The sequence below is a fragment of the Parvibaculum sedimenti genome, from assembly GCF_009184905.1.
GTDB lineage: Bacteria > Pseudomonadota > Alphaproteobacteria > Parvibaculales > Parvibaculaceae > Parvibaculum > Parvibaculum sedimenti.
In genome coordinates, this window is the sequence record NZ_WESC01000002.1 from 284,557 (window position 1) to 340,440 (window position 55,884).

55 protein-coding genes and 2 tRNA genes (2 of these 57 cut by a window edge) are annotated in these 55,884 nt (G+C 63.3%); 32 read left to right on the forward strand and 25 right to left on the reverse strand.

Features of this window, described 5'->3' with window-relative positions; all coding sequences use genetic code 11:
• The 3 genes in view from F2P47_RS03195 to F2P47_RS03205 are tightly spaced (at most 13 nt apart) and all read left to right on the forward strand, a layout consistent with a single transcriptional unit that may run on beyond the window.
• Positions 1-232: the 3' end of a ParA family protein gene (locus tag F2P47_RS03195; RefSeq protein ID WP_152214705.1), read on the forward strand. It extends 737 nt beyond the left edge of the window; 232 of the gene's 969 nt are visible here — the last part of the coding sequence; its start codon lies off the left edge, out of view; the stop codon is at positions 230-232.
• Positions 229-747, forward strand: a complete 519-nt coding sequence (locus tag F2P47_RS03200) for a hypothetical protein (RefSeq protein ID WP_152214706.1) — start codon at positions 229-231, stop codon at positions 745-747. Before F2P47_RS03195 ends, F2P47_RS03200 begins: the two co-directional genes overlap by 4 nt.
• A gap of 13 nt (positions 748-760) precedes the next feature.
• A complete protein-coding gene (locus F2P47_RS03205) occupies positions 761-1,396 on the forward strand; it encodes a hypothetical protein (protein WP_152214707.1) in 636 nt (211 codons plus the stop codon).
• Positions 1,397-1,402: 6 nt separating this feature from the next.
• On the opposite strand, the gene F2P47_RS03210 is transcribed toward F2P47_RS03205, so the two are convergent.
• On the reverse strand, positions 1,403-1,831 hold the full coding sequence (locus tag F2P47_RS03210) for a group II truncated hemoglobin (protein WP_246176716.1): 429 nt from the start codon (positions 1,829-1,831) through the stop codon (positions 1,403-1,405).
• A gap of 199 nt (positions 1,832-2,030) precedes the next feature.
• Here F2P47_RS03210 and F2P47_RS03215 point away from each other — a divergent pair, with 199 nt between their 5' ends.
• Positions 2,031-2,837 (forward strand): DUF2189 domain-containing protein, encoded by an 807-nt coding sequence (locus F2P47_RS03215; RefSeq protein WP_152214708.1) that lies wholly within the window; start codon positions 2,031-2,033, stop codon positions 2,835-2,837.
• 87 nt (positions 2,838-2,924) lie between these two features.
• Here F2P47_RS03215 and F2P47_RS03220 read toward each other — a convergent pair.
• From F2P47_RS03220 to hemC, 6 genes are all read right to left on the reverse strand, one after another.
• A tRNA-Thr gene (locus tag F2P47_RS03220) sits at positions 2,925-3,000 on the reverse strand.
• Positions 3,001-3,112: 112 nt separating this feature from the next.
• Positions 3,113-4,162, reverse strand: coding sequence for an alpha/beta fold hydrolase (locus F2P47_RS03225; protein ID WP_185680920.1), 1,050 nt, complete (start codon positions 4,160-4,162; stop codon positions 3,113-3,115).
• Positions 4,159-5,706 carry a heme biosynthesis protein HemY gene (locus tag F2P47_RS03230; RefSeq protein ID WP_185680921.1) on the reverse strand — a complete coding sequence of 516 codons (1,548 nt, stop codon included), beginning with the start codon at positions 5,704-5,706 and terminating at the stop codon, positions 4,159-4,161. The genes F2P47_RS03225 and F2P47_RS03230 overlap by 4 nt, the downstream gene beginning before the upstream one ends.
• Complete coding sequence (locus F2P47_RS17580; RefSeq protein ID WP_185680922.1) at positions 5,706-6,995, reverse strand: COG4223 family protein; 1,290 nt, start codon at positions 6,993-6,995, stop codon at positions 5,706-5,708. Before F2P47_RS17580 ends, F2P47_RS03230 begins: the two co-directional genes overlap by 1 nt.
• Positions 6,996-7,136: 141 nt before the next feature.
• Positions 7,137-7,847 carry a uroporphyrinogen-III synthase gene (locus tag F2P47_RS03235; protein ID WP_152214711.1) on the reverse strand — a complete coding sequence of 237 codons (711 nt, stop codon included), beginning with the start codon at positions 7,845-7,847 and terminating at the stop codon, positions 7,137-7,139.
• A gap of 6 nt (positions 7,848-7,853) precedes the next feature.
• The gene (gene hemC / locus F2P47_RS03240) at positions 7,854-8,780 is read right to left on the reverse strand and encodes a hydroxymethylbilane synthase (RefSeq protein WP_152214712.1); all 927 of its coding nucleotides are present in this window, start codon (positions 8,778-8,780) and stop codon (positions 7,854-7,856) included.
• 106 nt (positions 8,781-8,886) lie between these two features.
• On the opposite strand from hemC, the gene tsaD reads away from it, so the two are divergent.
• On the forward strand, positions 8,887-9,993 hold the full coding sequence (gene tsaD, locus F2P47_RS03245) for a tRNA (adenosine(37)-N6)-threonylcarbamoyltransferase complex transferase subunit TsaD (RefSeq protein WP_152214713.1): 1,107 nt from the start codon (positions 8,887-8,889) through the stop codon (positions 9,991-9,993).
• Between the two features lie 19 nt (positions 9,994-10,012).
• Here tsaD and F2P47_RS03250 read toward each other — a convergent pair whose 3' ends face one another.
• The 3 genes from F2P47_RS03250 to F2P47_RS03260 form a co-directional block, all read right to left on the reverse strand.
• Entirely contained in the window at positions 10,013-10,234 is a 222-nt protein-coding gene (locus tag F2P47_RS03250) for a hypothetical protein (protein WP_152214714.1), read from the reverse strand.
• Positions 10,235-10,621: 387 nt separating this feature from the next.
• Entirely contained in the window at positions 10,622-10,834 is a 213-nt protein-coding gene (locus F2P47_RS03255) for a hypothetical protein (protein ID WP_152214715.1), read from the reverse strand.
• Between the two features lie 228 nt (positions 10,835-11,062).
• Positions 11,063-11,689, reverse strand: coding sequence for a TetR/AcrR family transcriptional regulator (locus tag F2P47_RS03260; protein ID WP_152214716.1), 627 nt, complete (start codon positions 11,687-11,689; stop codon positions 11,063-11,065).
• A gap of 107 nt (positions 11,690-11,796) precedes the next feature.
• On the opposite strand from F2P47_RS03260, the gene F2P47_RS03265 reads away from it, so the two are divergent.
• The 4 genes from F2P47_RS03265 to F2P47_RS03280 are packed head-to-tail and all read left to right on the forward strand — an operon-like array spanning position 11,797 to position 13,926.
• Positions 11,797-12,813, forward strand: a complete 1,017-nt coding sequence (locus F2P47_RS03265; RefSeq protein WP_152214717.1) for an NAD(P)H-dependent glycerol-3-phosphate dehydrogenase — start codon at positions 11,797-11,799, stop codon at positions 12,811-12,813.
• A 14-nt stretch (positions 12,814-12,827) separates the two neighbouring features.
• Positions 12,828-13,109 carry a YciI family protein gene (locus F2P47_RS03270; RefSeq protein WP_152214718.1) on the forward strand — a complete coding sequence of 94 codons (282 nt, stop codon included), beginning with the start codon at positions 12,828-12,830 and terminating at the stop codon, positions 13,107-13,109.
• Positions 13,110-13,121: 12 nt separating this feature from the next.
• Entirely contained in the window at positions 13,122-13,547 is a 426-nt protein-coding gene (locus tag F2P47_RS03275) for an EVE domain-containing protein (RefSeq protein ID WP_152214719.1), read from the forward strand.
• A 7-nt stretch (positions 13,548-13,554) separates the two neighbouring features.
• On the forward strand, positions 13,555-13,926 hold the full coding sequence (locus tag F2P47_RS03280; protein ID WP_152214720.1) for a Rieske (2Fe-2S) protein: 372 nt from the start codon (positions 13,555-13,557) through the stop codon (positions 13,924-13,926).
• On the opposite strand, the gene F2P47_RS03285 is transcribed toward F2P47_RS03280, so the two are convergent.
• Positions 13,902-14,648, reverse strand: a complete 747-nt coding sequence (locus tag F2P47_RS03285; protein ID WP_152214721.1) for a creatininase family protein — start codon at positions 14,646-14,648, stop codon at positions 13,902-13,904. The two genes, F2P47_RS03280 and F2P47_RS03285, sit on opposite strands and share 25 nt — an antisense overlap.
• 208 nt (positions 14,649-14,856) lie before the next feature.
• Between F2P47_RS03285 and F2P47_RS03290 the strand changes: the two genes are divergently transcribed.
• A complete protein-coding gene (locus F2P47_RS03290) occupies positions 14,857-16,104 on the forward strand; it encodes a CaiB/BaiF CoA transferase family protein (protein ID WP_152214722.1) in 1,248 nt (415 codons plus the stop codon).
• Between the two features lie 3 nt (positions 16,105-16,107).
• Here F2P47_RS03290 and F2P47_RS03295 read toward each other — a convergent pair whose 3' ends face one another.
• Complete coding sequence (locus F2P47_RS03295; protein WP_152214723.1) at positions 16,108-16,950, reverse strand: sulfotransferase; 843 nt, start codon at positions 16,948-16,950, stop codon at positions 16,108-16,110.
• Positions 16,951-17,128: 178 nt separating this feature from the next.
• Between F2P47_RS03295 and acs the strand changes: the two genes are divergently transcribed.
• Positions 17,129-19,069, forward strand: a complete 1,941-nt coding sequence (acs, locus tag F2P47_RS03300; RefSeq protein WP_152214724.1) for an acetate--CoA ligase — start codon at positions 17,129-17,131, stop codon at positions 19,067-19,069.
• A gap of 718 nt (positions 19,070-19,787) precedes the next feature.
• On the opposite strand, the gene F2P47_RS03305 is transcribed toward acs, so the two are convergent.
• Positions 19,788-20,036, reverse strand: a complete 249-nt coding sequence (locus F2P47_RS03305; RefSeq protein ID WP_152214725.1) for a DUF1674 domain-containing protein — start codon at positions 20,034-20,036, stop codon at positions 19,788-19,790.
• Between the two features lie 119 nt (positions 20,037-20,155).
• On the opposite strand from F2P47_RS03305, the gene htpX reads away from it, so the two are divergent.
• The 5 genes from htpX (at position 20,156) to purH (ending at position 26,819) form a co-directional block, all read left to right on the forward strand.
• Positions 20,156-21,022 carry a zinc metalloprotease HtpX gene (gene htpX / locus F2P47_RS03310; protein ID WP_152214726.1) on the forward strand — a complete coding sequence of 289 codons (867 nt, stop codon included), beginning with the start codon at positions 20,156-20,158 and terminating at the stop codon, positions 21,020-21,022.
• Between the two features lie 71 nt (positions 21,023-21,093).
• Entirely contained in the window at positions 21,094-22,419 is a 1,326-nt protein-coding gene (locus F2P47_RS03315; protein WP_152214727.1) for an RsmB/NOP family class I SAM-dependent RNA methyltransferase, read from the forward strand.
• A gap of 111 nt (positions 22,420-22,530) precedes the next feature.
• Positions 22,531-23,202, forward strand: a complete 672-nt coding sequence (gene rpe, locus F2P47_RS03320; protein ID WP_152214728.1) for a ribulose-phosphate 3-epimerase — start codon at positions 22,531-22,533, stop codon at positions 23,200-23,202.
• Entirely contained in the window at positions 23,165-25,123 is a 1,959-nt protein-coding gene (locus F2P47_RS03325; RefSeq protein WP_152214729.1) for a heparinase II/III family protein, read from the forward strand. Before rpe ends, F2P47_RS03325 begins: the two co-directional genes overlap by 38 nt.
• A gap of 79 nt (positions 25,124-25,202) precedes the next feature.
• Positions 25,203-26,819, forward strand: a complete 1,617-nt coding sequence (gene purH / locus F2P47_RS03330) for a bifunctional phosphoribosylaminoimidazolecarboxamide formyltransferase/IMP cyclohydrolase (RefSeq protein WP_152214730.1) — start codon at positions 25,203-25,205, stop codon at positions 26,817-26,819.
• 82 nt (positions 26,820-26,901) lie between these two features.
• Here purH and F2P47_RS03335 read toward each other — a convergent pair whose 3' ends face one another.
• Both F2P47_RS03335 and F2P47_RS03340 read right to left on the reverse strand, forming a co-directional pair.
• Positions 26,902-28,281, reverse strand: a complete 1,380-nt coding sequence (locus F2P47_RS03335; RefSeq protein ID WP_152214731.1) for an MFS transporter — start codon at positions 28,279-28,281, stop codon at positions 26,902-26,904.
• On the reverse strand, positions 28,278-29,744 hold the full coding sequence (locus tag F2P47_RS03340; protein WP_152214732.1) for an MFS transporter: 1,467 nt from the start codon (positions 29,742-29,744) through the stop codon (positions 28,278-28,280). Before F2P47_RS03340 ends, F2P47_RS03335 begins: the two co-directional genes overlap by 4 nt.
• A 188-nt stretch (positions 29,745-29,932) precedes the next feature.
• On the opposite strand from F2P47_RS03340, the gene F2P47_RS03345 reads away from it, so the two are divergent.
• Entirely contained in the window at positions 29,933-31,189 is a 1,257-nt protein-coding gene (locus F2P47_RS03345; protein ID WP_152214733.1) for an MFS transporter, read from the forward strand.
• Here F2P47_RS03345 and F2P47_RS03350 read toward each other — a convergent pair.
• The 5 genes from F2P47_RS03350 to F2P47_RS17585 all read right to left on the reverse strand — a co-directional run bounded on the left by F2P47_RS03350 (position 31,158) and on the right by F2P47_RS17585 (position 34,666).
• Positions 31,158-32,348 (reverse strand): glycosyltransferase family 87 protein, encoded by a 1,191-nt coding sequence (locus tag F2P47_RS03350; RefSeq protein ID WP_152214734.1) that lies wholly within the window; start codon positions 32,346-32,348, stop codon positions 31,158-31,160. The two genes, F2P47_RS03345 and F2P47_RS03350, sit on opposite strands and share 32 nt — an antisense overlap.
• Positions 32,349-32,432: 84 nt before the next feature.
• Complete coding sequence (locus F2P47_RS03355) at positions 32,433-32,921, reverse strand: YchJ family protein (protein WP_152214735.1); 489 nt, start codon at positions 32,919-32,921, stop codon at positions 32,433-32,435.
• Between the two features lie 116 nt (positions 32,922-33,037).
• A complete protein-coding gene (locus F2P47_RS03360; RefSeq protein WP_152214736.1) occupies positions 33,038-33,259 on the reverse strand; it encodes a hypothetical protein in 222 nt (73 codons plus the stop codon).
• 207 nt (positions 33,260-33,466) lie between these two features.
• On the reverse strand, positions 33,467-34,453 hold the full coding sequence (locus F2P47_RS03365) for an aKG-HExxH-type peptide beta-hydroxylase (RefSeq protein WP_152214737.1): 987 nt from the start codon (positions 34,451-34,453) through the stop codon (positions 33,467-33,469).
• A 66-nt stretch (positions 34,454-34,519) separates the two neighbouring features.
• Entirely contained in the window at positions 34,520-34,666 is a 147-nt protein-coding gene (locus F2P47_RS17585) for a hypothetical protein (RefSeq protein WP_185680923.1), read from the reverse strand.
• Positions 34,667-34,764: 98 nt separating this feature from the next.
• On the opposite strand from F2P47_RS17585, the gene F2P47_RS03370 reads away from it, so the two are divergent.
• Positions 34,765-35,727, forward strand: a complete 963-nt coding sequence (locus F2P47_RS03370; RefSeq protein WP_152214738.1) for an ATP-grasp domain-containing protein — start codon at positions 34,765-34,767, stop codon at positions 35,725-35,727.
• 114 nt (positions 35,728-35,841) lie between these two features.
• The gene (locus F2P47_RS03375; RefSeq protein ID WP_185680924.1) at positions 35,842-36,645 is read left to right on the forward strand and encodes an FkbM family methyltransferase; all 804 of its coding nucleotides are present in this window, start codon (positions 35,842-35,844) and stop codon (positions 36,643-36,645) included.
• 24 nt (positions 36,646-36,669) lie between these two features.
• On the opposite strand, the gene F2P47_RS03380 is transcribed toward F2P47_RS03375, so the two are convergent.
• The 3 genes from F2P47_RS03380 to F2P47_RS03390 all read right to left on the reverse strand — a co-directional run bounded on the left by F2P47_RS03380 (position 36,670) and on the right by F2P47_RS03390 (position 37,830).
• On the reverse strand, positions 36,670-37,071 hold the full coding sequence (locus F2P47_RS03380; RefSeq protein ID WP_152214740.1) for a rhodanese-like domain-containing protein: 402 nt from the start codon (positions 37,069-37,071) through the stop codon (positions 36,670-36,672).
• 50 nt (positions 37,072-37,121) lie between these two features.
• Positions 37,122-37,544 (reverse strand): GFA family protein, encoded by a 423-nt coding sequence (locus F2P47_RS03385; RefSeq protein ID WP_152214741.1) that lies wholly within the window; start codon positions 37,542-37,544, stop codon positions 37,122-37,124.
• A gap of 211 nt (positions 37,545-37,755) precedes the next feature.
• Positions 37,756-37,830: transfer RNA gene (locus F2P47_RS03390), tRNA-Gly, on the reverse strand.
• A 161-nt stretch (positions 37,831-37,991) separates the two neighbouring features.
• Here F2P47_RS03390 and F2P47_RS03395 point away from each other — a divergent pair.
• The 5 genes from F2P47_RS03395 to F2P47_RS03415 all read left to right on the forward strand — a co-directional run bounded on the left by F2P47_RS03395 (position 37,992) and on the right by F2P47_RS03415 (position 40,831).
• A complete protein-coding gene (locus F2P47_RS03395; protein ID WP_152214742.1) occupies positions 37,992-38,552 on the forward strand; it encodes a prolyl-tRNA synthetase associated domain-containing protein in 561 nt (186 codons plus the stop codon).
• Positions 38,553-38,669: 117 nt separating this feature from the next.
• Entirely contained in the window at positions 38,670-39,575 is a 906-nt protein-coding gene (trxA, locus tag F2P47_RS03400; RefSeq protein WP_152214743.1) for a thioredoxin, read from the forward strand.
• Between the two features lie 9 nt (positions 39,576-39,584).
• Positions 39,585-40,268, forward strand: a complete 684-nt coding sequence (locus F2P47_RS03405; protein ID WP_152214744.1) for an LON peptidase substrate-binding domain-containing protein — start codon at positions 39,585-39,587, stop codon at positions 40,266-40,268.
• 10 nt (positions 40,269-40,278) lie between these two features.
• Complete coding sequence (locus F2P47_RS03410) at positions 40,279-40,473, forward strand: Trm112 family protein (protein ID WP_152214745.1); 195 nt, start codon at positions 40,279-40,281, stop codon at positions 40,471-40,473.
• On the forward strand, positions 40,466-40,831 hold the full coding sequence (locus F2P47_RS03415; protein WP_152214798.1) for a gamma-butyrobetaine hydroxylase family protein: 366 nt from the start codon (positions 40,466-40,468) through the stop codon (positions 40,829-40,831). The genes F2P47_RS03410 and F2P47_RS03415 overlap by 8 nt, the downstream gene beginning before the upstream one ends.
• A gap of 121 nt (positions 40,832-40,952) precedes the next feature.
• Here F2P47_RS03415 and F2P47_RS03420 read toward each other — a convergent pair whose 3' ends face one another.
• A complete protein-coding gene (locus tag F2P47_RS03420; RefSeq protein ID WP_152214746.1) occupies positions 40,953-42,188 on the reverse strand; it encodes an FAD-dependent oxidoreductase in 1,236 nt (411 codons plus the stop codon).
• Positions 42,189-42,303: 115 nt separating this feature from the next.
• On the opposite strand from F2P47_RS03420, the gene F2P47_RS03425 reads away from it, so the two are divergent.
• Positions 42,304-43,542 (forward strand): cytochrome P450, encoded by a 1,239-nt coding sequence (locus F2P47_RS03425; protein ID WP_152214747.1) that lies wholly within the window; start codon positions 42,304-42,306, stop codon positions 43,540-43,542.
• Entirely contained in the window at positions 43,542-44,903 is a 1,362-nt protein-coding gene (locus tag F2P47_RS03430) for an amidase (RefSeq protein WP_152214748.1), read from the forward strand. Before F2P47_RS03425 ends, F2P47_RS03430 begins: the two co-directional genes overlap by 1 nt.
• A gap of 130 nt (positions 44,904-45,033) precedes the next feature.
• Here F2P47_RS03430 and F2P47_RS03435 read toward each other — a convergent pair whose 3' ends face one another.
• Positions 45,034-47,235: a PQQ-dependent dehydrogenase, methanol/ethanol family gene (locus F2P47_RS03435; RefSeq protein ID WP_152214749.1), complete on the reverse strand. Its 2,202-nt coding sequence runs from the start codon at positions 47,233-47,235 to the stop codon at positions 45,034-45,036.
• Positions 47,236-47,669: 434 nt separating this feature from the next.
• Between F2P47_RS03435 and F2P47_RS03440 the strand changes: the two genes are divergently transcribed.
• The 6 genes from F2P47_RS03440 to F2P47_RS03465 form a co-directional block, all read left to right on the forward strand.
• A complete protein-coding gene (locus F2P47_RS03440) occupies positions 47,670-49,010 on the forward strand; it encodes an ammonium transporter (RefSeq protein ID WP_152214750.1) in 1,341 nt (446 codons plus the stop codon).
• 371 nt (positions 49,011-49,381) lie between these two features.
• A complete protein-coding gene (locus F2P47_RS03445) occupies positions 49,382-49,720 on the forward strand; it encodes a P-II family nitrogen regulator (RefSeq protein ID WP_152214751.1) in 339 nt (112 codons plus the stop codon).
• Between the two features lie 410 nt (positions 49,721-50,130).
• Positions 50,131-51,369 carry an ammonium transporter gene (locus F2P47_RS03450; RefSeq protein WP_152214752.1) on the forward strand — a complete coding sequence of 413 codons (1,239 nt, stop codon included), beginning with the start codon at positions 50,131-50,133 and terminating at the stop codon, positions 51,367-51,369.
• A 218-nt stretch (positions 51,370-51,587) separates the two neighbouring features.
• Positions 51,588-52,811 carry an aminotransferase class I/II-fold pyridoxal phosphate-dependent enzyme gene (locus F2P47_RS03455; protein ID WP_152214753.1) on the forward strand — a complete coding sequence of 408 codons (1,224 nt, stop codon included), beginning with the start codon at positions 51,588-51,590 and terminating at the stop codon, positions 52,809-52,811.
• Between the two features lie 97 nt (positions 52,812-52,908).
• Complete coding sequence (locus tag F2P47_RS03460) at positions 52,909-55,524, forward strand: DNA translocase FtsK (protein ID WP_152214754.1); 2,616 nt, start codon at positions 52,909-52,911, stop codon at positions 55,522-55,524.
• A gap of 126 nt (positions 55,525-55,650) precedes the next feature.
• Positions 55,651-55,884: the 5' portion of a LolA family protein gene (locus F2P47_RS03465; RefSeq protein WP_185680925.1), read on the forward strand. 480 nt of this gene lie beyond the right edge of the window; 234 of the gene's 714 nt are visible here — the first part of the coding sequence; the start codon lies at positions 55,651-55,653; its stop codon lies off the right edge, out of view.

The window sequence follows — 55,884 nt, forward strand, 5'->3', positions numbered from 1 at the left end:
CGTGACCGTTGCGGAAGAACGCTACTTTTCGCCCACGCCGCCGCCCATGCCGCAAGCGACCGCCACGGAATCCGTTTCGCCGATCGGCTTCGAACGCCGCAATGGCGAGGAACGCCGCAAGAATCCCGAGGGCCGTCCGCCCGCCGGAATGCCTGAGCGCCGCATGACTGTCTTCGGCCGCCGCAATGCCGACCGCGCGCCGCAGCCGGGCTTTGTGGAGAAGCGCAGATGAGCCGCAAATTCGCCAGCATCACGGGAAGCCTTCTCATGCGGAAAGGCGAAGCCGGACCTTCCTCCGGTATGCAGCTGCGCGATCCCCTGCCCCAGCATGCGCTGAGACAGCAGGAACAGCGCCCGCAGGAGAACTGGTACGAACGCGCGTCGCAACCGGCGCCGGACGCACCGGAGGTTGCACCGCAACGCGTCTCACCTCTGGTTGCGAAGTCGGAAGCCGCGAAGCCGCAGCCGGCCGCCAAACCAAAGGCGCACTCTTCGGCGGAGAGCGCCGCGCGGCACCGGATCGCGCTGCGCCTCACCGACGATCAGTTCCGCCGCTTGGGCATTGCCGCCGCGCGAACACATCTCACGATGCAGGAATTCATGGCGGAGGCTCTCGACGCCCGCGTCACAACCCTGGCCGAAACCGAGCTTGCCGGATGCCGCTGTCTCCACGTCGGAGGAAGCTGCTCGGACGAGACGCAATCCATGCAATGCGGAACAACGACGGGCAACAAAACCGGGGAATGAGATGGGGCAGACGATGAGAGGACAAGCAGGCAACGGACAGCCGCAACACGCGGGAGCGCGGACGGCGGGACTCGCTGCGAATGCCGGCGAGCTTCTCGAAGCCGATGAAGTCGGCCATGGCGGTTATTACGAGATTGTCGTCGATCTGGACAGCCATTCACGCGAGCGGTTGAGCGCGGCTTTCGAAGCTCTCTGGAGCCATCGCGATCTCACGCCCGGCGAGACCGCCGTGACGGGCGTACTACGCCGCCGCGGCAAGGCGCGGTTGCCGGACGGCGCGCTCGTTCCCGCGCTCGCCTTCACCGAGACCATGCGCGACGCGCGTGGTGAAACGGATTATCTGATTTTCGCACTGCCCATGCCCGCGCTCGAAAAAGCCTGCAGCCTCGTCGCCGACATGACGCCGGCGGGCGGCCTCGATCCACTCTGGCGCAGGGAGCTCGAAGCCTGGCTCGCGGCGCTTGGACGCCATGTCGATGGTTGCGTCGCTTTCAAGGCTGCCTATATCGGCTTCCTCCCCTTCCCCATCGGCGATGTCGAAACGGCGGAGCATCTCTTCGCGGGCGGCGTTCCTGCCGAGCGCTGTGTCGCCTATCTCTACCGCGAGGACGCCTCGCTCGAATTCTTCCCGACGACGCACTGGTCCTGAAAGCGATCAGCTCGAACGCAGCATGTCGGCCATGCGCAGAAACGCCTGGTCGAGAAGCTTGCGCACGGGTTCCGGCACATCCGTCTCGACCATCGCGCGGCTCATGCACATGAGCCACTGATCGCGCTCGGTCGCGCCGATGGCATAAGGTCTGTGCGCGGAGCGAATGCAGGGCCTGTCGGCGCGCTGAAAATAATCCTGCGGACCGCCGAGCCAGCCGCTCATGAACTCGAACAGCCGCTCCTTGATCTGGCCAAGATCCTGCGCGTGCATCCGCCTTATGCCTGCCGCTGCTTCTTCCTCATTCATGATGTCGTAGAACCGGTCCGCAAGGCGGCGCACCGCCTCCTCGCCGCCGATGAGATCATAGGGCGTCAACGGCTTCGCCTCGCCGCTCTCCGGCGCATCCGCCGTCTGCATGTCCGCTTCGCTCATGAAAGACCGCCTTCCGTCTGTTGGCGGCAAAGGTCCCACTGGCGAGCGCCGGGGGTCAACGCGGCAAAACGCGCAATTTCAGCGCCCGCGCGGGCGCGCAGGGCAAGGCAGCGCTGGCAAAACGCGGAGAATCCGGCACTATTCGAATGGCGAGGCACGGGGAGGTGCTTCGCCAGATGTCGCGCGAGGGAGGGAACGCATGAGCATCGACAACGCCGAGGCCCCGCAAAGGGCCCCCAGCATCGAAATCCGCACTGTCACCGTCAACAATATCCTGGAGGCATTGGCCGCCGGCATGCGCGACCTGCGTGCAGGCTTCAGCCACAGCATCGCCTTCGGCGCCTTCATTGCCACAGGCGGCTGGATTCTCGTGCTGCTGCTCATCAAGGCGCACCTGCCCTACCTCGTCTATCCACTCGCGATGGCCTTTGCGCTGATTGCGCCCTTCATCGCCACGGGGCTTTATGAGATCAGCCGCAGGCTGCAGGTGGGCGAGGCGGTGCGCTGGTCGGGCATCGCCGCGTCGATCCGCGCCGCCTCGGGCCGCGACATGGGATGGATGGCGCTCGTCACGTCTTTCACCTTCGTCATCTGGATGGATATTGCCGCGATCCTCACCTTCGGCTTTCTCGGCCTTTCGGCGACGAGCTTCACGGCCTTTGTCTCGATGGTTTTCTCGACGTCTGAGGGCTTCGCCTTCCTCATCGTCGGCAATACGGTGGGGGCAGCGATCGCGCTCGCGGTCTTTTCCCTGACCGTCATTTCCTTCCCGATGCTCTTCGACCGCGACGTCGACTTCGTCACCGCCATGATCACCAGCGTCCGCACCGTGCTCGCCAATCCGCGCGCCATGCTGACCTGGTTCGCGATCATCGGCTTCCTGAGCGCCCTGTCCTTCCTGTCGCTCTTCGTCGGCCTGGTCTTTTTCTTCCCGCTGCTCGGCCATGCCTCATGGCACATCTATCGCCGCGCGGTGGCACCGGCGGTTCGTCTCCCGAGCGCATAGGGAGCATCGTTCCGCCCCGGCCGAAACGGCGGCATGCGGACGCGCACCGATGACGACCGCGATCAAATCTCGGGAAAGGATGAAAAGTGGTGCCGCTTAGGTGACTCGAACACCTGACCCCCTCATTACGAATGAGGTGCTCTACCAACTGAGCTAAAGCGGCTCCGGCGTCTCGGTCCAAAACTGACCGTCGACGGGCCTTGAGATACCCCGGCCTCACCCCCTTTGGCAACAGGCTTGCGGGGCTTTTTGTGAGAACGGGGCGCCGAAAGCCCTTATTCAGGGCTGATGGGCATGACCTCGATCTTGCCATCATGGTGGACCGGGGCCGTTTCGACTGGCACCGGCGGCATCCCGGCGGCTTCCGCCGCGAAGGTGAGGCCGAGGAAGGCAGCCACGTCGGCGGCGCTCTTTTCGGGCACCTCCTCCATGGGGATATGGCCGACATCGGGGTAGATCACGACTTTCGAACCCGGAATGCGCTTGGCGAACTCGCCGGCATATTCGACCGGGATGAGCCCATCCTTGTCGCCCCAGAGGATAAGGGTCGGCGCCTTGATCGCGCCAAGCTGCTCGGCGACTGCCCCGTCATCGGGCGGCAGGCGGAAGCGGATGCCGGTCGCCCGACGGTTGCCGTCATAAAGGGTCAGGTCGTAATAGCGTTCCACCATCTCGTCCGTGACCTTCGACTGGTCGACAAAAACCTTGTGAAGCCCCTCCGCGATCATCGAACGAGGCGTCACATAAAGCAGGATCTTGTTGAGGACGGGTATTTGCGCGAGGCGGAAGGCGAGCGGAATCTTGCCGCCCGGCTGGGGTTTGCGCGGAATACCGGCCGCATCGACCAGAACGAGGGCAGCCACCTCGTCGGGAAAACTTTCGGCATATTGGGCAGCAACGCCGCCGCCCATTGAATTGCCGCCGAGCGCATAGCGCGTGAGGCCGAGCCTCTGCGTCACTTCATGGACGAAGGTGACCATACCGGTACGGCTGTAGTCGTCATTGGGCACGGCGCCTGTGAGCCCGTGACCCGGCATGTCCATGGTGACGACGCGATAGCTTCCGCCGAGCAGCCTGGCCCAAGGCTCCCAAGTGTGGAGCGAGGCATTGGAGCCATGGATGAGAACGAGGACGGGGCCCGTCTTGTTGCCCTGGTCGCGCACATGCGCCACCGCGCCGTCGGGCAGCGTGATGAACTGCGAGGCCTCATTGGCATACTTGGGAAGGAGTTCTTCCTTGCTCTTGTCGAAGCGGACGACCGAGCCTGCAATGACAAAGAGCGCAAGCAGGATCAGAACGCCTACGCCCTGCAGAATACGCTTCACCACTTTTGTCCCTCGTTCGCGCCGATATCGCCGTCGAATTCGTCGGCACCCGTCGGACCCGGATCGTCCGGCAGCGGCGGTGCGACGGCCAGCGCCTCATCTTCTTCGACCTGCGGGCGCAGATGGTGCTCCGCGACCCGCACAGGCTTTTCTTCCGCGATGGGCGCGACTGCCATCGGTACCGGAACGGGCGCGGACGGCACGACGACGGGCGCAAGCCGCAGGCCCGGCGCACGCCATGTCAGCGCGTCGAATTCGCCCGTCACCGGGTTGATCGGCGACCAGCGATGAGAGCGATAGGCCTCGCCCGCCCATGCGGCGTCTTCGGGCGCATGAAGCGCGCGGGCAAGCCATTCGCGCGCACTGCCGCGATCGCCATGCTCGCCTTCCTCGATCGCCGCCATGAGTTCACAGATGCGCTGCGAAGGCCGCTCGGTGGCGTTGGCGCCGACGAAGGGTTCGAGCGCGCCGCGAGCCGCGAGCCAATCGCGTGCCGCCACCGCCGCGCGCGCCAGCGCCACGCGACTTTCGATGTGATCGCGATTGTGACCGGCAAGCAGACGCACGCGCTTGAAGCGATCGTAAGCGCTCTCGCCCTCGATGAGGTTCATGTAAGCCTCGGCCAGATCGGGATGCGGATGCCGCGCCCAGAGCCCTTCGACAAGCTTCGCGCCGCGACGGACGCGGCCGGTCTCGCCGCAAAGCTTCGCGGCAAGCGCCACTGCGGGCACGAAATCGGGTTCGAGCGATGCCGCATCGAGGGCAAGCGATAGCGCGCGTTCGCGCGGCACGCGCTTCGCTTCACCCACTTGCGCCACCGCCGCTTCTTCCGCCGTCTGCGCCAGCGCGGTCAGCAGCACGGCGCGGCGATGACGCGCGACGTCGCGTGTCAGGAGCTTCGCCGAAAGCATCCGGTCGAGCGTGGCAAGCGAGGCGTCCCAGTCTTCCTCCGACGTCTCGATCTCGAAAACGGCCTGAGCGGCCCAGGGCGTTTTGGGCCTCAGGGAAAAAGCGCGGCGAGCAAGTTCGAGCGCGCGCGCCTTGTCGCCCGCGCGGCGCGCTTGCACGAAGAGACCGCGAAGACCGAGAAATTCGGTTTCCGGCGCGGCAAGCATCGCTTCGAAATAACCCTTGGCCGCGTCTTCCTTGCCTTCGAGCTGGGCGGCCTGCGCGGCGAGAAGAAGCGTCAGCGGCGTCTCGTCGAGAAAGCGTTTGGCGCGGCCTGCATAGCGCCGCGCTTCCGAAGCGTCGCCGGCGGCCACGGCGACCATGCCGCGCGTCAGGGCAAGAAAGCCGCGACGACGGCGGCTCTGGATGAAATAGGCGGAAACACCGGCAGGGGCCCGAAGCGCGCCCATCGCCAGGCGATAGACGAAGAGAACGAGAAAGGCGACGACGACGAGAAGGCCGAGCCCGACGACAAAGCTGGTGCGGATCTCGTAGCCTCGCCAATGCATGACGAGATCGCCGGGATTATCGGCAAGCCAGATGGCCAGCGCCGAAAGCGCCGCGATGATGAGGAAGCTGTATAGCGCGCGCAGCATCAGTCCCCAATCCCGCCTGCTGCTGTCGCGCCCGCAGCCGTGGTAAGCCGGGCCGCGACATTCGCGGAAAGATCGCGAACGAGCCTGTCGGTGGCGATGCGCGCCTGCGCCCGGTCGAGCCATGGCTTCACCGCTTCAGCCGCCGGGCCCTTGAGCTTCACGCCGTCGTCGACCGCGCCTGCGAGGTCATCGAGCTTCAGCCGCTCTTCCATCCGCGCAATCACGGCTTCCGTGCTGTCGCCCTTCAGTTCGCCGGTGCGGCGCACGGTAACAAGCGAGCGCGCATTGGCGACGAAACGCGCCCAGAGGCTATCGCTCGTTGCGCGGCGTTCGGCATCGAAGACCGATTGCGCGACGGCCGGGAAATCTTCCTTCAGCCTTGCCCGCGTCACGGCGCCCTTCGCCGCGACGGGCGCGAGCCCGGCAAGCTCCGGTTCATTGGGGAGGAACGCGGCGACCGCGTCGAGTTCCGCCTTGAAGGGGCCCGCCCCTTCGGAAGCCCGGGCGAGATTGGCCAGCGCAAGGCCGAGCGCGGCGCGGGCCGCCGCGTCAGGATCTTCCTTCTTCGCTTCGAGCGCCGCGAGCCGCGCCTGCATCGCATCGACCTTCGGCGTCAGCTGATCGAGCGCGCCGTTGAGAAGGCGCAACATCGCCTCAACCTTCGCCACCTGATCGGCAATGCCGGCGGGCGGCAACGATTTGCCCAGTTCGTCGAGCTTCTGTTGCGTCCCCTGCGAAGCCGCCTGCGCTTCGGCAAGCGACTGTTTCAACGCTTCCGTTTCCGCGGCGAGCTTGTCGAGCCGCGCATTCGCGGCGGCGATGCTTTCGGGCGCTTGCTGTGCAAGCGTCTGCTCGGCAGCAACAAGACGCGTATCGAGCTTTTCAGTCGCCTCGGTGAGCGAGCGTCCTGCCGCATCGTTCTTTTGTTCGAGCGCATCAATGCGCGAGCCGAGACCTGCAACCGCCTGCCCCGACGCATCGCCCATCTGGCCGATGGCGACATAACCTGCGGCACCCACCGCGACTGCGGCAGCAAGCGCAATGACGATCACAGTGCCGAGCCCGACGGATCGCGCCTGTTTCGCTACGGGAATCTCGACTTCGGGTGAAGCCGGTTGCGGGTCGGCCTCGGATTTGACGCCGCCCGTCTTGCTCGAAAGCACTTCCGCCTCGCCGTCGATGATGGGCGGCTCCTTGCGCGGACGGGGCCCTCGCTCGGCCTTCTCGGGTCCAAGCACTTCTGCCTCTGGCGAGGCGGGCGTCTCTTTGTTTCCGTTCGCGTCAGTCATGGGCAGATGCGGCCTCTTCGGAAAATCAGACCCCTACTATAGAGAGGATCGTGGCACCGGAAAGGCAGGATCGGCGGATTTCGGCCTTTTCCAGCTTCCGCGCCGCCCCATGCCACGAAATGACGCGGGATTCATGGCGCATCATGCAAGCAATTCGAGCAGCGATGTCTGGCTCGGCTCAGCGGCAATCTCGACCGCCTTGAAGGGAAGTCCGGCCAGCGCGTCGGCAACTGCGGTGGAGAGACAATAGGCCGTCACCGTGACGAGTTCTTGTTCGAGACCCGCTATCCGCACCAGTTCGGCGAATTGACGGGCGGTTCGCGGAGAATAGAAAAGCGCGCCATCGACCCGGCCCTCGCCCAACGCCGAGGCAGCCGCTTCGGGAAGCTGCTCTGCCGTCACCGCCTCATAAAGCACAGCACGGTCGACGCTGAAGCCGCGCGCCTCGAGCATGCCCTTGAGATCGCCCGCCGTGACCGCCCCGGCGACGTGGAGGAGCGGACCTCCGCCCGGCGAAAGACGGCCAAGGACGAGCCCCGCCAGCGCATGAACATCGCCGTCCGCAGCCGTGACATCGGCGAAACCCGCGACGCGAGCGGCCGCCGCGCTCGCCTCGCCCACCGCGAGGACTGGAATCGGTGCGAGCCGCGCCATCTCGCGACGCGCGCCGATGGCCCGTGCGCCATTGGCGCTGGTGATCAGTACGGCCTGATATGGCGTATCGGGAATGACGGCATCGGCAACGGGTCTGATCGCGAGGAGCGGCGCGGCAATCGACTCATGGCCGAGCCCCGTCAGCGCCTCGACAAGCGGGCCTGCATCCTCGTCTGGCCGCGTGACGAGAAGGCGCATGGGATTTCAGACCTCGTCGAAGAAATGCGAGCCCGCGCGGCCCTTCAACTCCTCGCCAGCATCGGCGCCCAGCGCCACGGCATCCAAGGCAAGGCCCTCGCGCGAAGTCTCGATCACTTCCGAACCATCCGGCGAAAGGATCATCGCGCGCATGGCGAGTTTCTTGCCATCGATGAGCGCAAGTGCCGCGATAGGTGTGCGGCAGGAACCATCAAGCACCGCGAGCGTCGCGCGCTCGGCGGCAATGCGCAGCCCCGTTTCGACATGATGGAGTTTCTGCAGCAATTCCGCGACCTCGGCGTCGTTCACTCTACGTTCGACACCGACCGCGCCCTGCGCGACCGCAGGAAGGATTTCCTCGGTCGAGAGCGGCGCCGTCACCTTGTCGAGAAGGCCCATGCGGGTGAGGCCCGCCATGGCAAGAAGCGTCGCATCGGCGACGCCATCTGCGAGCTTCTGCAATCGTGTATCGACATTGCCGCGAAAGGGAACGACGGTCACATCGGGTCGGCGCGCCTTCACCTGCGCTCCGCGGCGCAGCGACGAGGTGCCGACGATGGCGCCTTGGGGCAGCGTCGCGATGGATGTGGCCTTGGACGAAAGGAAGGCGTCGCGCGGGTCGACGCGCTCCAGCGTGCAATCGATGATGAGCCCGTCGGGCAGAACGGTCGGCATGTCCTTCATCGAATGCACGGCGAGATCGATGCCGCCGTCGAGGAGCGCATCCTCGATTTCCTTGGTGAAGAGGCCCTTGCCGCCCAGTTCCGAAAGATTGCGGTCTTGCACACGGTCGCCGGTCGTCTTGATGACGACGATCTCGGCGGCCTCCTCTGCGGGAAGGCCGAGCGCGATGCCGATACGCCTTGCGACGTCATTTGCCTGAATGAGCGCGAGCTTGGAGCCGCGCGTGCCGATGCGGAGCCGACGTTGCATGAGCCTTCTTCCGGGTGTTATGCCAAGCCCGACAAGGGCCTGCCGCTCTTATAGACGATCGAGGCGGCATGGAAGACCCCTTTCCACCGGAAGAGCGACGGACAACATGACGCGCGAGGGCGTGCTCACCATTCTCGGGCTTGAGACGAGCTGCGACGAGACGGCAGCGGCCGTCGTGCGCCGCCATGCCGAAGAATCCGGCGGATTTCGGGGTGAAATCCTCTCCAATGCGGTCTTTTCGCAGATCAGGGAACATGCGCCCTATGGCGGCGTGGTCCCTGAAATCGCCGCCCGCGCCCATATCGAGCATCTGGACGGCTTGATCGTCAGGGCTCTGGAAGAGGCCCATGTCGGCTGGGACGACCTCGACGCCATCGCGGCGACCGCCGGTCCCGGTCTTATCGGCGGCGTCATTGTCGGGCTGATGACGGCGAAGGGCATTGCGCTTGCCCGCGGTCTGCCGCTCGTCGCGGTCAATCACCTCGAAGGCCATGCGCTGACGGCCCGGCTCACCGACGGGATCGCGTTCCCCTATCTGCTGCTTCTCGTTTCGGGTGGCCACAGCCAGCTTCTCGTGGTCGAGGACGTCGGGCGCTATCGCCGCCTCGGCACTACCATCGACGACGCGGTGGGCGAAGCCTTCGACAAGGTGGCGAAGATGATGCACCTGGGTTTTCCCGGCGGCCCCGCCGTGGAGCGCACCGCGAAGACGGGCGACGCCAGCCGTTTCCACCTGCCTCGCCCGCTCATGGGCAAGCCCGGCTGCGATTTTTCTTTCTCGGGCCTCAAGACGGCAGTACGCCAGCTCATCGAAGCACAACGAATTGAGGCTGAGGGCGAATTGACGGATCAGCTTCGCGCCGATATCGCGGCGAGTTTTCAGGCAACCGTGGCGGACGTACTCGCCGACCGCGTCGCCCATGCGATGGAGATGGCGAACCTTCCCGAAGGATCGCGGCGCTTCGTCGTGGCAGGCGGCGTCGCCTCGAATCAGACGTTGCGCGCGCGCCTCGAAGCAACAGCTGCCGAGCGCGGCTACGACTTCATCGTGCCACCGGTAAAGCTCTGCACCGACAATGGCGCGATGATCGCCTGGGCGGGCGCAGAGCGTTTCGCGATGGGCATGGAAGACGGGCTCGATATCAGCCCGCTGGCGCGCTGGCCGCTCGACCCCACCGCACAGGCAAAGCCCGGCGCTGGTGTCAAGGCCTGACGAAAATCGGAAGCTGAAACTAAAGCCGGGGCCGCCACGCTTCGGCGAATTGCGCCGCCTGATCTTCGGAGCGGAAGCAGAAGCGCACCACCTCGCGGCGATTGCGCGGACGCCAGTCCTCGCACCGGAAGACGCTCGAACACCACATCATCATCGGCTCGATATGGATGGCACCGGCGCGGCGTTCGCGAACCGGGACGTCGATCGAGAAGGGATGGCTGTTTCGGGCGGTCATGTTCATGGGGCGATGCCACTACTGACTGGGAAGCTCACCCAAACCTAACCCCGTCATGGTTAAGAAGTTCCTGCGACCGCGCGCCACCCAAAGGACACGGCGGATAAAAAAAGCCCCGGCGTGAGGAGACGCCGGGGCAAGAGACCCGAGTTAGCAGGTCTTGAGTATGTCGGGCTCCGGGGAGGGAGGGGTAGAGCCCGACGGGAGAATCGAGATCAGACGAAGTGGACGACGCCCGCCGTCTGCGCGAGGAGCGCGATGGAATAGGCGGCGAGGACCACAACGATGAAGCGGGTTGCGACGGTTTCAGTGAAGCTCATGACATGTCTCCTTCGAATTCAGTCTTGCAGGGCGACTGGGTCCGGTCAGGACCGCGCCCGGAATTGATTTTGCTCAGAACGCGTACTGCACACACAGATAGGCGAGGTTGAAGATCGCGTAGGTTGCGATCGCGGCGATTCCGAGATGGCCGCCCAACGTGTCGCGCACCGCCGGAGCTTTCCGGTCCGCATAGTCCGTCCACGAGAAAATCTTGGCATCGGAACGCAGAACGGCCTCTGCGGCGACGGGGCTTTCGAAGTGGGACTTGAGGGCTGCGAGCGTCATGGCGGCTTCTCCTTCAGTGCGGTCGGGGAGGAGGGAACTCCTTCGACGCCTCCTATCTAGGACGGCCCTGAACGGAAAACAATGAATGAAACGAAAAATATTCATCATTCACGTCGAATGTTGCTGCATCGCAACACATTACGACGTTATGGAAGACCTTGGCCCTTAAGAATCAATGGTTTGTCAAAATTTTGCAATTCTGAATGAAATTGCTGCTTCGCAGCAAAATCAGGCCTCTACCACATCTCGGTGGGGGTCGATCATCGACACACCAGCCCTGAGGCTGCCGACGATGAGCTGATAGACGCCTTCAAGTTCCCGCTCGAGCTTGTCAAGCGGCAACCGCGTGAAAAGCTGCGGGTAGCTGAATTTGAGCGTCGCCGACTGGATCATCTCGGAGATGAATTCAGGGTCGGCCACCGAAAATTCGCCCGAGGCGTTACCGTATTCAACGATCCGCCGCAGCACCTCGCGCTCGCGGGCAAGCCCCTCATTATGAAACTCGGGTCGCTCCGAGGTTATGATCTGGGCCATTTCGACCAGTTTCGGGTCCCGTTCCAGCGCGTGGAAGGTTTCGCGGAGATCCTCGAACAGGAAATCATGCAACCGCTCCGAGGCGCTGCGTCCGGGCCGGGTCAGGATGCGCGAGAGTTGCCCCACCGTGCGGACCGAAGCTGCACGGGCGATTTCCTCGGCAATATCGAGCTTGCTGGCGAAATAGCGGTAGAGATTACCGGCAGACATGGCGCAATCGACCGCGAGATCGGCCATCGTCGTCTTGCCATAGCCGTAATGGGCAAAACGTTTCCTGGCTGCGTCGATGATTTTCTGGCGTGTATTGTCGGGAGCGTTCATAGAGTAATTGTAAACTACCGCAGTAAATATTCAACGAATCGTTCAATCGTTAGAAGCGATGGCGTTGGGCGGTGGAAATGGAACAGGTGGGGCGGACTCTGCAAGCCATGAAGGAATTCGAACATATCGGCGTCATCGGCGGCGGCGCCTGGGGCACGGCGCTCGCCCAGGTCGCGGCGCGGGCCGGGCGAGACCAGACGCCCGCGCGAAAGGTGACGCTCTGGGCGCGCGAAGCGGAAGTCGTCGACACGATCAACACGCGGCACGAAAACGCGCGCTTCCTTCCGGGCATCGCGCTTGACGAGAGCGTGCGCGCAACCTCATCGGTCGAGGAGGCGGCAAGCGCCGACGCGCTGCTGATGGTGACGCCTGCCCAGCACATGCGGAGCGTCTGCGCCGGGCTGAAGCCTTTGCTCAAGCCCGGCACGCCGGTCCTTCTCTGCGCCAAGGGCGTCGAGCAAGGCACGTTGAAGCTCCTCACCGAGGTGCTCGCCGAAGCGCTGCCGCAGGCCCTGCCCGCCGTCCTCTCCGGCCCGAGTTTCGCCGCCGAGGTCGCACGCGGCCTCCCAACCGCGATCACGCTTGCCTGCGCCGACGAGGAAATCGGCAAGGCGCTCGTCCACGCGATCGGTCTCCCGACATTCCGGCCCTATTACGCCTCCGATCTCATCGGCGCCGAAATCGGCGGCGCGGTGAAGAACGTGCTCGCCATCGCCTGCGGCATCGTCGAGGGCAAGGGCTTCGGCGCCAGCGCGCGGGCCGCGCTGACGACGCGCGGCTTTGCCGAGATGACCCGTCTCGGCCTCTCGCTCGGCGCGCGCCCCGAAACGCTGGCAGGCCTTTCCGGGCTCGGCGATCTCATCCTCACCTGCAACTCGCCGCAGTCGCGCAACATGTCGCTCGGCATGGCGCTCGGCCAGGGAAAAACGCTCGAGGAAATTCTGGGCAGCCGCCATTCGGTGAGCGAGGGCGTATTCTCCGCCACCGCCGTCGTCGAACTGGCCGCGAAACACGGGATCGAAATGCCGATCTCGGAAGCCGTCGCAGGAATCGTCACGGGCCGTCTCAACGTCGACGAGGCGATCCTCGCGCTCCTCACCCGCCCGTTCAAAAACGAAAGCTGATACCGGAGAAACAAATGCTCTTCTGCCTCATCGGCACCGACAAGCCGAATGCCCTTGATGTCCGCCTCGCCAATCGCGAAGCGCATGTGAAATACTGGAACGAAAGCGGTCGCATTGCCGCCGGCGGCCCCTTCACCAGCGACGACGGCGCGACAATGACAGGCAGCCTCCTCATCATTGAGGCAGCCAACCGCGCCGAAGTCGAAGCGCTTGTCGCGGAGGATCCTTATACGAAGGCCGGGCTCTTCGCGGCGGTCGAGATCCGCGCGTGGAAATGGGTTCTCAATCCGCGATAAGGGCAAGAGACAATGGCGTACTGGCTTTTCAAATCGGAACCTTCGACCTGGTCATGGGACGACCAGAAAAAGAAGGGCGCCAGGGGCGAACCCTGGAACGGCGTTCGCAATTATCAGGCGAACAACAACATGAAGGCGATGCGGAAGGGCGACCTTGGCTTCTTCTATCATTCGGTGGATGAGAAGCGGATCGTCGGCGTCGTCCGCGTCATCGGCGAGCATCGTCCCGACCCGACCGACGAGACGGGCCGCTTCGGCCTTGTCGATATCGAGGCGGTGTGCGATGTGCCCAATCCGATCACGCTTGCCGACATCAAGGCCGAACCGAAACTCGCGGAAATGGCGATCCTGAAACAGTCGCGCCTTTCCGTGCAGCCCGTGCGCGACAACGAATGGAAACTCATCTGCAAGATGGGCGGCCTCGCGAAAGCGCCGTGACGAAAGCATGAGACCGCCACCCGGCACGCCCCTCTGCCCGTTCGATTCGCTGGACGATCCTGGCGCCAAGGGATTCAGCTTCGGCAAGGGACAGACACGCTTCGATATGTTCCTTGTACGGAGCAAAGGCGAGGCGCGCGCCTATCTCAACGAATGTCCACACGCCCATGCCCGGCTCGACAATTGGCCGGACAAGTTCCTGACACTAGATGAAACGCGCATCATCTGCGGTGTTCACGCCGCCCTCTTTCGCATCGAGGACGGCTTCTGCGTCTCCGGCCCATGCGCGGGGAAGCACCTGACGCTAGTGCCCATCGAAATCGTCGACGGAATGATCTCCATCGCGCCAGAGGATCAGCTCGCGAGAAACCGTCGGTAGTCCTCAATGAGCCCCTTGGCGGCGAGCACGATCAGTTCGGCCCCGTTTTCGGCTTTCGCCAATGCCGGATCGGAGCCGATGCGGCCATCAGGGAACTTCGCGCGGTAGTCCGCCGCGTCGGTGAAGCGCCCTGTGGGGGCGACCTGCGGGCTCATTTCCACCTGCTTGACCGCTTCCGGATGGACCGCCCAGGTGATTGCGATTTCGGAGGGCGTCGCATGGCTCCCGTGCGACGCGCCATATTTTGCCCGGCAGAAGTCCATCACGGGCCCGAAGTCCCACCAATTCGCGAGCTTGCATTTGACCGGCCCGCGATTGGAAGCATCGGCGCTGAGCGAGCGATCCGCATAGATTTCGGAAAAGGCCGCATTGATGGTTGAAACATTGCCGCCATGGCCATTGAAGAAATAGACGCGCTCGAAACCGTGCCGCGCCAACGACGCGACCCAGTCGTGGATTGCCGCGATCATGGTCGAGGGGCGCAGCGTGATCGTGCCGGGAAAGCCGAGATGATGCTGGGCAATGCCGACATTGAAGGTCGGCCCGACGAGGAATCCGGCTTCTTCCGCCGCGCAGGCGGCAATCGCCTCGGGGCAGATCGCATCCGTGCCTATGAGGCCCGTCGGCCCATGCTGCTCGGTCGAGCCGATGGGAATGACGATCCCGCGCGAGCGCATGAGATAGTCCTCGATCTCGACCCATGTCGAAAGATGAAGCTGCATGGCGTCTCCTCTCGCCGCAACCGCGCGACGCAGCCATGAATATGGGGGTCGGCGAGCTCGCTCCCAACAAAAATAGGGGCATGGAGAGGCCGGGCGACGTAGCGTCTCTCACGGATTGCCAGCCGAACGCCGGGGAAAGCTTGACGAATGCCCGGTTGAACGGGAAAAGCGTGCTAAAGCGCTTGGGGTGAGGCGAGTGGAGGACGAAGTGAGCGAGACGAAGAAACTCGAAACAGAAGTCACGGGGCCGCTCAAGGGCGTCCGCATTGTCGATCTCACCAGCGTCGTCTTCGGCGCCTATGCGACGCAGATCCTCGGCGATTACGGCGCGGACGTGATCAAGGTCGAGGCGCCCTCGCCTACCGGCGGCGGCGGCTTTGGCGGCGACATCATGCGCTGGCCGGGCCATCTGCCCGAAGGCGCCTCACCCGATCTCGGACCGATCTTCCTCACCATCAACCGCAACAAGCGTTCGGTGCTGATCGACCTCGCCAAGCCATCGGGCCGCAATGCGCTCCTGAAGATCATCTCCACCGCCGATGTGATGACCTCGAATATCCGCTACGCCGCGATGAAGAAGCTCGGCCTCGCCTATGAGGACATCAAGGCGGTGAAGCCCGACATCATCTTCGTCCATGCAGCGGGCTATGGCTCGGATGGACCCTATGCGGGCCTTCCCGCTTACGACGATCTCATTCAGGCAGGCTCGGGTGCGGCCGAAATCCTGACCTATATGGACGGCAATCCGCAACCGCGCTACCTGCCAACCATCATGGCGGACAAGGTGTCCGGCCTCTTCTTCGTCTCGGCAGTCACCGCCGCACTCTACCACAAGGCGAAGACCGGCGAGGGCCAGTTCGTCGAAGTGCCGATGCTCGAGGCCGTCACCTCCTTCGTGCTGGCCGAACATTTCTACGATCACGTCTACGATCCGCCGACGGGCCAGTGGACCTATCCGCGCATCACCAATCCCGATCGCCGCCCCTACAAGACGAAGAACGGCCACATCGGCCTGATGCCCTATTCCGACAAGCAGTGGGAAATCTTCTTCGAGCTGGCGGGCCGCCCCGGCGTCTACGAGGATCCGCGCTTCTCGACCTACAAGAAGCGCACCCAGAACATCCGCGAGCTTTACGCGATGATCGAGGAGCTGACGGAGACGAAGACGACCGAGGAATGGCTCGACCTTCTCCTGCCGCACAGCATTCCCGCCGTGAAGATGAACCGCCTCGACGATCTGCAGAACGATCCACACCTGAAGGCGGTCGATTTCTTCCAGCGCTACGACCACCCGCATGCCGGGCCCTATTTCGCCCTGAAGCCGCCCGTGCGCTTCAGCGAGACGCCCGCGAACATCCGCCGCCATCCGCCGAAACTCGGCGAACAGACGGCGGAAGTACTGCGCGAAGTGGGGCTTGGCGACGAGGAAATCGCCGCGCTGACCGCTGGCGAATAAGCTTCAGGTGCGCCAGGAGTCGGGCACACGCTCGCCAAATTCCGCGCGGCAGAAATCATAGACCGGCGCAAAACGCTCCCGCGCGAGCGCCGCAAGCTTCGGGTCGAGTTTGGCGGGTTTGGGGGCGGCATTGGCCTTCTTGTCATATGCCCCGGGTACAAAAGTCAGGCCGAGGAAATCGCACAGACGCGCCATTTCTGCATCGCCGAAAAGGTTTTCGTAAAAGGCGATATGGATCTGGTCCTCGGTAAAAGCCGACCGAACGACCGGGAGAGTCTCTTGATAAGAGGTCTTGTCGATGTAGCGCGGCTCATTCAGGAACGAGACGAAGAGCTCTTCCTCACTCCCACCTTGCGCCCGGCCCGCCCGCAGGTTCATGCGCAGTTGCGAATAAAACCGGTCGACAGGGTCTCGCATCAGAAAGACAACTTTGGTCTGCGGGAAATATCGCCTGATGTTTTCGAAGACCTCTCGCGGAAGCAACGCGTATTCCGGCGTGATTTCACTGAAATGTGTGCACTCGGCCGGAACGTAGCGCTCGAAATACTTCACATAAGCCGCATCGTCGTTCATGCGCATCCGCGCCCTCAGATGCTCAAGACGCTTTTTCCGCCTTGCACTCGGCCAGATTTGTTGCCGCGCGAGAATGCCCTCTTTTCTCTTGAAGAGTGCGTCGATGTTCTCACGATGCCCAGGCACATATTTGGCGTCGAAGTAGTGCATCTCCATGAGGGGCGCCATGAAGACTTCGGGGCGGCTATCCAGATACTCAGCGAGCCAGGTCGTGCCCGCCTTTTGTGCACCGATGCCGAGGATGAAGGTCTTACCGTCGAGAGCGTTCGCCATGGGCTGCCTGTACTCATTACGAAATTTTCATGTCGGTAAACTAATGGCCCCCATTCAGAATCGCAAAGAGAGATAATGCATGGCGCTCTGCGCTATGATTGCCGAGCGCAAGGCGCTCGCTCATAATCCGATCAATTTACAAGACTAAAAAGACACGCTGCCAAGGAGACGTCCCACCATGTCGAATGAAGTGTTTCCCGTTTCGCCGGAATGGGCGGCCCGCGCCATCATCGATGAGGCGCGCTACAAGGCGCTTTACGAGGCGAGCCTCCGCGATCCCGACACGTTCTGGCGCGAGGAAGCCCAACGCATTGACTGGATCAAGCCCTTCACCAAGGTGAAGAACGTTTCCTTCGATCCGAAGAACCTCCACATCAAATGGTTCGAGGATGGCGCGCTCAATGTCAGCGTGAACTGCGTCGACCGCCATTTGAAGGATCGGCCCGATCAGGTCGCGATCATCTGGGAAGGCGACGATCCGAAGAACGACCGGAAGATCACCTACAGGGAGCTTCACGCCGAAGTCTGCCGCTTCGCCAATGTGCTGAAGGCGCGCGGCGTGAAGAAGGGCGACCGCGTCACCATCTACCTGCCGATGATCCCGGAAGCGGCCTATGCCATGCTTGCCTGCGCCCGCATCGGCGCGGTCCACTCCGTCGTCTTCGCCGGCTTCTCGCCCGACAGCATCGCCGGCCGTGTCGTCGACTGCGACTCGACCGTCATCATCACCGCCGATGAAGGCCTGCGCGGCGGCCGCAAGATTCCGCTGAAGGCGAATACCGACGAAGCGCTGAAGAAGTGCCCCGGCGTTACCAGCGTCATCACCGTGCGCCACACGGGCGGCGATGTCGCCATGCAGGCGGGCCGCGATGTCTGGTATCACGAGGAGGCCGCCAAGGTTCCCGCAGATTGCCAGCCTGAAGTGATGAACGCGGAAGACCCGCTTTTCATCCTCTATACGTCCGGCTCGACCGGAAAGCCCAAGGGCGTGCTGCACACCAGCGGCGGCTATCTCGTCTATGCCTCGATGACACACCAATATGTCTTCGATTATCAGGACGGCGACATCTACTGGTGCACGGCGGATGTGGGCTGGGTCACGGGCCACAGCTACATCGTCTACGGGCCGCTCGCCAATGGCGCGACGACGCTGATGTTCGAAGGCGTGCCGAACTATCCCAGCACCTCGCGCTTCTGGGAAGTGATCGACAAGCATCAGGTCAACATCTTCTATACCGCGCCCACCGCGCTGCGCTCGCTGATGCGCGAGGGCGACGGGCCGGTGAAGAAGACGAGCCGCAAGTCGCTCCGCCTTCTCGGCTCGGTCGGCGAACCGATCAATCCGGAAGCCTGGCTCTGGTATCACCGCGTCGTGGGCGACGGGCGCTGCCCCATCGTCGACACGTGGTGGCAGACGGAAACAGGCGGCATTCTCATCTCGCCACTTCCCGGCGCCATCGCGCAGAAGCCGGGTTCGGCGACGCTGCCCTTCTTCGGCGTGAAGCCCGTCGTGGTCGATACCGAGGGCAAGGTGCTCGAAGGCGAAACCTCCGGCAATCTCTGCATCGCGGATTCATGGCCGGGCCAGATGCGCACCGTTTATGGCGACCATCAGCGCTTCATCGACACCTATTTCATCCAGTATCCCGGCATGTATTTCACCGGCGACGGCTGCCGCCGCGACGCGGACGGCTATTACTGGATCACGGGCCGCGTGGACGACGTGCTCAACGTGTCCGGACATCGTCTGGGTACGGCGGAAGTCGAAAGCGCACTCGTCGCCCATGCGAAGGTGGCGGAAGCCGCCGTCGTCGGCTATCCCCACGACATCAAGGGCCAGGGCATCTATGCCTATGTGACGCTGAACGCGGGCGAGCAGCCGACGGAGGAACTCCGCAAGGAACTCGTGCAGTGGGTCCGCAAGGAGATCAGCCCCATCGCCGCGCCGGACCTCATCCAGTTCGCGCCCGGCCTGCCGAAAACGCGCTCCGGCAAGATCATGCGCCGCATCCTGCGCAAGATCGCCGAGGACGATTTCTCCAATCTCGGCGACACCTCGACGCTGGCCGACCCGACCGTCGTCGGCGATCTCGTCGACAACCGGCAGAACAAGGGCTGAGGCGCACGACGTGCGCCTCATAAGCGCGCCTAGTCATGCAATCACTTGCGATCTTGTCGGACTCAGATGCATAGAAAAGATTGCATGTGTGCAATTTGCGCTTGCGCGTTGAGTCCCAAGTGCAGCAATAATGATGCATGAATCACTCATTTTTGAGTGATAGAAGCGTCATTTACGAAGGGTACGCCCCCATTAAATGACTGTTTCTGTAAAAAGCGGGTGGTGATCGCCACCTGACGGGGCGAAGCAGAGTCCTACGGTCCGCTAAAACTCAAAGGACATCTGTGTCGGCCAGCGGCGGGTGTGGGCACAAACGTGCTCATGCCTGCCGAGTCGATAGCGCTCATATGCTCGTACATGTACGCGCATACTTGCCTCCTATTCTCGAGATGGGATGAGCCCATCAACCCCGAATTGCACAATGCAACCCGCGCCGTACAGGCGCATTGCGGGCCTTCAGGAGAGAATCAGGTGGCGATCACCAAAAACATGTTCTCTGCTTCGAGGGGTGCAGCGCAAGCAAAAGACATCCACACCTGTGGATAAGCTCTTCCTACAAACTGCGCGGTATATGGCGAGTTCATACCAGCTCCCTCGCTTTGCCCCGCTATAGGCGCGGGCGTGGACGGCGCCTTCGCGCTCCTGCGGGCACTTTTCCCTTCAACTCCGGCGCGTCAAGACTCGCGAAGCGAACCGGAACGGACCGGAAACCCTGGCCTCAGAAATCGCTGACGATGCCTTTGACTTCCCAGTCGCCATAACGCGTCGGCTCGGCGCCGAGTTCGAGGCCCTTGGGGCCGTTGATCTCGCGGGGGGCGGGGGCGGCGGCGCGGGCGGCATCGGCGGCCCGGCGGCGTTCCTCAGCCTCGGCAAGGGCGCGCCGGGCGGCAGGGCTCAACACCTTGGGCGGCGTCGCTTCCGCCTGCTCGCCGGGCTCCTGTGCCTGATTTTCCGTTTCGCCGCTCATGAGGCCACTCGCTTGAAGGGGAGATTGCGGGGCTACATATAAGGTGTCGGCCCCCGCCGCGCCAGTTGCCGCCCGAATGCACCGGCGGCGCGGGGCGCGCAACAGGAACCGAAAGACCGATGAACACCGTCAAGACAGGCATTCTTCTCGCCGCTCTCACCGCCCTTTTCATGGGGCTCGGCTATCTGATCGGCGGCACGGGCGGCGCGACGATCGCCTTTTTCGTCGCTGCGGCGATGAACCTTTTCGCCTACTGGAATTCCGACCGCATGGTTCTCTCCATGTATGGCGCCCAGCGCGTGGATGAGACGACGGCGCCGCAATATGTGCGCCTCGTCGCCCAGCTCGCGGAGAATGCCGGCATTCCGATGCCGGCGACCTACATCATCGAGAACGACCAGCCCAACGCCTTCGCCACGGGCCGCAACCCGGAACACGCCGCCGTCGCCGCGACAACCGGCCTTCTCCGGATGCTGACGCCGGAAGAACTCGCGGGCGTGATGGCGCATGAGCTGAGCCATATCCGCAACCGCGACACGCTCACCATGACGATTACGGCGACGATAGCGGGCGCGATCTCGATGCTTGCGAATTTCGCCTTCTTCTTCGGCGGCAACCGCGAGAACAATGGCGGCTTCATCGGCACGCTGGCGCTCGCGATCCTCGCGCCCATCGCGGCCGGCCTCGTGCAGATGGCGATCAGCCGCACGCGCGAATATGACGCCGACGCCGCAGGCGCGGAGATTTCCGGCCGTCCGCTCTGGCTCGCCTCGGCGCTGGAAAAGATCGACCGCGCGGCGCATGAGCGCGTGAACCTCGCGGCGGAGGCGCACCCGGCCACCGCGCATATGTTCATCATCAACCCGCTTTCGGGACATGGCCGCGACAGTCTTTTCTCGACGCATCCCTCGACCGCGAACCGCGTGGCGAAGCTCCGGGAACTCGCCGCCGCCGACGCGCGCGCGAATGGCAGCCCCTGGGGCTGATCGTCAGCGGGCGAAGTTCCCGCATCAATCCGCCGCTGGCCCTCGCACCGCTCATGCGATAAGCCTGCCCCATGAACGAAACGAACAATGAACCGGGCCTTCCCGCGCGGCTTGCCGCGCAGCGGCTGGTCGCGAGCGTTCTCGGCAAGGCGCGCGCGCTGGACGAGGCCTTCGCGGATGAAGTGACCAAGGGCGCGCTGCGCGACGCAGCGGCAGCCGACAAGGGCTTTGCCCGCGCCATCGCAGGCACCACGCTTCGGCATCTGGGCGAAATCGACCTCATCTTCTCGCGCCTCATCGAAAAGCCGCTGCCGAAGCGCGCGGGGCCCACACAGACGATCCTTCGCACCGCCATTGCCGAAATCCTCTTCCTCGGCGTCGCACCTCATGCCGCCGTCGATCTGGCCGTAGAGGCGGCAGCGAGCGACACCGATGCGCGGCATTTCAAATCGCTGGTCAATGCGGCCTTGCGCCGGCTCACACGCGAGGCCGATACGCTTCGCAACGGGATCGACGCCGAACGCGCCTCACTGCCTGACTGGCTCTGGAAAAGCTGGGTCAAATCTTATGGCGAGGAAGCCGCCCGCGCGACGATCCGCAGCCAGTGGCGCGAGGCCCCGCTCGACATCACGGTGAAGGTGGAGGCAGACCGCGCCCTATGGGCCGAGCGTCTCGGCGCGAAGCTCATGCCGACGGGAAGCCTGCGCCTTGAAGCAGGCGGCCGCATCGAGGCCCTGCCCGGTTTCGAGGAAGGCGCCTGGTGGGTGCAGGATCTCGCCGCCGCGATCCCTGCCCGTCTTCTCGGCGATGTGAAGGGCCGCGACGTGCTCGACCTCTGCGCCGCGCCGGGCGGCAAGACGCTGGAACTCGCAAGCATGGGCGCGAACGTGACCGCGCTCGACCGTTCGCCCCAGCGCCTCGACCGGCTGCGCCGGAACCTCGCCCGCACCGGCCTCGACGCCGGGATCGTGGTGGAGGACGCCGCCCGCTGGCAGCCGGGCCGGACATGGGACTTCATCCTGCTCGACGCGCCCTGCACCGCGACCGGCACCGCCCGCCGCCACCCGGACGTCCTGTACCTGAAGACCCATGCCGACCGCGACCGGCTTTCGGCGCTCCAGACGCGCATTCTCGACCATGCGGCGCGACTGCTCTCTGTCGGCGGCACGCTCGTCTATTGCACCTGTTCGCTCGAACGCCAGGAAGGCCCCGACCAGATCGAGCGCTTCCTCTACCGCCACGCAAACTTCGCCCGCCGCCCCATTGAGGCGGCGGAGGTTGGCGGCCTCGCCGAACTCGTGACACCCGAAGGCGACCTGCGCACCCTGCCCTGCCATCTGGCGGAGGAAGGCGGCATGGACGGCTTTTATGCGGCGAGGCTCATCCGGCGCACCTGACCCTCGACCCAGCCTTGCGCCACAAGATTCAAGCTGTTAAGCAGGGAAACAGCCAAGATTTAGTGTTTTGGGCAGTTTTCCGCTGCCCGGTTCGGGTCTCGAGAGCGGTATATGAGCGGCAAATCTCCCATCAAGATCGCCCCGTCGATCCTCGCCTCCGACTTCGCGAAGCTTGGCGCGGAGGTTCGCGCCATTTCCGATGCCGGCGCCGACTACATCCATGTCGACGTGATGGACGGCCACTTCGTTCCGAACATCACCATCGGCCCCGATGTCGTGAAGGCGCTGCGCCCGCACTCGGAAAAAACGTTCGACGTTCATCTGATGATCTCGCCGGTCGACCTCTATATCGAGGCTTTTGCCAAGGCGGGCGCAGACATCATCTCCTTCCATCCGGAAGCAGGGCCCCATCCGCACCGCACCATTCAGGCGATCCGCGCGGCGGGCGCGAAGCCCGGCCTCGCGCTCAATCCGGGCACCCCGGTCGAAATGCTCTGGCCGCTCCTTGGCGATATCGACCTTGTCCTCGTGATGAGCGTCAATCCGGGCTTCGGCGGGCAGAGCTTCATCGAAAGCCAGTTGAAGAAGATCGAGATCATCCGCAAGCGGATCGATCAGGAGAATCCCGGCATCGACCTCGAAGTCGATGGCGGCATCAATTTCGAGACGGCGCCCCGCGCCATTGCGGCCGGAGCCAACGTGCTTGTCGCCGGCACGGCGACGTTCAAGGGCGGAGAGGCCGCCTATGCAAGAAACATCGCGACCCTTCGCGGAGCCGCTTGAAGAAGCGCGCACCGACAGCGGGAGGCCGCAGGCAAGCGGCATGGCGCATATGACGGAAGTCGAGATCGATCCGCCTCAGCCGGGATCGCCCGTCGTGGAGGCGCAGTCTTCGCCTACCTATTATTCGATGCCGCCCGGCAATCGCGCGGTCGACCTTGTCGGCGCCGCGCTGGTGCGCGCACGCGATGTGATGCTCGCCCGCACCTATGCGACATGGGCCTATGGCCAGACGCTGCGCGGCCCCATGCCCGACCACATGGTACTTTATCCGCGCGATCTCCGGCCCGGCCTCGCCGACAAGGCGGAGGCGCTCTTTCAGGGCCGCTGGTCGCTTCCCGGCGGGCAAGTGAAGACGGATGGCGGCTCGCCCTTCGCCGCAACGCCACCCACCGACGCATGGGCTGAAGAACTTCACGGTTTCTCCTGGTTGCGCCATTTCACCGCCGCGGGCGGCGACGCCGCGCGGACCTATGCGCAAACGCTCGTCGCCGGCTGGATGACGCAACAATCCGCCCATTGGGACCGGATTGCTTGGGCGCCGCATGTGATCGGCCGCCGCCTCACCTCATGGGTTGCGAACGGCGCCCTCATCATCGACGGCTCGGACCTCATCTATCGCTCGACGCTGCTGCGCAACATGGCCCGGCAGGCGCGCCACCTCGCGCGAACGGCGGCGTTGGCACCTGCGGGCGAGAAGCGGCTGACGGCGGCGCTCGGCCTTGCCTTTTCCGGCCTCTGTCTTTCCGAAGGCGAGAAGCGCCTCGAAAAGGGTCTGCGCCTCGTCTGCCGCGAACTCAACCGTCAGGTGCTGGCCGATGGCGGCCATGTCAGCCGCAATCCGGCGGCAATCCTGTCGATCATGCTCGACCTCATCTCGCTGCGCGACGCCATGGCCGCGCGTGGGCTCGAGGTGCCGAAGCCCATCCGCGACGCCGTCGACCGCATGATGCCGATGCTGCGCTTCTTCCGGCATGGCGACGGACGGCTCGCGCTTTTCAACGGCGCGAATGAAGGTCTCGACGGCGCCATCGATGCCGTGCTCGCCTACGACGATACGCGCGGCAAGCCCTTCGGCTTCGCACCGCATTCCGGCTATCAGCGCATGGCCGCCGGTCATGCGCGGCTCATCGCCGATACCGGTCCGCCGCCCCCCGGCCGCTACAGCCACGACGCCCATGCGGGCTGTCTTTCCTTCGAGATCAGCTCGGGGAAATCGCGCCTAATCGTCAATTGCGGCACGACCCGCGTGCTCGGCCCCGACTGGGAAGCCGCCAGCCGCGCCACCGCCGCCCATTCGACGCTGGTGCTCGCCGACACCTCGTCGGCCCGCATCCTGCGCGGTAAATTCACCCGCGCGCTGCTCGGTGCCCGCACCATGGAAGGCCCGACCCGGGTCGAAAGCCGCCGCCATGAGAACGACAGCGGCATCTGGCTCGAAGCGAGCCATAACGGCTACGAAAAGCTCTTCGGCCTCGTCCATCGCCGCCGCCTCTTCTTCTCAGGCGCGGGCGATGAACTGCGTGGCGAGGATCTGCTGGTCACCAACGAGCCGCGCAAGGCCTTTCCGTGGCAGCGCCGCTACTGGCACAAGCCGCCCGAGGACCCAGCCTTCGCGATCCGCTTCCACCTGCACCCGGACGCCAAGCTCTCGCTCTCCCAAGAGGGGGCAAGCGCGCTGGTGCGGCTCGGCAATGGCGAGGGCTGGCAGCTCTACGCCCGGATCGCAGGCGTCGAAGTGCCGCTGACCATCGAGGAAAGCGTCTATCTGGGCGGCGGCGACACAACCCGGCGCGCCGAGCAGATCGTCGTCGTCTCCAAGGTTTTCCGGGGCGAAGCCAAGGTTAACTGGGCCTGGAAGCGGGTTTCAGGTGCTCCGGCCAAGCGGGAAGCACCCGAACTCCCCGAATTGCCCGATCTTTAGCCGCTTCGATGGCGGATAAGACCGTTTTGTGCTATCCGCCCCGGCATCACACCCCCTTCAAGCCTCGAAAGAGCAGCCCATGTCCGTCTCCGCAAAACCCGCCCCCAAGGCCGCCGACATCCAGCCGGTGCGCCGCGCCCTTCTTTCCGTCTCCGACAAGACGGGGCTGATCGACTTCGCAAAGGCGCTGCATGAGGCGGGCGTCGAGCTCGTTTCGACCGGCGGCACCTCCAAGGCGATCGCGGCGGCGGGCCTGCCGGTGAAGGACGTTTCCGACCTCACCGGCTTCCCTGAGATGATGGATGGCCGGGTGAAGACGCTGCACCCCAAGGTTCATGGCGGCCTTCTCGCGGTGCGCGACGACGCCGAGCACAGGGCGGCGATGGAAGAGCACGGCATCGGCGCGATCGACCTTCTCTGCGTCAACCTCTACCCCTTCGAGGCGACGGTGGCGAAGGGCGCGGCCTATGACGAATGCATCGAGAATATCGACATTGGCGGCCCGGCCATGATCCGCGCAGCGGCAAAGAACCATGCTTATGTGGCGGTTATCGTGGAGGGTTCGGACTATGCCTCCGTCATCGAAGAAATCAAGGCGAAGGGCGGCACCTCGCTCGCGTTGCGAAAGCACCTTGCCCACAAGGCCTATTCGCGCACGGCGACCTATGACGCCGCGATCTCGAACTGGTTCGCCGAGGAACTGAAGGACACCGCGCCGGACTATCGCGCTTTCGGCGGCCACCTGAAACAGACGCTCCGCTACGGCGAGAACCCGCATCAGATCGCGAGCTTCTACACCACGGGCGAGAACCGCGCGGGCGTTTCCACCGCAACGCAGCTTCAGGGCAAGGAACTCTCCTACAACAATATCAACGATACAGACGCCGCCTTCGAGCTCGTCGCCGAGTTCGACCCGAAACTCGCGCCGGCCATCGCCATTATCAAACACGCGAACCCCTGCGGCGTCGCGACCGGCGCCTCACTCGCCGATGCATACCGCAAGGCGCTGGCCTGCGATCCCGTCTCGGCTTTCGGAGGCATCATCGCCTCGAACCTGCCGCTCAACGGCGAGACGGCCGAAGAGATCGCCAAGATCTTCACCGAAGTCATCATCGCGCCCGATGCCGACGAGGATGCGCGCCGCATCATCGGCGCGAAGAAGAATCTGCGCCTGCTCATCACCGGCGGCTTGCCGGATGCGGGCGCCCCCGGCCTCACCGTGAAGTCGGTCGCGGGCGGTCTTCTCGTTCAGTCGCGCGACAATGGCCGCATCGATCTGCTCGACCTCAAGGTGGTCACGAAACGCCAGCCGACCGCGCAGGAACTCGCCGACCTCAAATTCGCCTTCCGCGTCTGCAAGCATGTGAAGTCGAATGCCATCGTCTACGTGAAGAACGGCGCGACGGTCGGCGTGGGCGCAGGCCAGATGAGCCGCGTGGACTCGGCCCGCATCGCCGCCCGCAAGGCGCTCGATGCGGCGGAGGCCGTTGGCGCCTCGCAGCCCGCGACCATCGGCTCGGTCGTGGCGTCGGATGCATTCTTCCCCTTCGCCGACGGCCTTCTCTCGGCGGCGGAAGCCGGCGCGACGGCGGTGATCCAGCCCGGCGGCTCCATGCGCGACGAGGAAGTGATCGCGGCGGCTGACGAAAAGGGCCTCGCCATGGTCATGACGGGAATGCGCCACTTCCGGCACTGAAGGCCGACCAACGCAATCGAAAAAGACCCCGGGGTTCACCCCGGGGTCTTTTCATTTTCAGATTGCTCTGGCGAAGGTCGCCCTACTCGATCGCGGTCGCCCGCTCCTCGCGCACAAAGGAGAGCATGGCGATACCGAGCACGATCAGCGGCACCACCACCATCAATCCAATGCGTTGGCTCCCGCTCAAGGACGTCACAAGGCCGATGAGCAAGGGCGCGACGAAGGTCGTCGCCTTGCCTGCCAGCGAATAGAGCCCGAAGAACTCCGTCATCATTTCGATCGGTGCAATGCGTGCAAGCATGGTGCGGCTCGACGCGATGGTTGGGCCCGCCATCAGCGCGAAGAAGGCTATGGTGATAAGGAAGCCCTGTTGCGGCAGCGTCGTGAAAGGCTTCGCGTCCGGCGCGACATCGACGTGAATGAAAAAGAAAATCTGGTCGCGGTCAAAGGACATCAACACCAGAAAAGCGACCAGCGCCAGCGCCAGCGAAACCATCAGCGTCTTCTTCGAACCGAAACGCTGATCCGTCCATCCGCCGGCAAAGGCGCCGAGCGCTGCAAAAAGCGTCGCCCAGACACCATAGACCGCCATCTCCATCGCGCCCCAGTGGAAGATCGAGGCCGCGAGAATGCCGCCGAAAACGAAGATCGCACTCATGCCGTCATAAAAGGCCAGGCGCGAAACGAGATAGAGCGCAACATTCCGGAAGTGCCACGCCTTGCTGATCGTATGGCCGAGGCGGACGATGCCGGCCTTGGCCGCCTCCACGCGCGAGAGGCCGCGATGCTTCTGATCGGGAACGATCAAAAGCAACGGCAGCATGAAGACGACGAACCAGGTGCCCGAGATCGGCCCAACGATGCGATCCGTCTCATGCGCCTCCTTCGAAAGTCCAAAGAGGGGCGCATCGGGAATGAAGGAGGTATGCACCACGCCCGGCAATTGCAGGCAGATGAGCACGATCACAAGCGCGACGATGGCTGCGAGCTGTCCCACACCGATGCCGATACCGGAGAGAAGCCCGATGCGTCGCTCCGAGGCGATGGTGGGCAACATCGCATTCGCAAAGATGATCGCGAATTCCATGCCGACCGAGGCGACGATGAGCGAGAGCATGATCGGCAACACCGGCGACCCGGGCACCGCGATCCATAGGCCGAAGCAGCCCAACGCGCAGAAGATCGTGAAGAAGGTGATCCAGGGTTTGCGCGGGCCGGCCGCATCAGCCATCGCGCCGAGAAGCGGGCTCGACAATGCGATGATGATGCCAGCAATCGCCTGGGTATAACCCCAGATCGCCTGACCCTTCACCGGATCGCCAACCACCGTGGCAGTGAGATAAGGCGCAAAGAGAAAAATTGTGACGAGAGAAAAATAGGGCTGGTTCGCCCATTCATAGCAAACCCATGCGGCCTGCGCGAGCGTGGACGCAGGCTCGCGCTCTGTACGTGTGGTCAATCGATTGCCTCCGCGCGTTCTTCACGTACAAAGAACATACCGATAAGCCCCAAGACAAGAAGAACAAGCACGGATGCAAAGCCAGCCCGCTGGCTCTCGAAGAAATCCGTTGCAAAGCCCACCAGCGTCGGCCCGAGAAAGGCCGTCGCCGTTCCCGACAACGCATAAATGCCGAAAAATTCCGACATCTTGGTGACGGGTGCGATGCGGGCGAGCATGGTGCGGCTGTTGGCATAGGCTGCGGTGATACAGATGGCGATGAGCAGAACCACCATCAGATAAAGAAGCTCGGGCAGCGTGCGGAAAAATGGCAGGCTCCAGAGCGGTGGCGTCGCGGGATCATGCGGCCAGAAAAAGAAGAGTTCGGTCGGCGTGATCGAAACCGCGAGGACGACGCCCAGCGCCGTGCCGCCGATGGAAATAATGATGGCGCGTTTCGAGCCGAACCTGTCGTCAAGCCAGCCGCCGAAAATGCCGCCCCCGACCGCAAAGATCGAAAGCACAATGCCATAGATGGTGAGCGTCAGCGCATTCCAGTGGAAAACGCCCGCCGCATAGACGCCGCCGAAAACCAGCACCGCCGTCTTGCCGTCATTGTAGAACATGCGTGCGATGAGATAGGCGGCCACGTTGCGATATTGGCGAAGCTTCAGCACCGTCTTGACGACTGTGCGAAGCCCGCGCCTGATCGCGACAGCCACGGGCACGCCCTCGCCCTTCACATCCGGCGTCCAGAGAAGAAGCGGCAGCGTGAAGAGCGCCATCCAGATAGCGCAGATCGGCCCGGCGATGCGACTGTTCTCGAAAGCGTTCACGTCGATGCCGAAAAGCGCCTTGGCCGGAATGAAACTCCAGCCGACCATGCCGGGCAACATGAAGGCCCAGAGCATGAAGCAAAGGATGAGCAGCGCGCCCGCATTGCCGAGCGCAAGGCCGAGGCCTGAAAGAAACCCGATGCGCTCATGCGGCGCGACCGCAGGCAGCATCGAATTGTGAAACACCGCGGAAAATTCAAACGCGACTGAGACGGCGACGACCAGCGCCGCGATAGCGAGGATGGAAAGCCCCTGCCCCCCCGGCAGCGCCCACCAGAGCGCGAAGGTTGCGGGCACCATGATGGCAACGAAGAAAGCGATCCACGGCTTGCGCTTTCCGCCCGTATCCGCAATCGCGCCGAGCACGGGGCCGAGCGCTGCGATGAAGAAGCCCGCAATGCCGTTGATATGGCCCCAGATCGCCTGCCCTCTCACCGGATCGCCGACGACGACATTCGAGAAATACGGCGAGAAAATGTAGATGGTGATGAGGATCACGTAAGGATTGCGCGCCCATTCGAAAAGCGCCCAGCTCCACTGACCCTTGCCGTCCGCCGCCGCGTCGCCGGTCGCCGACAGGCCATGAGGGGGATGCGGATCGTTTTCAAACGCCTCGCGCACTTCCGCCAGCTTCTCGATCACATCCACAGAACGTCCTCCTCGCTCGCCGCGAACGCGGAGGTGCTTCTGACGATCCGGAGATCACGGCCCTTTCCTGCGTCGCGGCGGGGATTGGAGCATAAAGCGGGCGGACAGGAAAGGCGGGAGCCATTGCGCGAAGCGGCGAAGTCTTTAATCTCCGCGAGATCGCTGACAAGACTTGCAGAGGGGGGAGCATGTCGATCCTGTCGGACCTTCGGACGCTGACGCCGAAACAGAGAAACACCGTCCTTGCGAGCTATCTCGGCTGGACGCTTGACGCCTTCGACTTCTTCATCCTCGTATTCGTGCTGAAGGATGTGGCGGCGGAATTCTCGACCAGCGTCAAAACGGTCAGCTACGCCATCGCACTCACATTGATGATGCGGCCCGTCGGCGCGCTGGTCTTCGGCCTCGCGGCCGACCGCTTTGGACGCCGCCCCGTCCTGATGGCGAACGTGCTCTTCTATTCCGTGATGGAATTACTGTCGGGTTTCGCGCCTTCCATGACGGCCCTCCTCATCCTGCGCGTGCTTTTCGGCATCGCCATGGGCGGTGAATGGGGCATCGGCGCTTCGCTTGCGATGGAGTCGATCCCGCCGCGCCTGCGTGGGCCCGTTTCGGGCCTGCTGCAGACGGGCTACCCCACCGGCTATCTCATCGCCTCTGTCGTCTTCGGCCTTTTCTTCGAGCAGATCGGCTGGCGCGGCATGTTCATTCTGGGCGCGGCACCCGCCCTTCTCGTCCTCTATATCCGCCGGGGCGTCGAGGAATCGCCGGTCTTCCTTGCCCATGCGGAAAAGCGCGCCGAGGGAATCATCGCCCATGCGAAAGACATGGCGCGCATTGGCCGGAAACACATCTGGCTCTTCCTCTATTCCATTCTGCTGATGGCAGCCTTCAACGCTTTCAGCCACGGTACGCAGGATCTCTACCCGACCTTCCTGCGCGAACAGCATTCTTTCGACGCACATTCCGTCGGCATCATCGTCGTCATCGGAAATATCGGCGCGATCATCGGCGGCCTCACCTCCGGCACGCTTTCGGAGCGCTTCGGCCGCCGGCGAATGATCGCCACCATGGCGCTGCTGGCGCTGCCGGTCATTCCGCTCTGGGCCTATTCCTCCACGCCCATATTCCTCGCGATCGGTGCATTCCTGATCCAGATCGCGGTGCAGGGCGCATGGGGCATCGTGCCCGCCCATCTGAACGAGTTGTCGCCGAACGAGGTGCGCGGCACCTTTCCGGGCTTTGCCTATCAGCTTGGAAATCTGATCGTGTCGCTGGCCGCGCCGCTACAGGCGGCGCTGGCGGAGGGACGGGGCGGCGACTACAGCTTCGCGCTGGCCTCCGTCGCGGCGAGTGTTGCCGTTGTGCTCGCGCTCCTCGCGACGCTCGGCGTCGAGAAGCGCGGCGTCGCCTTCACAACGACGACGCCTCCGCCTGTCGACTGAGCGCGCGGCGCACCGAGAAGCCAAGGGCGAGAAGAAGCAGCGGAAAGCCGATCTGGAGATGCGTCGCGCCCGCAAGCGGCGCCGCAATCGCCGGCACGCCGTAAAGCGCAACAAGGGCGATCTTTTCGTTCCGCGTCGCGCCGCGATCCACCATGTCGCTCGCGAGAATGGCGAGCGGAACGGCGAGGATCGCGAATTCGTAGTCAAAGATATAGGGCGTGAGCAGCAGCGTCGCCGAAACGAGAACGGCGAAAGCGAGCCGCGTCGGGCCTTGCCGGTACCAGACCCAGGCCACCGCGGCAGCGGCCCCGGCCGCCGTCAGAATCTGCGCGGCATAGGCAAGCATCGCAGGCACCCCGAGCATGCGCAGGAAAATGAAAGCGCTCGGCATCTTGCCCCAGGGCAGGAAGCCCGACTCCATGATCTGACGCACGACCGGCGCATCCTTGAAAAAGGCGAGCCACAGATCGACGCCGAAGACGAGCGTCGCGACCAGCGCGAAAGCTGCCGCCGTCGCGCCGGTGATGAAGAAGAGACGCCATTGACGCGACGCGATAAGCGCCACCGGGATGAGAAGGCCGAATTGCGGTTTGAAGGCCAGAAGGCCGAGCAGCACGCCCGCCAGTGCCGGGCGCCGTTCCATAGCCAGAACCGCGCCCGCGAAAAGGGCAGCCGACAGAAACGAGTTCTGGCCGTGAAAGGCGCAGATGAAGACCCCGGGAAAGGCGACGAGGAGAATTGTGGCTTCCTTCAGCTTCAGCAGCCGCCCACAGGTGATCACGTAAAGCGCGAGCGTGCCGAAGGTGAAGACGAGATAGGAAACGAGATAAGGCAGAAGCGCGAGCGGCGCGGCAAGGAGCTGGAAGGTCGGCGGATAGTGCCAGAGGAAGATGCTCTGGCCGGCCGGCACGGCAATGCGCTGCGCGGCGAATATCTTCTGAAAGTCGAACGCGTCGGCCGCATGCCCCTGAAGCGTCAGCAGCGAGGCGCTCCAGAAGGTGATGAAATCATAGCCAAGCGGCTTGCCGAAAACGTCGATGAGCGCGGTCGAGCTTGCGACGACAGCGATGGCGGCAAGAAGATAGATGAGGAGCGAAAGGCGCGGATAGACGCGCATGCGCTCTTCGTCAAACAGCGTCTCAATCGGTATGGCGCTCAAGACTGTCTCCCCTGTCGCCGCATGATGCGCGGCACGGGACGAGACTAGACACCGCCTCTTTCCAAATTCTTTACCGAGACCGGTTCAGGCGGCCAGCCCGCAGCACTTCTTGTACTTCTTGCCCGATCCGCAGCTGCAGGGATCGTTGCGGCCGATTTTCTCGACGCGGCGCGGGCGGGTGCCGCCGATGCCGTCGATATAGTACCAGCGGCCATCTTTCTTGCCGAAATGGCCCGTTTCGTGATGCACCTGATCCTGGCCGTTCTGGCGGAAGAGAGCCACGAATTCGACATAGCCATCGGTATCGCCCGCGCCGCCCGCGTCGACGGAGCGGATCTGGAGGCCCGGCCATTCGCTCGATGTCGCCCAGCGCAGCGCCGCCTCCCGGTCGAAGTCGTCGCGCGTGCCGGGCATCAACGTCTCTTCAAGGTAATCGACATTCGCGGTCGCAAAGGCCGAATAACGCGAGCGCATCAGGGCTTCCGCCTTGGGCGGCAGGGCCGCGCCGGAGAGATAAGGGCCGCAGCATTCGGCAAGGGTTTTGCCGGACTGGCAGGGACAGGCTTGGCTCATGGCGGCAACTCCGCTCCACTCGATTGCGATGCGCTGGCTCTATGCAACGCTTCCCGCTGAATGACAAGCCGCAAGATGCCCGGCCAGGAAGACCGCAGGGGCTCCCTTCCGATTTTTCAGCCGAAACGCCGACCTGTGACCGGGTGCCCCGCTATGAGCGTCACGAGATGGGCCCCAATGACGAGCATGATCGCGACTGCGAAAATGGCGACGTAATTATAGTCGATGAGCCTGACCTTGAGCGGATCGGGCGGCCGCCCGGCGCGCACCAGCGAAAGACCCGCGACCGCGCCTGCACCCAGAAAGGCCGCCACAGTGGTAATGAGTTCAATGGACATTTCCCGCCCGCCGCGCTTTCAAACTGTTAGTGCCAAATCCTCGCAAGGATACGCAACGGAACGCCCGACGCTATCCCGGATTCGCGAGTGAGCGGATGTTAAGTCCGGAAGCGGGCGGATGCAGCACCTTGTATGTTCATAAAGAAAGCAAATGAGGCTCTTGCCTCGTCCTCGCGGCGGCGAGTACGGAGCACTCCCCTGCACGGCTCAAGCCACGCCAAGCCCCGACATATAGGCCCGCGCACCCGCCATCAGGGCTTCGCCCGTCGCCGAGAGGCGCCCATATCGAGCCACGATCTCATAGCCCTTCTCAAAGTTCTCCCTGTCCGAAGAGGCCGCCGCAGCGGCCGCCGCGCGCATTTCTTCGTCGAGAGGCGGAGAGGCCGCCAGCCGTGTCATCGCCCAATGCATGCGCGCCGACACGTAGGTCGCGTGATAAATGCCATCCATGGGCCGGGGATCGAGACGCAGCGGCGAGGGATAGAGTTCGTCATCGTCGTTGAAAACCAGCGGCTCGTCGAAGGTGAAGCCGAAAAGCAGTGAGTGCGCCGATTCATGGGCCAGCACTTCCGCCACCGCGACCGGCGTTGGATGAAATTTGGGATTGAGGAAGAGAAGCCCCCAAAGCTGATAGGCCGACGCACCATCAAACTGAAGCGGCGCTCCATCCGGGCTTGTCGCCAGAACCACCTCGCGAACCAGCGCGCCGATTTCTCCGGCAAGCTCGGGAAGCGCCCCATTGAGAAGCTCATAGCCTGCGTCGAACCGCCCTCTGAAATTCTCGACGGCCTCCGGGGCGGGCGGCTGAAAGAGGTCCGTCATCTCCGGGCCGATACGCCGGCGATAAAGATCGCATTCCGCATCTACCGCCGGTGCCGCCATTGCACGAACGACGAAGCCAGGCCCGGCTGGCTTCGTCTTCAGGATGTTCTGAAATGCACACGAAGCCGCTTCGTCGCGCTCATCGAGAAGCGCCAGAACCAGTTCGTAATACCAGCCGAATATGCCCGGTGAAAACCGGACGCCATTTCTCAGCTTCAAAATAACGGTCGCAAGCTGCGCAACATCGAAGCTGGGAACGCTGGCAAGCTGCTCTGAAATATGTTCCAGACTGTCGGCCAGCCCCATATGCATTCTGAGATCGAGCGCGACCGCGCGATCGGCATCTGGTTCAAATGCGTGAAACGCCTTCATCCAAACGTCCCGCCGCGCTCAAGGCAGATGAAGATTGGCCGATGCCTGCGAATAGAAGCTAAGATCTCAAAAATCGGCAGGCGGCTTCATGCCAACCTTGACGCCCGGCTTGCCGCCAATCTTTTCGCCGATCTTGGCACTGGTGACAGGCTCGCCGGCGGCAACAAGAATTCGGAAACCCAGAAGCTTCGTGAGCTGAAGTTTGACCTGCATTTTGTCCTCCACAAAGTGCGAACCTGAAAAATCTTTAACATTGCCCCCGTGAATAGGCAATGCTCCGGCATCATGTTCGCGCCGCGGAGGCCTTTCTTTTGATCGTTATCGTCACGACAGAAACGCATAAATACACTCACGCCGCCCTCGCGGAGTGGTGCAGGCCCGCTGCTCTACAACGTTTCTCATATTGGAAATTGTTCAGAAGGCGCGCTCTTCCGTACGCAACTTATATTTTCACCGACTTCGATCGGCTGAGTCCCTGGGAGTTGGAGCTCGCGGCCAAGGCATTCCGGGTGCTTGAAAGCGCGGGCTGCCGAGTACTCAACGATCCCGGACGATTTCGCCGCCGCCACGCCTTCCTTCAACTGATGCACCGGAAGAAAATCAACGACTTCCGCAGCTGGAGTCCGGAACTGGACGAAAGCCCCGGACGCTTTCCCGTATTCCTGAGAACGCAAGCCGCGCATCGCGGCGTACTGGCGGGGCTGCTGCACACGCCGGAGGACGCGCAGCGCGCACTGCAGGAGGCGCTCACGGCTGGCCACCCCTTGAGCGATCTTCATTTCGTCGAATATGCCGCCGAGCCGACGAACACCGGCATTTTCCGCAAGCTCGCAGCCTACCGGATCGGCGATACGATCGTTCCCGCGCTGTCGGTGCACAGTCTCGACTGGATTGCAAAATACGGTGCGGCGGTGGCGGAGGCTCAGCAATATGAAGAGGAACGGGAATTGCTACGGCAAAACCCCTATGGGAAGCACCTGATGTCGGCCTTCGAAGCCGCGGGCATCGATTACGGGCGCGCGGATTTCGGCATCGTGGGCGGGAAGCCACAAATCTACGAAATCAATACGAACCCGATGATCGGCGAACTGACCGAACACTGGTCCGATCAACGCCTGGCCAATTCGCGCCATGCCCGCGACGCGATGGCGGCGGCCGTGAAGGTACTCGACAGTGCCGTCGGCAAGCCGGCCGTGAGACTGGACGGGGAACCTTTTGCGACACAGTTCCGCAGAGACAGGCGCCGGTTCTTCATGAGCCCCTGGATGCCTTGAGAGCGGCGGGAAGTCGCACCTCGGGGATCGGTACAAATCCGGATAGGTCTAACGGCGCGCACGAGACAACAAATAGCCTATGATCCACCCTATTCTTCTTGGGACGGGCGCTTCGTGCTGAACATCAATGACAGGCTGATTTACGACGTCGGCGCACATCATGGCGAAGACACTGAATTCTATCTGAAGAAGGGATTCGACGTCGTCGCAATCGACGCGGTGCCGGACAATTGCAAGCTCATAGGAGAAAAGTTTTCCTCCTACGTCACCGCAAACAAGCTGCGCATCCTGAACTGCGCGATATCGGATTCGAGCGAGCCGATCAGCTTTTATGTGAATGACGACGTGTCGGTCTGGAGCACGGCCAACAAGAGCTGGGTCGAGCGCAACAACGCCTTGCGACCGGGGCAGAACATTCGCGAAATCAGGGTCAACGCCGAAAAGCTCGTGAACATCGTCGCGAAATTCGGCGTACCGCTTTATTGCAAGATCGACATCGAAGGAAATGACCTTCTGGCGCTGCGCTCGCTCGCCAACGCGCCCTCAATGCCGCGCTACATTTCGATCGAGTCTGAAAAGCTGAACTGGACGCGGCTTCTCAACGAACTCGTCGCAATGAAGCAGCTCGGCTACCGAAAGTTCAAGGTGGTGAACCAGAATCTGATCGGATTGCACAATGGCGAGATGCTGGGCCGGCACGGAAATGCCATCCAGCACAAATTCATTCCCGGCAGTTCCGGTCCCTTCGGCGAAGAAACACCGGGGCGATGGATGGATATCTTCGAGTGCATCGAAGTCTATAAGGGCATTTTCCGGGGCTACTTTCTGAACGGCGACTTCGGCATCGTCAAAAATCAGAACCCCCAATTACCCGCGGCGGACTGGTACGATACGCACGCATCGCTCGATCCGCTGTAATCAAGAAAAACGACGCGCCCGATCTTACCGTGACATTCCGGGTTCGATTGGCTTGTCGACAGCGCCGCCGCCCTCGACCCAGTCTTTGAACGCGCCCAGATTGTAAACGTGCTCATAGCCGAGATCCTTGAGCGCCTTGGCGCTGAGCGCCGAGCGGCCTCCCGAGGCGCAATAGAGGATCACCGTTTTGTCTTTCGTGAAATTCTTGTCGTGGTAGGGAGACTCGGGATCGGCGCGGAATTCCAGCATGCCACGCGAGACGTGCAAGGCGCCCGCAACCTTGCCGGTCTGCTCCACCTCCGGCGCGTCGCGCACGTCGACCAGTAGTACGTTTCCCTTGCCGATCATCTGACGCGCCTCGGCGGGCGTAACGCGCGGCACTGCGGCGTTGGCTGCTTCCATCAGTTGCTTGAGACTTGTAGCCATCTCTTACTCCTCATCCATGCGGTGACTATTCGCCGTCCGGCGCAACGGCGCTATTCCGGAATTTCCTCGCCGGACCCGCCGAACTCCGCCGGAAAATCCTTCAGCTTGGGCAGGCCATCGCGCATCGGCAGAACCGTCTCGGCGTAATTGACGTGAACGCCGGGGGTGAATGTCAGCGTAGGGATCGTTGCGGCGTAGACATCCACAAGTCCGAGCGGCGGATGATTGTTCATCAGATGCCCGCCGCATTTCGAGCAATATTTGCGCTGGCTGAGTTCGGTCTTCTGGAACGTCGCGACATGCTCGGCACCTGCCGTGATCCGCACCGCCTCCGGCTTCCAGAGGCTGAAGGCATTCACCGGTCCGCCGGACCAGGAGCGACAGGACCTGCAGTGGCAATAGCCCATCGCTTCCGGCGAGCCGGTGACTTCCAGCTCGACGGCGCCGCAAAAACATTTTCCGATGTGAGACATGGCTCCCTCCCCTTCGGTCGCCATCGGCATATCCACGAGCGCAAGGAGCCGACGGGACGAGCCATTGAACACACTAAATGGCGCGGTGAAAAGGGAGCGTCGCGTGCGCATACAATGGGGCAGCGGAACCACCCGAGTCAGCAGCGTGGCACGCAAGCAAACGAAAAACGGCCCCGGTAAGGGCCGATTTCATTCCGGAATGTCGGAAATTTGGAGCGGGCGAAGGGATTCGAACCCTCGACCCCAACCTTGGCAAGGTTGTGCTCTACCCCTGAGCTACACCCGCATCCATGGAACGCGCGGCCAAAGCCGCCGTTCGTGAGGACCGTCTTATGACCCATCGTTTCGCGCATTGCAAGGGGGGCAATGCGGGTATCGGACGGGAAAAGGGGGAATTTTACCCGGGCCGGACTTGCGGGGCGGCATGCCGTCATGCGAGGAAAACATATGCCCGACACCCGGCCCGCAGAGCCCCCGATTCACACCAAGGAAGATTTCCTCGCCTGGCTCGACCGGGCGGGCATTCCCCATGAAACCCGCCATCACGAGCCCCTTCACACCGTCGAGGAAGCGCAGGTTGCCCGCGCGAGTTGGGGCCCGGACTGGGTGGGGGGCGGCCATTGCAAGAACCTGTTTCTAAAGGACAAGAAGGGCGCGCTTTTCCTCATCGTGACGCTTGAGGACCGTGAGCTGAAGCTCAACCGCCTGTCGAAGCCCATCGGCTCGGCGCGGCTCTCCTTCGGCAATGCCGATCTCATGTGGGAAAAGCTCGGCGTCCGGCCGGGCTCGGTCACGCCATTTGCCCTCGCCAACGATCCGGCCGGAGAAATCACCGTCATCCTCGACGAGCCCATGCTGGCGCATGAGCGGCTCCACTATCACCCGCTCGAAAACACGGCGACCACGGCCATTTCCCGCGACGGCCTGCTGCGCTTTCTGCGGCTGACGGCCCATGAGCCGCTCATCATCGACCTCGTCGCCGCGCAAGGTGCGGAAGGCGACGAGTGACCCTTGCCCGATGAGGGCCGGAGCCGCTAAACCATTGTTTTCAAATAGCGCAGGCCCCACATTGACCTGAGCGAAATGCGGCTGCCGCCGACCCGCGGCGCCAGAGGAAGGCTCGAGATGGAACCGACATTTGGAACGAGCGCCGCGCCCGCCGGCGAGTTGATCAAGGACACAACGACGCAGACCTTCGCCGCCGACGTGCTCGACGCCTCGATGCAGGTGCCCGTGATCGTCGACTTCTGGGCCCCCTGGTGCGGCCCCTGCAAGCAGCTCACGCCCGTGCTCGAAAAGCTGGTGCTGGCCGCCCGCGGTGCGGTTCGGCTCGTCAAGATGAACATCGACGACCATCCCGCCGTCGCCCAGCAGCTTCGCATCCAGTCGATCCCCGCCGTCTTCGCCTTCAAGAACGGCCAGCCCGTCGACGGCTTCATGGGCGCCCTGCCCGAGAGCCAGGTCCGCGCCTTCATCGAGAAGCTCGCCGGCGGCGTCGGCCCCTCGCCCGCCGAGGAACTGGTGGAAGCGGGACATGCCGCCTTCGAGGCGAAGGACCTTTCCGCCGCCGCGCAGGCCTTTGCCGGTGCGATCCAGCTCGAGCCCGGCCTTCCGGCCGCCGTCGCGGGCCTCGCGCGCTGCTATATAGAGAGCGGCGATTTCGAGCGCGCGCGCCAGACGCTCGGTCTTGTCCGCCCCGACGCCAAGAACGATCCCGAGATCACGGCGACGCAAGCCGCGCTTTCGCTCGCCGAGAAGTCGGCGGATGCGGGCGATGTCGGCGAACTCCTCGCCCGGATCGAGAAGAACCCCAAGGATCACGAAGCGCGCTTCAACCTTGCGCTGGCGCTCAATGCAAAGGGCGACAAGGAGGGCGCGGTCGACCAGCTTCTCATCAGCTTCGAATATGACCGCAACTGGAACGAGCAGGCGGCAAGGAAGCAGCTTGTCGAATTCTTCGACGCCTATGGCCCGAAGGACGAGGTGACGCTTTCCGGGCGCCGCCGCCTGTCCTCCATCATGTTCAGCTAGGCCGAACGCATGATCAACGACCGTTATCAGAGCATCGCGGATCTGCCCGCCTCGATTCCGGTCTTTCCGCTGGCGGGCGTGCTTTTGCTGCCGCGCACGCAATTGCCGCTCAACATCTTCGAGCCGCGCTATCTGAAGATGGTGGACGACGCCATGCGCGGCGAACGCATCATCGGCATGGTGCAGCCGGATGGCGACGCGGCGATCGCGGCCTCTCAGGACCCGGATGCGAAGCCGAAGCTTTGCAGCGTTGGCTGCGCCGGGCGTCTCACCTCATGGACCGAGACGCATGACGACCGCGTGCTCATCACGCTCACGGGCGTCGCGCGTTTCCGCATTACCTCGGAACTTGATGCCACGACGCCTTATCGCATCTGCACGGTCGATTGGTCCGAATATGAAAACGACCTCACGCCCGATTTCGGCGCGGAGGAGGTAAGCCGCGACGCGCTGCTCGCCGTGCTGAAAACCTATCTCGAAACGCATGGGCTTCAGGCCGACTGGCGCACCATCAAACAGTCGGCCAATGAAGCGCTGGTGAATTCGCTCTCGGTCATCAGCCCCTATGGGCCGCGCGAGAAACAGGCGCTGCTCGAAGCCAGGACACTCGAGGACCGCAACCAGATGCTGATCGCGCTGACCGAAGTCGCCCTTCAGCAGGCCTCGCCCACCACCGACACAACCGTACAGTAGGAAGAAACACATGGCCGACACCCGCGCCCCCGAGGTCGATCCGAAACTCCTCGAAATTCTCGTCTGCCCGGTGACGAAGACGACGCTGCGCTACGACCGCGAGCGGCAGGAACTCATTTCCGACAAGGCGCGCCTCGCCTTCCCGATCCGCGACGGCATTCCGATCATGCTCGCCGACGAAGCGCGTCCCCTTGACGATGAGTGAAGCCGACCGGCCCTGGCCGTCCGATATCAAGCTCCGCAAGGCCGAGCGCATCCTCGAAGTCGTATTCGATGGCGGCGAACGATTTCGTCTGCCTGCGGAGTACCTCCGCGTCGAAAGCCCGAGTGCCGAGGTGCAGGGCCACGGCGCCGGCCAGAAGACGACCGTTCCCGGCAAGCGCAATGTCGAGATTATCGGCCTCGAGCCAGTCGGCAACTACGCCGTGCGGCTCATCTTCAGCGACGGCCACGACAGCGGCCTCTATACTTGGGAAACGCTTTACCGGCTGGGCCGTGAACACGACGCCATCTGGGCGGAATATCTCGCCGCGCTGGAAGCGAAAGGTCTGGGGCGGGACTAAGGCTCATCCTTTCCTCTCGACGTCATGGCCCGATTTATTCGGGCCATCCACGTCTGTACCGACGCAGGGAAAACGTGGATGCCCCCGGTCAAGCCGGGGCATGACGAGCAAAGGAAGAAGGTTAAACCGCCTCGCCCTTCAAGAGCCTCGGTAGGTCGCCGACCACGCCGCCTGCGTGGCGCATGAAGAGGCGGCGCATGGGGCCGATCTGGTTGACGAGCCCCAGGCCCAGATCGCGCGCGAGGCGGACAGGGCCGAGATCGTTCGAGAAGAGACGGTTGAGTCCGTCCATCATCAATGACAGGGCGACATTGTCGAAACGGCGCCAGCGCTGATAGCGCTCGAGCACGGTAAGCGAACCGATATCGAGGCCGAGACGCGCCGCGTCGACGACGACTTCGGCGGCCGCAGCCACGTCGCGCAATCCGAGATTGAGCCCCTGCCCCGCAATCGGATGAACGCCATGCGCGGCATCGGCGATGAGCGCGAGGCGCGGACGGATATATTCACGCGCGAGCTGAAGGTTCAGCGGATAGGACCAGCGCGGACCGACGGGGCGGCATTCGCCCAGATAGTCGCCGAAGCGGGCGCGCATCTCGTCGGCAAAATCCTCGTCATTGAGCGCAAGAATGGCCTTCGCCGCCGCGGTCTTTTCCGTCCAGACGAGTGAGGCGCGGTTGCCAACCATGGGCAGGATCGCGAAAGGCCCGTTGGGAAGAAAATATTCCTGCGCCACGCCTTCATGCGGGCGCTCATGTTCGACGGTCGTGACGATGCCCGTCTGGCCGTAATCCCAGCCGATGGTCCTGATGCCCGCCGCTTCGCGCGTCGGCGACGGGCGGCCATCCGCTGCAAAGCAGAGCTTCGCGCGGACCATGGTTCCATCGGCAAGCGTCGCCGTCGCGTGCGCCGCATCATAGGCGACCGACTTCACGGCATTGGGGGCGATGAGCGTGACGAGCGGCTGCTCGGCAATTGCCTTGCCCAGCGCGATGCGTGTATGGCGGTTCTCGATCAGATGGCCCAGCGGCTCGTTGCCGATCTCGGTGTGATCGAAATGGAGGAAAAGCGGCGACGCGCCTTCGCGGACGCGGCCATCCGACACGATGATGTCGTTTATAGGCTGCATCTGGCCCGCGAGATGCTTCGTCACGCCGAGCCGCTCGAACATGCGGCAGGAGGCAAAGGCGATGGCCGAGACGCGGCCATCGAAACCGGCGTCATGGGTCTTCGCCGGGTCCTGCGCGTCGATGACGGTGACGGTGAGGCCACCCTGCGCAAGTGCCAGCGCCAGCGGGAGACCTGCAAGCCCGCCGCCGACGATCAGAACGTCGCTTTCGTAATCCGCTTTTGTCATGGGCCAGAGAGTCTAACGGAAAGGCCATAAAGTCCAGCCCGCGCGGCGATTTGCCCTCCCCCGGAATAGGGCCTTAGACTTTGGCCAACCAGAAAAGAAAAGCGGGGAGAAGGTCATGCCGGAAACGCTGGCAAAGGACGGAAAATCCAATCTGCCGATGGGAGCCGGGCTCACGGCGCTCGACGAGGACTATCGCGAGAACCTCTATCAGGTGCTGGACGACGTGCGAGAGCGTGCGCCGGTCCTGCGCGACACCGAACTCAACCATGTTTTCGTGACGCGGCACGACGATGTGAAGGCCGTCCTGCGCGACCGCGACCTGCTGGTCGATCCGCGCACGACGCTGCCGGGCGACTATGTCCGCCTCTTCACGCCGGATGCCGAAAGCGAGACCTACGAGCCGAGCATGCTCTTTCTCGACGACCCCGATCACCGGCGGTTGCGCGGCATCGTGACCCAGGCCTTCAACCCGCGCTCGATCGAGGCCATGCGGCCGCGCATCGAGGCGATTGCGAAGGAACTGCTCGACGAGATGGAGGGGAAGAGCGAGGTCGATTTCATCACGGCTTACGCCGCGCCGCTGCCGACCATCGTCATCGCCGACATGCTGGGCGTCGAGCGCGAGCGCCGCGCCGACTTCAAGCGCTGGTCGGACGACATCGTGCAGGCCTTCGATCCGCTGCGCGGCCCTGAGACGACCGCACGCATGAACGCCTCGCAGCAGGCGATGCGGGATTATTTCACCGCCACTATAGCCGAACGCCGCGCCAAGCCCGGCGCCGACCTCATCAGCGACCTGATCCGCGCGGAAGAAGACGGCGCGAAATTGAACAACCGCGAAGTGCTGAGCATGTGCACGCTGCTGCTCACCGCCGGCAATGTGACGACGACGGACCTCATTGGCAACGGTATGCATGCGCTGCTCACGCATCCGGCCGAACTCGCCAAGCTCAAGGCCGACCCGTCGCTCATCGTCAACGCGGTGGAGGAAATGCTGCGCTATGACGGGCCGGTGACGGATTCAGGTCGCCATGCCGACCGCGATATTGTGATCGGCGGTTGCCCGATTGAAAGAGGTCGCACTGTCACGACCTCTCTGGCAGCGGCCAATCACGATCCTTCCGTCTATCCCGAGCCGCACAAATTCGACGTCACCCGCGCCGATACGCATAACCAGTCCTTCGGCGGCGGCATGCATATCTGCCTCGGCGCGCCGCTTGCGCGGCTTGAAGCACAGGTCGCGATCAATATGCTGCTTGGGCGTTTTCCCAATATCACACTCGGTCGGGAACAGGCGGTGCGAAGGCACCTGCCCGCCTTCCGGGGCTTCGAACGAATGGTTGTGACGCTGTAATGGCAAACTGGAACGAAACGACGAGTGCGCTGGGTTTCTCCCGCCTCTTCGAGGAGGGTAGGGCCGATCCGCGCGAGGTGACGGAGTTCTTTCTCGAACGCACGAAGAAAAACGATCCCGATCACCGCGTCTATCGCCTGTTGACCGAAACCCGCGCGCGCGCCGAAGCTGACGCCGCGGCGGACCGCGCGAAACGCGGGCTTCGCCGCCACGCGCTGGACGGTGTGCCGCTCTCCTGGAAGGATTTGTTCGACAGCGCGGGCGATGTGACGCCGGCAGGTTCGCTCGCGCTCAGGACGCGCATTCCGACACGCGACGCCGAAGTGCTGGCGCGAGCGACACGAGCGGGCGCCATCTGCCTTGGCAAGACCAACATGACGGAGATCGCGTTTTCGGGGCTGGGCATCAATCCAAAAATGGGGACGCCCGCCAATGCCTTCGACGAAGCGGTCGAGCGTGTGCCGGGCGGCTCATCTTCGGGCGCCGCCGTCTCGGTGGCACGGGGACTGGCGGCAGGTGCCATCGGCACAGATACCGGCGGCTCGGTGCGTATTCCTTCGGCATGGAACGGGCTCGTCGGATTGAAGACGACGGCGGGACGCATTCCGCTTGGCGGCACCGTGCCGCTCTCGCCGAGTTTCGACACGATCGGCCCGCTTGCGCATGACGTCGCCGATGCGGCCGCGCTCTTTTCTCTGCTCAATGCCTCGAAGCCTTTCGAGCTTGAAGGCGTCGATCTCAACAATGTCGTGCTCTGGCTTCCGGGCGGCGTGGGTTGGAGCGATCTCGATGAGGGTGTGGCAACGGCGCTCGACCTCGCGATCCGCCGCCTCGTCCACGCGGGCGCGCGCATCGTCGAACATAAATTGCCGGAGCTCGACGAGATCGACGCGCTGGCATGGGGTGGCGGTGCAAGCCGTCTCGTCGCCGAAGCCTATGCGATCTGGCACGAGACGCTGGCGACCAATGAGGCCGTCGTCTATCGCCCGGTCTTCGAGCGCATGATGGCGGGCGTTTCGATCAGTGCCGCCGATCTTTTGAAGTCCGATACCGCACGGCGCGACATCGCCGCGCGTTACCTCGCCGCAACAGCGGGCATCGATGCCGTGCTGCTTCCGACCGTCGCGATCACGCCGCCACCCATCGCCGCGCTCGAGGCGGGCGGACCCGACTACTTCAAGGCGAACCGCATGGCGCTCAGGAACACCACCATCGGCAACCAGCTCGGCCTCTGCGCGATAACGCTGCCCGCAGGCTACGATGCAGCGGGTATTCCCGTAGGGCTGATGTTGCAGGCCGCACCCAACACGGAAGAGAAACTGCTCCGCATCGCACGGGCGGTGGAGAAGGTGCTGAAATAATTCTTCGTCACCCCGGATCAGGTCCGGCATGACGGCTTAATTTGAATCGTCGCCACAACAACAGAAACATCACACAAACAAAAAGCCCCGGAGTTTCCTCCGGGGCTTTCTTCTTTTCGTGCAATGCGTTTTAGCGCACCGGCGCCATGCGCGCGCGATCTTCAAGGGCGCGCTTCTGGATGTAGGAGTAGATCGCGTCGACATCTTCCTTCGAGAGAAGATCGCCGAAGCTCGCCATGCCACGATCCTTCAGCATGCCGCCGCGCACGATTTCCTGGAAGTTCTCGCGCGTGGCTTCACTCATGCGCCGCAGATCCGGCGTGACGCCCGGCGAAATCGCGAGCGCACCATGGCAAAGCATACAGGTGCCGGCGAAGGCAACTTCACCCTTGCGGACCTGCTCCTTCGACGCGGTGAGTGGCGGCCATGCCGGGATCGACTGATCGCGCTCTGCAAGCTTCGGCAATTCCATCGTGCCGCCGATCTTGTAGACGAGCAGCTTTCCGGCATTGCCGTATTTCGCCGCAGCCGAAACACGCGCATCGCCCGAGGTGATGTTGACGCCACCCCAGCCCGCAAGCACGGCGAGATATTGCACGCCATCGACCTCATAGGTGATGGGCGGCGCAACGATGCCGGTCTGCACGTCCTGATCCCAGACCTTCTCGCCTGTATCGGCCTTGTAGGCGATCAGATGACCGAGCGCCGTGCCCTGGAAGACGAGATTGCCTGCCGTCGTCACCACGCCGCCATTGAGCGGCGCGGGATATTCGACCTGCCACTTCACCTCGCCCTTGATCGGATCCCAGGCTTTCAGATAGCCGTGGCTCGGCGGCATTTCAGGAAGCGCCTTGATCGCATCGATATAGGCTTCCCAGTCGAGGCCCGGATTCCACCAGTTCTTCTTGACCGTGAACTTGTGGTCCTTCTTCCACTCCGACGAGAGGGAGTAGATGCCCGCGATGTCCTGCGTCGGCAGATAGACGAGGCCCGTCTGCGGATTGTAGGCCATCGGATGCCAGTTATGGCCGCCATTGGCCGACGGCAGAACGAACTGGGTCTGCTTCTCGTAGTCGCTGACCGGCAATTCGACGGGACGTCCCGTCTTCATGTCGATATGGCTTGCCCAAGTGACGGACACGAAGGGCTTCGCCGACAGAAGCTCGCCCGTCTCGCGGTCAAGCACATAGAAGAAGCCGTTCTTCGGCGCGTGCAGTATGAGCTTGCGCTGCTTTCCTTCCCAGGGAAGGTCGACAAGCATCATCGGCTGCGTCGAGGTGTAGTCCCAGTTGTCGCCCGGCGTCTCCTGGTAATACCACTTCATCCTCCCCGTCTCGGGATCGAGCGCGACGATGGACGAGAGATAGAGATTGTCGCCACCACCCGGAGAGCGGATGTAGCGCGTCCAGGGTGAGCCGTTGCCGGTGCCGACATAAAGCGTATTGAGCTTCGGATCGAAGACCATCGAATCCCACGGCGTGCCGCCGCCACCGACCTTCCACCACTCGCCGCCCTTCCATGTCGGAATGGCTTTTTCGAGTTCGGGATTTTCGATCGGCTTCGAGGGATCGCCCGGAACAGTGTAGAAGCGCCAGACCTGCTTGCCGGTTTCGGCGTCGTAAGCGGTGAGATAACCGCGCACGCCATATTCGCCGCCGCCGTTACCGATCAGCACCTTGCCGTTGATGACGCGCGGAGCGCCGGTCGAGGTGTAAGGAGCGCCGGGGACGGTGTTGACCTTCCAGATCACATGGCCGTCCTTCGCGTCGAGCGCGAAGAGACGCCCATCGAAGCTCGCCACATAGACCTTGCCCTTCCAGACAGCCGCACCGCGATTGACGACATCGCAGCAGCCATAGCGGCCCCACTCGCCGGGCACTTCCGGATCGAAGCGCCACAGTTCCTTGCCGGTCTTCGCGTCGAGCGCCGCCGTGATGCCCCAGGAGAGCGTCGTGTACATGACGCCGTCGACGACGATAGGCGAGGCCTCGAGGCCGCGCACCGTGTCCGTGTCATAGGACCAGGCGAGACCGAGCTGGCCGATATTCTTGTCGTTGATCTGATTGAGCGGCGAGAAGCGCTGTTCATCATATGTGCGGCCATAGGCAAGCCAGTTGCCCGGCTCGCTATCCGCGTTGGCGACGCGGGCGCCATCCACATCGGCCGGCCCCTTATATTCCTTACCCGGAGCTTTTTCGCCGACCGCGACCGACTGCCCGGGAGCGCCGTCGCCCTTTGCCCTGATGAACTGCCAGCCGACCGCCGCGGCGAGCGCCACACAAACCGCGACGCTTAGCGCCGCGGGCCACGTCCTGCCCGATGTCTGAGCCATGACCTCCCCATCCCTGTTCGTTTCCCTGTGAAATGCGGACTATCTATCCACATTCCTCGTCCGGGCTCTGCTGCGGCCCTTTGACGCCAGAACTCTAGAGGAGGAGAGGAAAGCGCGAAAGCCGAGCCGGACGCTTCTTGCACTCAAATTTTTGGCCTTGCGCGCTCATGCGGCCAATATATGCACAAAAAATGTGCGAGTTGCCTATTTTGCACTTTTATTGAGCATATTTGACGCCCATAGTGATGCGCGATCATTCCGATGTGCCAAAAAAGCGGGCCGAATCAAGGAACTACCTGACTCCTGACCTTTCGGCACGGTTCTTGAGAACACTTGTCGCCTAAGCGCCGCTGCGTGCATCCCTTGCACAAACAAACGGGCGCCCGAGCATTCAAAGCCGGGGGGCAGTGACCCGGCAGTCAATGGAGAGACGGATGACTGAGACAGGAAAGGAAAAGGGGCTGTTGCGACACATACCCCTCGGGGCCGCGGCAACGACGCTGGCGCTCCTTGCTTCGGTAGGCAGTGCATTTGCCGATGAGGCGCCGAAGATCGACAGCGGTTCGACAGCATGGATGCTGACATCCTCCGCCCTCGTTCTGATGATGACGATTCCCGGCCTCGCCCTCTTCTACGGCGGCATGGTGCGCAAGAAGAACGTGGTGACGATCGTCGCCCAGAACTTCGCCCTTACGGCCCTGATGACCGTCATCTGGACGGTGATCACCTACTCGCTGGCCTTCCGCGCGAATCCGAGCGAAGCAATGAACGCCTATATCGGCGGCTTCGATCGCCTCTTCCTGCGCGGCATGGACGTGAACGCGATTTCGGGCGTCATTCCCGAAAGCGTCTTCATGGTCTTCCAGATGACCTTCGCGATCATCACGCCGGCGCTCATCACGGGCGCCTTCGCCGACCGCATGAAGTTCTCCTCCATGCTCGCCTTCATGACGCTCTGGGCGATCTTCATCTATGCGCCGATCGCGCATTGGGTGTGGGGCGGCGGCTTCCTCGGCACGGCTGGCGTGCTCGACTTCGCCGGCGGCACGGTCGTTCACATCAATGCTGGCATCGCCGGTCTGGTGACCTGCCTCGTCCTCGGCCCGCGTAAGGGCTACGGCCACGAAAACATGGCTCCGCACAACGTCATCCTGACGATGATCGGCGCCTCCCTGCTGTGGGTCGGCTGGTTCGGTTTCAACGCGGGTTCTGAACTCGCCGCCGATGGCCGTGCGGGCTTTGCCTTCGTCGTCACTCAGGTCGCGACCGGCATGGCCGCTCTCGCCTGGATGTTCGCTGAATGGCTCGTCCACAAGAAGCCGACGCTTCTCGGCATGTGCTCGGGTGCGGTCGCCGGTCTCGTCGCCATCACCCCGGCTTCGGGCTTCGTCGATCCGGTCGGCGCGCTCTGGATCGGCCTCGCCGCCGGCATTATCTGCTTCGTCGCCTCGACTTCGGTGAAGCGTGCCATCGGCTATGACGACGCGCTCGACGTCTTTGGCGTGCACTGCGTCGGCGGCATCGTCGGTGCGCTGCTCACCGGCGTCTTCGCCACCATGGCCGTCACCGGTGCGACCGCTCCGGTCGGTGCCATCGACGGCAACTGGGGCCAGGTCATGACCCAGATCAAGGGCATCGCCTACACCCTGGTCTATTCGGGCATCGGCACCTTTGTGCTCCTCATGATCGTGAAGATCTTCTTCGGTCTCCGCGTCTCGCCGCAGGAAGAAGTCGAAGGCCTCGACATCAACCTGCATGGTGAGGTGGTTCAGTAAGCACTGCCCTTCTGGGCCTGTTGCGGACAGGGCGCCCCTCCAGAGACACTGGTTGGGCGCCCTTTTTTTCAGGCTTGTATCGATTTTCGACCGTGCAGAAATGCTGTGATGCAACATGCACAAGAAATTGGCACCTGCCTTCTAATTCGCGAATTGGCCATCACTGGCCGTGTACAGAACTTTGCCGCTTCCATTCCTTGAGACGGAAGCAATTGTGAAAACAACAACTTACGGCGTTTTTCACCTACGGCATGGTTCTTGATTAACGGTGGATAGTTACGGCCGGCGCCTTCATGGCTCCCCGTGCCGAGTGATCAGAATTCCCGGAAGGCCGAGTGGCCGGACGGCGGCAAGCAAAAGAGGAAACCAAAATGAAGCTCGTTGTGGCGATCGTGAAGCCCTTCAAACTCGACGAAGTCCGTGAGGCTCTGACCTCGCTCGGCATCGAGGGCCTGACCATTTCCGAAGTCAAAGGCTACGGACGGCAGAAGGGTCAGACCGAAATCTATCGCGGCGCCGAATACGCCGTGAACTTCCTGCCCAAGATCAAGATCGAGGTGGTGGTGCCCTCCGATCTCGTCGCCAAGACCGTGACGGCGATCAGCGGCGCGGCCAAGACCGGTCAGATCGGCGATGGCAAAATCTTCGTCGTGCCGGTGGAATCGGCCCTCCGCATCCGTACCGGCGAAACCGACTCGGACGCGATCTGATCCAGCGATGCATCGGCGGCGCGTGGCCTGTGCCTGCGCCGCCGAGCCCCCCCAGACAACTCCCCGGCAAGCCTTTCGGCTTCCTCCCGGCCTGAAGGAGCCCCGTCCCCGAGAGTCCGGAACCTTCTCTTCCGGGCTCTTCTCTGCCTATTATTTTTGCGTATTGCCCAGAAAGCGTGACCGATATATGGGCGCTTTTTTGATAACGCTCGCGCCGTTCTGGCGCCAATCGCGCCAAGTCGTTGATTTTCCCTGCTGAAAAATCCGGCACCCAGATGGCATGCCCCTTGATTGGGCAAAATGCCTGTCCAAAAGGACGGCAACAGATCGCCATTGAGGCAATCCAGAAAAGAAGAGCCTGAAATATCGCTCGGCTGAGCGGTTAAAGGCGTGGCAGGGAAGACATCTCCATGAACCCGACCGGACCCGGCGTCGCCAACGGCGCGGACGTCTTTTTTATTCTAATGGGCGCCATCCTCGTCTTTGCGATGCATTCGGGCTTCGCCTTTCTCGAGGTCGGCACGGTCCGGCACAAGAACCAGGTCAATGCGCTGGTGAAGATCCTGGTCGATTTCGCCGTTTCGACGCTGGCCTATTTCTTCATCGGCTATGGCGTCGCTTATGGCGTCCATTTCTTCCAGAGTGCGGCGGTGCTGAATGGCAATGAGGGCGCCGGCTTCGCCCCGCAAGGCCGCGACCTCGTCAAATTCTTCTTCCTGCTGACCTTCGCGGCAGCGATCCCGGCCATCATCTCCGGCGGCATCGCGGAGCGGGCGAAGTTCTGGCCGCAGGTCGCCGCCACGGCCATCATCACGGCTCTCGTCTATCCCTTTTTCGAAGGGCTCGTCTGGCACGGAAATCATGGGGTTCAGGACTGGTTCTCCGCCAATCTGGGCGCGAGCTTCCACGATTTCGCGGGCTCGATCGTCGTCCATGCGGTGGGCGGCTGGATCGCCTTCGGCGCCGTCACCATGCTCGGCCACCGCACCGGGCGCTATACCAAGGACGGCCGCCTTATCGGTTTTCCGCCCTCCTCGATCCCTTGGCTATCGCTCGGCTCCTGGCTCCTCTGCGTCGGCTGGTTCGGCTTCAACGTCATGTCCGGCGGCTCTCTCGCCAGCGTTTCGGGCCTCGTCGCCATGAATTCGCTGATGGCCATGGTGGGCGGCATTCTCGTCGCGCTGATCGCGGGGCGGAACGACCCCGGCTTCGTCCATAACGGCGCGCTCGCGGGCCTCGTCGCGGTCTGCGCGGGCTCGGATCTGATGCACCCGCTCGGTGCGCTGGCGACGGGCGGCGTCGCGGGCGCGCTCTTCGTCTACATGTTCGAATGGAGCCAGTCGCGCCTCAAACTCGACGATGTGCTGGGCGTCTGGGCGCTTCACGGGCTCTGTGGACTCTGGGGCGGGATCGCCTGCGGTATTTTCGGCCTGACCTCCCTCGGCGGCCTTGGCGGCGTCACCTTCATGAGCCAGCTCATCGGCTCGCTGGGCGGCGCGGCCTACGCGCTCGCGGCGGGCTTCATCATCTATGGCGGCCTCAAGAAGGCAGTCGGCATTCGCCTCGCCAAGGGCGACGAAATGCAGGGCGCGGACCTCGCAATCCACAAGATCGGCTCCACTCCGGAAGCCGAGATGGGCCAGCGCTGAGTGAGTCGACAACGACATGCGGAGCGAGGATTAAGGGAATACTTCCAATTGTGTGGATAAGGGCCGAAGACTCCACAGGTTTTCCCACAGATTGGCTGATGCCACACAGCTAGACCGACTCCAGTGAGCCCGGTAAGATCGCGCCGCGAAACAGTGCACTGCTTCGCGACCCGATTTCCGCGCCTTTGCAGGCGCTCTGCTGGAGATGCTGCGCCTCAATGACCGCGCCGGACCTGACGCATAACCGCTTCGAAACCTTGCCCGACGGCCCCTTTCCGCGCCTCAACGCGCTGATCGAGGGGATTGCGCCGGGCAAGGCGCCGATCGTCATGTCGCTGGGTGAGCCGCAGCATCCCTTCCCGGACTTCGTCATGGAGACCATCACGGCCCATGCGAAGGAATTCGGCAAATATCCGCCGATCTCCGGTACGCCCGATTTCCGCGCTTCCGTGGCCGGCTGGCTCGGGCGGCGCTATGGCCTCGGCCCCGACGTGATCGGGCCGAAAAAGCCGCTCGACCCCGAGCTTCAGATCCTGCCGGTGAACGGTACGCGCGAGGCGCTCTTCAACATCGCCTTCGTCGCCACCCCCCTTTCGAAAAAGGGCCAGCGCCCGGCGATCCTGATGCCTAACCCCTTCTACCAGTGCTACGCCGCAGCGGCGCTGGCGGCGGGCGCCGAGCCTGTCTATGTGGCGGCGACGCGCGAGAACGGCTTCATGCCGGATTTCGCGAGCCTGCCCGAGGACCTGCTCGTCCGCACCTCGATGGTCTATTTCTGCTCGCCCGCGAACCCGCAAGGCGCGGTGGCGAGCCTCGACCAATTGAAGGACCTGATCCGTCTCGCACGGCGTCACGGCATCCTGCTCGCCATCGACGAGTGCTATGCTGAAATCTATGATCGTGAAAAGCCGGCGGGCGCGCTTCAGGCCGCGATCGAGCTCTCCGGCACGCTCGACAATGTGGTCGTCTTCCATTCGCTCTCGAAGCGTTCAAGCCTGCCGGGCCTGCGCTCCGGCTTCATCGCTGGCGACCGCGACTTCCTCATCCGCTTCCGCAATTTCCGCAACATCGCCGCGCCGCAAGTGCCCATGCCGATCATGGCGGCCTCGGCGGCGGCCTGGAACGATGAAGCCCATGTCGAGGAAAACCGCGCTCGCTATCGGGCCAAGATCGACGCAGCGGAACGCATTCTCGGCAATCGCTTCGGCTTCTATCGGCCGGCGGGCGGCTTCTTTCTCTGGCTCGATGTCGGCGACGGCGAAGCGGCGGCTACCGAGCTCTGGGCCAAAGGCGGCGTGAAGGTCTTGCCCGGCAAGTATCTCTCGCGCGAAGATTCATTTGATGGCGGCGGAAATCCCGGCGCGGCCTATATCCGCGTCGCGCTGGTCGAATCCCAGGCCGCGACAGAAGAGGCGCTTGCCCGCATGGCAGCCATTCTATGAATGCGATTTGGCTGTGATCGGCGCTGCGTCGCGGGGACGTACTGGTAGCAAGGGATCGCGCAGGCAGGCCAAGGCCGCGCCGCGCGACAGTTGGAGGATGCGCGTGAGGAGTCTGAACCCGCTCGCCTTTCTGCCGATGGGCGCACGCGTGTTTCTGGCCCGCCGCTTCGAGGAGCTGGCGGGTGCCGCCCTTGTCATGCTCGGCCTGTTCGGATTCCTCGCGCTGGTGAGCTGGTCGCGCCACGACCCGAGCCTCAACAACGCAACCGGCCTTCCACCGCAAAACTGGATGGGCATGCCGGGTGCCTATATTTCCGACATCCTTCTGCAGACGCTCGGGCTCGGCGCACTGGCGCTGCTGGCGCCGCCCATCGCCTGGGGCATTCGGCTTGCCCGCCACAACATGCCGCAACGCCTCGTGCTGCGTGTCGCGGCCTGGCTCCTTGCCACGCTTTTCGCCGCCGCCTTTCTCGGCACGCTGCCGCTGCTCGCCATCTGGGCGCTCGCGCCGGGCCTCGGCTTTGGCGGCGTGCTGGGCGACGCCTTGTCGGCGCTCGGGCTTCAGCTTCTCGCGCCCTTTATCGGCAACGGAATGTCCTATGCGCTGACGGCTTTCGTCACTGCGCCCATCGCGGGCTTCCTCGCGCTCTACGCCGCAGATGTGGAATGGAACGAGATCATCGCGCTGGCGAACCGTTCCGCCTTCTGGCGCCGCGACGAAGAGGAAGAAGAGGAAGAAGAGCAACTCGCCTATCCCGTCCGCCGCCGTCCGCGCGGCGGAGAGATCGAGACGCCCGCGCCGCGGGCCCGCGGCAAGCGCCCCTATCGCCCCGATGTCGAGCCGAGTCGCCTGCGCGTGATGGCATGGACCATCGGCGATGCCTTTACCGACCTGCGCGACCGGCTGATGCGCGAAGGCGAATATGCGCCGCTCTCCGCCGACGAGATCGAGGCGGCACGCGCCGCAGGCTTCAAGGCCCGCCGCGCGCGCAAGCCCGAACCCGACGACGAATATGAGGACGAAGACGAGATCGACGTCGATTTCGACGATGAGCTCGAGGACGAGGATGACGTTCCGTCAATTCTCAAGCGCGGCCGCATCGAACCGAAGCTCGACGGAAAGGCCGCGCCACGTGTCAGCCGGTCCGCGCCGAAGCCAAAACCTTCCAAGCGCGCCGTGCGCGAGGCGCAGCCCGCGCTGCCGCTCGAACCGGTGAGCAACTACCAGCTTCCGCCGCTGAGCCTTCTCGCCAAGCCGAAACCAACCGGCAATACCACGCTGATGACCGACGAGGCGCTGCAGCAGAACGCGCGTCTCCTCGAATCCGTGCTCGACGATTTCGGCATCCGGGGCGAGATCATCAATGTCCATCCCGGCCCCGTCGTCACGCTCTACGAACTCGAACCGGCCCCCGGTATCAAATCATCGCGCGTCATCGCGCTTGCCGACGATATCGCCCGCTCGATGAGCGCCGTGTCCGCCCGCGTCGCCGTTGTCCCCGGCCGCAATGCCATCGGCATCGAGCTGCCGAACCATAAGCGCGAAATGGTGTTCCTGCGCGAGCTGCTCGAAACGCCGGACTACGAGAATTCAAACTCGAAGCTGACGCTGGCGCTCGGCAAGAATATCGGCGGCGAAGCCGTCGTCTCCGACCTCGCCCGCATGCCGCATCTCCTGATCGCGGGCACCACTGGCTCCGGCAAGTCCGTCGGCATCAACACCATGATCCTGTCGCTGCTCTACCGGCTCTCGCCGGAGCAATGCAAGCTCATCATGATCGATCCGAAGATGCTCGAACTCTCCGTCTATGACGGCATTCCGCATCTCCTCGCCCCCGTCGTCACCGATCCGAAGAAGGCCGTCGTGGCGCTGAAATGGGTCGTGAAGGAGATGGAGGACCGCTACCGCAAGATGTCGAAAGTTGGTGTACGGAACATCGACGGCTACAACACCCGCGTGATCGACGCCGACGCCAAGGGCGAGGTGCTGGTGCGGACGGTACAGACCGGTTTCGACAAGGAAACCGGCAAGGCCATCTACGAAGAAGAGGAAATGGATCTCTCGCCCATGCCCTTCATCGTCGTCATCGTCGACGAAATGGCCGACCTGATGATGGTCGCGGGCAAGGAGATCGAGGGTGCGATCCAGCGTCTCGCCCAGATGGCGCGCGCGGCCGGCATCCACATCATCACCGCGACACAGCGGCCCTCGGTCGACGTCATTACCGGCACGATCAAGGCGAATTTCCCGACACGCATTTCCTTCCAGGTGACGTCGAAGATCGACAGCCGCACCATTCTGGGCGAACAGGGCGCCGAACAGCTGCTCGGCCAGGGCGACATGCTCTACATGGCGGGCGGCGGGCGCATCCGCCGCGTCCACGGACCTTTCGTTTCGGATGAGGAAGTCGAGAAGGTCGTGACCTTCCTCAAGAAGCAGGGTGTGCCCGAATATCTCGAAGCGATCACTGCGGAGCCCGAAGAAAACGGCGAGATGTTCGGCCTTGATGGCGAGGGCTCGGGCGACGACCTCTATGACAAGGCGGTCGCCATCGTCGCCCGGGACAAGCGCGCCTCCACGAGCTATATCCAGCGCCGCCTCCAGATCGGCTATAATCGTGCCGCGCGCCTGATCGAGCTCATGGAAGAACAGGGCGTGGTCAGCGCGCCGAACCACCAGGGAAAGCGCGAGGTTCTGGTCGGCGACCATTGAGGCAAGACGTCGAAAGCTGCGGCTTTGTTGCCACAGGCGCGACCGAAAATGAGTTGCCCGCCCTTCTCCGGCAAAAGGCCGTCAGGCCGCCGCCCCGGTTTCTTCATTTCGCCACAAAAGGCCAACATGCTTTTTTTCATGAGAAACCTCGATCAAAGCCGCCGCGTCCGTCAGGCGATGCTTGTGACCGCTGCGCTGATCGGCATCGGCGCGTTGGTGCTCGCCCTTGCCTCTGCGAGCGTAGGCGTTGCCCATGCCGCAACGCCGGGCGCCGAGAAGGCGCGTAGCCTGACCGCCGAGGACAAGGCCGATATCGAACAGGTGAACGCCTATCTGAACGGCCTCACCGACCTTCAGGGC

Coding starts and splice junctions, on each gene's coding strand:
- F2P47_RS03415 (WP_152214798.1), top strand. CDS start 40,466: ATGAGTGAAGCCGACCGGCCCTGGCCGTCCGATATCAAGCTCCGCAAG.
- F2P47_RS03380 (WP_152214740.1), bottom strand. CDS start 37,071: ATGGCTACAAGTCTCAAGCAACTGATGGAAGCAGCCAACGCCGCAGTG.
- F2P47_RS03260 (WP_152214716.1), bottom strand. CDS start 11,689: ATGAACGCTCCCGACAATACACGCCAGAAAATCATCGACGCAGCCAGG.
- F2P47_RS03235 (WP_152214711.1), bottom strand. CDS start 7,847: ATGCGCCTTCTCGTCACGCGGCCAGACGAGGATGCAGGCCCGCTTGTC.
- purH (WP_152214730.1), top strand. CDS start 25,203: ATGTCCGTCTCCGCAAAACCCGCCCCCAAGGCCGCCGACATCCAGCCG.
- acs (WP_152214724.1), top strand. CDS start 17,129: ATGTCGAATGAAGTGTTTCCCGTTTCGCCGGAATGGGCGGCCCGCGCC.
- F2P47_RS03250 (WP_152214714.1), bottom strand. CDS start 10,234: ATGAACATGACCGCCCGAAACAGCCATCCCTTCTCGATCGACGTCCCG.
- F2P47_RS03395 (WP_152214742.1), top strand. CDS start 37,992: ATGCCCGACACCCGGCCCGCAGAGCCCCCGATTCACACCAAGGAAGAT.
- F2P47_RS03285 (WP_152214721.1), bottom strand. CDS start 14,648: ATGCAGCTTCATCTTTCGACATGGGTCGAGATCGAGGACTATCTCATG.
- F2P47_RS03325 (WP_152214729.1), top strand. CDS start 23,165: ATGCAAGAAACATCGCGACCCTTCGCGGAGCCGCTTGAAGAAGCGCGC.
- F2P47_RS03440 (WP_152214750.1), top strand. CDS start 47,670: ATGACTGAGACAGGAAAGGAAAAGGGGCTGTTGCGACACATACCCCTC.
- F2P47_RS03430 (WP_152214748.1), top strand. CDS start 43,542: ATGGCAAACTGGAACGAAACGACGAGTGCGCTGGGTTTCTCCCGCCTC.
- F2P47_RS03360 (WP_152214736.1), bottom strand. CDS start 33,259: ATGTCCATTGAACTCATTACCACTGTGGCGGCCTTTCTGGGTGCAGGC.
- F2P47_RS03425 (WP_152214747.1), top strand. CDS start 42,304: ATGCCGGAAACGCTGGCAAAGGACGGAAAATCCAATCTGCCGATGGGA.
- F2P47_RS03280 (WP_152214720.1), top strand. CDS start 13,555: ATGAGACCGCCACCCGGCACGCCCCTCTGCCCGTTCGATTCGCTGGAC.
- F2P47_RS03405 (WP_152214744.1), top strand. CDS start 39,585: ATGATCAACGACCGTTATCAGAGCATCGCGGATCTGCCCGCCTCGATT.
- trxA (WP_152214743.1), top strand. CDS start 38,670: ATGGAACCGACATTTGGAACGAGCGCCGCGCCCGCCGGCGAGTTGATC.
- F2P47_RS03210 (WP_246176716.1), bottom strand. CDS start 1,831: ATGAGCGAAGCGGACATGCAGACGGCGGATGCGCCGGAGAGCGGCGAG.
- hemC (WP_152214712.1), bottom strand. CDS start 8,780: ATGCAACGTCGGCTCCGCATCGGCACGCGCGGCTCCAAGCTCGCGCTC.
- F2P47_RS03270 (WP_152214718.1), top strand. CDS start 12,828: ATGCTCTTCTGCCTCATCGGCACCGACAAGCCGAATGCCCTTGATGTC.
- F2P47_RS03200 (WP_152214706.1), top strand. CDS start 229: ATGAGCCGCAAATTCGCCAGCATCACGGGAAGCCTTCTCATGCGGAAA.
- F2P47_RS03435 (WP_152214749.1), bottom strand. CDS start 47,235: ATGGCTCAGACATCGGGCAGGACGTGGCCCGCGGCGCTAAGCGTCGCG.
- F2P47_RS03255 (WP_152214715.1), bottom strand. CDS start 10,834: ATGACGCTCGCAGCCCTCAAGTCCCACTTCGAAAGCCCCGTCGCCGCA.
- F2P47_RS03305 (WP_152214725.1), bottom strand. CDS start 20,036: ATGAGCGGCGAAACGGAAAATCAGGCACAGGAGCCCGGCGAGCAGGCG.
- rpe (WP_152214728.1), top strand. CDS start 22,531: ATGAGCGGCAAATCTCCCATCAAGATCGCCCCGTCGATCCTCGCCTCC.
- F2P47_RS03265 (WP_152214717.1), top strand. CDS start 11,797: ATGAAGGAATTCGAACATATCGGCGTCATCGGCGGCGGCGCCTGGGGC.
- F2P47_RS03410 (WP_152214745.1), top strand. CDS start 40,279: ATGGCCGACACCCGCGCCCCCGAGGTCGATCCGAAACTCCTCGAAATT.
- F2P47_RS03230 (WP_185680921.1), bottom strand. CDS start 5,706: ATGCTGCGCGCGCTATACAGCTTCCTCATCATCGCGGCGCTTTCGGCG.
- F2P47_RS03205 (WP_152214707.1), top strand. CDS start 761: ATGAGAGGACAAGCAGGCAACGGACAGCCGCAACACGCGGGAGCGCGG.
- tsaD (WP_152214713.1), top strand. CDS start 8,887: ATGACGCGCGAGGGCGTGCTCACCATTCTCGGGCTTGAGACGAGCTGC.
- F2P47_RS03445 (WP_152214751.1), top strand. CDS start 49,382: ATGAAGCTCGTTGTGGCGATCGTGAAGCCCTTCAAACTCGACGAAGTC.
- F2P47_RS03460 (WP_152214754.1), top strand. CDS start 52,909: ATGCGCGTGAGGAGTCTGAACCCGCTCGCCTTTCTGCCGATGGGCGCA.
- F2P47_RS03450 (WP_152214752.1), top strand. CDS start 50,131: ATGAACCCGACCGGACCCGGCGTCGCCAACGGCGCGGACGTCTTTTTT.
- F2P47_RS03355 (WP_152214735.1), bottom strand. CDS start 32,921: ATGAGCCAAGCCTGTCCCTGCCAGTCCGGCAAAACCCTTGCCGAATGC.
- F2P47_RS03385 (WP_152214741.1), bottom strand. CDS start 37,544: ATGTCTCACATCGGAAAATGTTTTTGCGGCGCCGTCGAGCTGGAAGTC.
- F2P47_RS03215 (WP_152214708.1), top strand. CDS start 2,031: ATGAGCATCGACAACGCCGAGGCCCCGCAAAGGGCCCCCAGCATCGAA.
- F2P47_RS03365 (WP_152214737.1), bottom strand. CDS start 34,453: ATGAAGGCGTTTCACGCATTTGAACCAGATGCCGATCGCGCGGTCGCG.
- htpX (WP_152214726.1), top strand. CDS start 20,156: ATGAACACCGTCAAGACAGGCATTCTTCTCGCCGCTCTCACCGCCCTT.
- F2P47_RS03295 (WP_152214723.1), bottom strand. CDS start 16,950: ATGGCGAACGCTCTCGACGGTAAGACCTTCATCCTCGGCATCGGTGCA.
- F2P47_RS17580 (WP_185680922.1), bottom strand. CDS start 6,995: ATGACTGACGCGAACGGAAACAAAGAGACGCCCGCCTCGCCAGAGGCA.
- F2P47_RS03345 (WP_152214733.1), top strand. CDS start 29,933: ATGTCGATCCTGTCGGACCTTCGGACGCTGACGCCGAAACAGAGAAAC.
- F2P47_RS03275 (WP_152214719.1), top strand. CDS start 13,122: ATGGCGTACTGGCTTTTCAAATCGGAACCTTCGACCTGGTCATGGGAC.
- F2P47_RS03455 (WP_152214753.1), top strand. CDS start 51,588: ATGACCGCGCCGGACCTGACGCATAACCGCTTCGAAACCTTGCCCGAC.
- F2P47_RS03420 (WP_152214746.1), bottom strand. CDS start 42,188: ATGACAAAAGCGGATTACGAAAGCGACGTTCTGATCGTCGGCGGCGGG.
- F2P47_RS03315 (WP_152214727.1), top strand. CDS start 21,094: ATGAACGAAACGAACAATGAACCGGGCCTTCCCGCGCGGCTTGCCGCG.
- F2P47_RS17585 (WP_185680923.1), bottom strand. CDS start 34,666: ATGCAGGTCAAACTTCAGCTCACGAAGCTTCTGGGTTTCCGAATTCTT.